Source organism: Micromonospora sp. NPDC049171 (genome assembly GCF_040648275.1).
Lineage (GTDB): Bacteria > Actinomycetota > Actinomycetes > Mycobacteriales > Micromonosporaceae > Micromonospora.
Genome location: NZ_JBEZDJ010000001.1, coordinates 230,686 through 288,356, shown reverse-complemented (window position 1 = coordinate 288,356; position 57,671 = coordinate 230,686). Strand labels below are relative to the sequence as shown.

General features: G+C 70.9%; 46 protein-coding genes and 3 pseudogenes (2 of these 49 only partly in view). 12 read left to right on the top strand and 37 right to left on the bottom strand.

Annotation, left to right across the window (positions count from 1 at the left end; translation table 11 throughout):
* The 4 genes in view from AB0B14_RS01110 to AB0B14_RS01095 are tightly spaced (at most 56 nt apart) and all read left to right on the top strand, a layout consistent with a single transcriptional unit that may run on beyond the window.
* On the top strand, nucleotides 1–400 hold the final stretch of the coding sequence (locus AB0B14_RS01110) for a nitrate- and nitrite sensing domain-containing protein (RefSeq protein ID WP_357520452.1). 1,526 nt of this gene lie to the left of the window's left edge; only the last 400 of its 1,926 coding nucleotides appear in the window; its start codon lies off the left edge, out of view; its stop codon occupies nucleotides 398–400.
* On the top strand, nucleotides 397–846 hold the full coding sequence (locus tag AB0B14_RS01105) for a roadblock/LC7 domain-containing protein (protein WP_357064285.1): 450 nt from the start codon (nucleotides 397–399) through the stop codon (nucleotides 844–846). Before AB0B14_RS01110 ends, AB0B14_RS01105 begins: the two co-directional genes overlap by 4 nt.
* Nucleotides 824–1,204: a DUF742 domain-containing protein gene (locus AB0B14_RS01100; protein WP_357520450.1), complete on the top strand. Its 381-nt coding sequence runs from the start codon at nucleotides 824–826 to the stop codon at nucleotides 1,202–1,204. Before AB0B14_RS01105 ends, AB0B14_RS01100 begins: the two co-directional genes overlap by 23 nt.
* A gap of 56 nt (nucleotides 1,205–1,260) precedes the next feature.
* A complete protein-coding gene (locus AB0B14_RS01095; protein ID WP_357520448.1) occupies nucleotides 1,261–2,019 on the top strand; it encodes a cellulose binding domain-containing protein in 759 nt (252 codons plus the stop codon).
* Between the two features lie 64 nt (nucleotides 2,020–2,083).
* Here the strand turns inward: AB0B14_RS01095 and AB0B14_RS01090 are convergent, their stop codons facing one another.
* The 6 genes from AB0B14_RS01090 to AB0B14_RS01065 form a co-directional block, all read right to left on the bottom strand.
* Complete coding sequence (locus AB0B14_RS01090; protein ID WP_357064293.1) at nucleotides 2,084–3,016, bottom strand: DUF4394 domain-containing protein; 933 nt, start codon at nucleotides 3,014–3,016, stop codon at nucleotides 2,084–2,086.
* Nucleotides 3,017–3,178: 162 nt separating this feature from the next.
* Entirely contained in the window at nucleotides 3,179–3,784 is a 606-nt protein-coding gene (locus AB0B14_RS01085) for a hypothetical protein (protein WP_357520446.1), read from the bottom strand.
* A 123-nt stretch (nucleotides 3,785–3,907) separates the two neighbouring features.
* Nucleotides 3,908–4,501: a hypothetical protein gene (locus AB0B14_RS01080; RefSeq protein ID WP_357520444.1), complete on the bottom strand. Its 594-nt coding sequence runs from the start codon at nucleotides 4,499–4,501 to the stop codon at nucleotides 3,908–3,910.
* 5 nt (nucleotides 4,502–4,506) lie between these two features.
* Nucleotides 4,507–5,271, bottom strand: a complete 765-nt coding sequence (locus AB0B14_RS01075) for an EndoU domain-containing protein (protein WP_357520442.1) — start codon at nucleotides 5,269–5,271, stop codon at nucleotides 4,507–4,509.
* Between the two features lie 7 nt (nucleotides 5,272–5,278).
* Nucleotides 5,279–5,980 (bottom strand): hypothetical protein, encoded by a 702-nt coding sequence (locus AB0B14_RS01070; protein WP_357520440.1) that lies wholly within the window; start codon nucleotides 5,978–5,980, stop codon nucleotides 5,279–5,281.
* On the bottom strand, nucleotides 5,977–6,297 hold the full coding sequence (locus AB0B14_RS01065) for a type VII secretion target (RefSeq protein ID WP_357064306.1): 321 nt from the start codon (nucleotides 6,295–6,297) through the stop codon (nucleotides 5,977–5,979). The genes AB0B14_RS01070 and AB0B14_RS01065 overlap by 4 nt, the downstream gene beginning before the upstream one ends.
* Before the next feature lie 158 nt (nucleotides 6,298–6,455).
* Between AB0B14_RS01065 and AB0B14_RS01060 the strand changes: the two genes are divergently transcribed.
* Nucleotides 6,456–6,836 carry a YccF domain-containing protein gene (locus AB0B14_RS01060; RefSeq protein WP_357064309.1) on the top strand — a complete coding sequence of 127 codons (381 nt, stop codon included), beginning with the start codon at nucleotides 6,456–6,458 and terminating at the stop codon, nucleotides 6,834–6,836.
* A 118-nt stretch (nucleotides 6,837–6,954) separates the two neighbouring features.
* Nucleotides 6,955–9,120: an RNA polymerase recycling motor ATPase HelR gene (helR, locus tag AB0B14_RS01055; protein ID WP_357520438.1), complete on the top strand. Its 2,166-nt coding sequence runs from the start codon at nucleotides 6,955–6,957 to the stop codon at nucleotides 9,118–9,120.
* A gap of 19 nt (nucleotides 9,121–9,139) precedes the next feature.
* Here the strand turns inward: helR and AB0B14_RS01050 are convergent, their stop codons facing one another.
* Both AB0B14_RS01050 and AB0B14_RS01045 read right to left on the bottom strand, forming a co-directional pair.
* On the bottom strand, nucleotides 9,140–11,221 hold the full coding sequence (locus AB0B14_RS01050; protein WP_357520436.1) for a PQQ-dependent sugar dehydrogenase: 2,082 nt from the start codon (nucleotides 11,219–11,221) through the stop codon (nucleotides 9,140–9,142).
* A 235-nt stretch (nucleotides 11,222–11,456) separates the two neighbouring features.
* Nucleotides 11,457–11,822: pseudogene (locus AB0B14_RS01045) on the bottom strand (sigma factor); the annotation flags it as partial.
* A gap of 159 nt (nucleotides 11,823–11,981) precedes the next feature.
* Between AB0B14_RS01045 and AB0B14_RS01040 the strand changes: the two are divergent.
* The gene (locus tag AB0B14_RS01040; RefSeq protein ID WP_357520434.1) at nucleotides 11,982–13,346 is read left to right on the top strand and encodes a serine/threonine-protein kinase; all 1,365 of its coding nucleotides are present in this window, start codon (nucleotides 11,982–11,984) and stop codon (nucleotides 13,344–13,346) included.
* Between the two features lie 3 nt (nucleotides 13,347–13,349).
* Here AB0B14_RS01040 and AB0B14_RS01035 read toward each other — a convergent pair whose 3' ends face one another.
* Entirely contained in the window at nucleotides 13,350–14,024 is a 675-nt protein-coding gene (locus tag AB0B14_RS01035) for a hypothetical protein (RefSeq protein WP_357520432.1), read from the bottom strand.
* 334 nt (nucleotides 14,025–14,358) lie between these two features.
* On the opposite strand from AB0B14_RS01035, the gene AB0B14_RS01030 reads away from it, so the two are divergent.
* Complete coding sequence (locus tag AB0B14_RS01030; protein ID WP_357520431.1) at nucleotides 14,359–15,132, top strand: serine hydrolase domain-containing protein; 774 nt, start codon at nucleotides 14,359–14,361, stop codon at nucleotides 15,130–15,132.
* 78 nt (nucleotides 15,133–15,210) lie between these two features.
* Here AB0B14_RS01030 and AB0B14_RS01025 read toward each other — a convergent pair whose 3' ends face one another.
* The 11 genes from AB0B14_RS01025 to AB0B14_RS00975 form a co-directional block, all read right to left on the bottom strand.
* Nucleotides 15,211–16,335 (bottom strand): LLM class flavin-dependent oxidoreductase, encoded by a 1,125-nt coding sequence (locus AB0B14_RS01025; protein ID WP_357520429.1) that lies wholly within the window; start codon nucleotides 16,333–16,335, stop codon nucleotides 15,211–15,213.
* An 18-nt stretch (nucleotides 16,336–16,353) separates the two neighbouring features.
* A complete protein-coding gene (locus AB0B14_RS01020) occupies nucleotides 16,354–17,421 on the bottom strand; it encodes an LLM class flavin-dependent oxidoreductase (RefSeq protein WP_357064329.1) in 1,068 nt (355 codons plus the stop codon).
* Between the two features lie 10 nt (nucleotides 17,422–17,431).
* Nucleotides 17,432–18,790 carry an NtaA/DmoA family FMN-dependent monooxygenase gene (locus AB0B14_RS01015; protein WP_357064331.1) on the bottom strand — a complete coding sequence of 453 codons (1,359 nt, stop codon included), beginning with the start codon at nucleotides 18,788–18,790 and terminating at the stop codon, nucleotides 17,432–17,434.
* Nucleotides 18,791–18,805: 15 nt separating this feature from the next.
* Entirely contained in the window at nucleotides 18,806–20,014 is a 1,209-nt protein-coding gene (locus AB0B14_RS01010) for an LLM class flavin-dependent oxidoreductase (RefSeq protein WP_357064334.1), read from the bottom strand.
* Nucleotides 20,015–20,024: 10 nt separating this feature from the next.
* Nucleotides 20,025–21,650 (bottom strand): ABC transporter ATP-binding protein, encoded by a 1,626-nt coding sequence (locus tag AB0B14_RS01005; RefSeq protein ID WP_357520427.1) that lies wholly within the window; start codon nucleotides 21,648–21,650, stop codon nucleotides 20,025–20,027.
* Nucleotides 21,650–22,540, bottom strand: a complete 891-nt coding sequence (locus AB0B14_RS01000) for an ABC transporter permease (protein WP_357520425.1) — start codon at nucleotides 22,538–22,540, stop codon at nucleotides 21,650–21,652. Before AB0B14_RS01000 ends, AB0B14_RS01005 begins: the two co-directional genes overlap by 1 nt.
* Before the next feature lie 4 nt (nucleotides 22,541–22,544).
* On the bottom strand, nucleotides 22,545–23,480 hold the full coding sequence (locus tag AB0B14_RS00995) for an ABC transporter permease (RefSeq protein ID WP_357064343.1): 936 nt from the start codon (nucleotides 23,478–23,480) through the stop codon (nucleotides 22,545–22,547).
* Between the two features lies 1 nt (nucleotide 23,481).
* Nucleotides 23,482–25,125 carry an ABC transporter substrate-binding protein gene (locus AB0B14_RS00990; RefSeq protein ID WP_357520423.1) on the bottom strand — a complete coding sequence of 548 codons (1,644 nt, stop codon included), beginning with the start codon at nucleotides 25,123–25,125 and terminating at the stop codon, nucleotides 23,482–23,484.
* Nucleotides 25,126–25,516: 391 nt separating this feature from the next.
* Nucleotides 25,517–26,422, bottom strand: a complete 906-nt coding sequence (locus tag AB0B14_RS00985) for a zinc-binding dehydrogenase (protein ID WP_357064348.1) — start codon at nucleotides 26,420–26,422, stop codon at nucleotides 25,517–25,519.
* Nucleotides 26,423–26,501: 79 nt separating this feature from the next.
* Complete coding sequence (locus AB0B14_RS00980) at nucleotides 26,502–27,035, bottom strand: flavin reductase family protein (RefSeq protein ID WP_357064351.1); 534 nt, start codon at nucleotides 27,033–27,035, stop codon at nucleotides 26,502–26,504.
* A 33-nt stretch (nucleotides 27,036–27,068) separates the two neighbouring features.
* Nucleotides 27,069–27,923, bottom strand: a complete 855-nt coding sequence (locus AB0B14_RS00975; RefSeq protein WP_357520421.1) for a DUF1684 domain-containing protein — start codon at nucleotides 27,921–27,923, stop codon at nucleotides 27,069–27,071.
* Nucleotides 27,924–28,287: 364 nt separating this feature from the next.
* Here AB0B14_RS00975 and AB0B14_RS00970 point away from each other — a divergent pair.
* Nucleotides 28,288–28,614, top strand: a pseudogene (locus AB0B14_RS00970) (SAM-dependent methyltransferase); the annotation flags it as partial.
* Nucleotides 28,615–28,902: 288 nt separating this feature from the next.
* Here the strand turns inward: AB0B14_RS00970 and AB0B14_RS00965 are convergent.
* The 5 genes from AB0B14_RS00965 to AB0B14_RS00945 all read right to left on the bottom strand — a co-directional run bounded on the left by AB0B14_RS00965 (nucleotide 28,903) and on the right by AB0B14_RS00945 (nucleotide 40,634).
* Nucleotides 28,903–29,754, bottom strand: a complete 852-nt coding sequence (locus tag AB0B14_RS00965; protein ID WP_357064355.1) for an alpha/beta hydrolase — start codon at nucleotides 29,752–29,754, stop codon at nucleotides 28,903–28,905.
* A gap of 12 nt (nucleotides 29,755–29,766) precedes the next feature.
* Nucleotides 29,767–31,347, bottom strand: a complete 1,581-nt coding sequence (locus AB0B14_RS00960; protein WP_357064358.1) for a fatty acid--CoA ligase — start codon at nucleotides 31,345–31,347, stop codon at nucleotides 29,767–29,769.
* Between the two features lie 14 nt (nucleotides 31,348–31,361).
* Complete coding sequence (locus AB0B14_RS00955) at nucleotides 31,362–33,626, bottom strand: beta-ketoacyl synthase N-terminal-like domain-containing protein (RefSeq protein ID WP_357520419.1); 2,265 nt, start codon at nucleotides 33,624–33,626, stop codon at nucleotides 31,362–31,364.
* A gap of 41 nt (nucleotides 33,627–33,667) precedes the next feature.
* Nucleotides 33,668–40,123 carry a type I polyketide synthase gene (locus tag AB0B14_RS00950; RefSeq protein WP_357520417.1) on the bottom strand — a complete coding sequence of 2,152 codons (6,456 nt, stop codon included), beginning with the start codon at nucleotides 40,121–40,123 and terminating at the stop codon, nucleotides 33,668–33,670.
* 67 nt (nucleotides 40,124–40,190) lie between these two features.
* The gene (locus AB0B14_RS00945; RefSeq protein ID WP_357520415.1) at nucleotides 40,191–40,634 is read right to left on the bottom strand and encodes an acyl carrier protein; all 444 of its coding nucleotides are present in this window, start codon (nucleotides 40,632–40,634) and stop codon (nucleotides 40,191–40,193) included.
* 686 nt (nucleotides 40,635–41,320) lie between these two features.
* Between AB0B14_RS00945 and AB0B14_RS00940 the strand changes: the two genes are divergently transcribed.
* Nucleotides 41,321–42,889, top strand: a complete 1,569-nt coding sequence (locus AB0B14_RS00940; protein ID WP_357064370.1) for a DHA2 family efflux MFS transporter permease subunit — start codon at nucleotides 41,321–41,323, stop codon at nucleotides 42,887–42,889.
* Nucleotides 42,886–43,470, top strand: a complete 585-nt coding sequence (paaI, locus tag AB0B14_RS00935; protein ID WP_357064373.1) for a hydroxyphenylacetyl-CoA thioesterase PaaI — start codon at nucleotides 42,886–42,888, stop codon at nucleotides 43,468–43,470. The genes AB0B14_RS00940 and paaI overlap by 4 nt, the downstream gene beginning before the upstream one ends.
* Nucleotides 43,471–43,646: 176 nt before the next feature.
* Here the strand turns inward: paaI and AB0B14_RS00930 are convergent.
* The 9 genes and pseudogenes from AB0B14_RS00930 to AB0B14_RS00890 form a co-directional block, all read right to left on the bottom strand.
* A pseudogene (locus AB0B14_RS00930) lies at nucleotides 43,647–43,796 on the bottom strand (nitronate monooxygenase); the annotation flags it as partial.
* Between the two features lie 2 nt (nucleotides 43,797–43,798).
* Nucleotides 43,799–44,386, bottom strand: coding sequence for a TIGR03086 family metal-binding protein (locus tag AB0B14_RS00925; RefSeq protein WP_357064382.1), 588 nt, complete (start codon nucleotides 44,384–44,386; stop codon nucleotides 43,799–43,801).
* 51 nt (nucleotides 44,387–44,437) lie between these two features.
* Entirely contained in the window at nucleotides 44,438–45,847 is a 1,410-nt protein-coding gene (locus AB0B14_RS00920) for a lysine 2,3-aminomutase (RefSeq protein ID WP_357064385.1), read from the bottom strand.
* Nucleotides 45,844–47,289 carry a 3-carboxy-cis,cis-muconate cycloisomerase gene (gene pcaB, locus AB0B14_RS00915; protein ID WP_357520413.1) on the bottom strand — a complete coding sequence of 482 codons (1,446 nt, stop codon included), beginning with the start codon at nucleotides 47,287–47,289 and terminating at the stop codon, nucleotides 45,844–45,846. The genes AB0B14_RS00920 and pcaB overlap by 4 nt, the downstream gene beginning before the upstream one ends.
* 24 nt (nucleotides 47,290–47,313) lie before the next feature.
* Nucleotides 47,314–49,224 carry an FAD/NAD(P)-binding protein gene (locus AB0B14_RS00910; RefSeq protein ID WP_357520878.1) on the bottom strand — a complete coding sequence of 637 codons (1,911 nt, stop codon included), beginning with the start codon at nucleotides 49,222–49,224 and terminating at the stop codon, nucleotides 47,314–47,316.
* A 173-nt stretch (nucleotides 49,225–49,397) separates the two neighbouring features.
* The gene (locus AB0B14_RS00905) at nucleotides 49,398–51,125 is read right to left on the bottom strand and encodes a class I adenylate-forming enzyme family protein (protein WP_357520411.1); all 1,728 of its coding nucleotides are present in this window, start codon (nucleotides 51,123–51,125) and stop codon (nucleotides 49,398–49,400) included.
* Between the two features lie 34 nt (nucleotides 51,126–51,159).
* The gene (locus AB0B14_RS00900; RefSeq protein ID WP_357064393.1) at nucleotides 51,160–52,479 is read right to left on the bottom strand and encodes an FAD-dependent oxidoreductase; all 1,320 of its coding nucleotides are present in this window, start codon (nucleotides 52,477–52,479) and stop codon (nucleotides 51,160–51,162) included.
* Complete coding sequence (locus AB0B14_RS00895; protein ID WP_357064396.1) at nucleotides 52,476–52,697, bottom strand: acyl carrier protein; 222 nt, start codon at nucleotides 52,695–52,697, stop codon at nucleotides 52,476–52,478. Before AB0B14_RS00895 ends, AB0B14_RS00900 begins: the two co-directional genes overlap by 4 nt.
* Nucleotides 52,698–52,701: 4 nt before the next feature.
* Nucleotides 52,702–54,255 carry an amino acid adenylation domain-containing protein gene (locus AB0B14_RS00890; RefSeq protein ID WP_357520409.1) on the bottom strand — a complete coding sequence of 518 codons (1,554 nt, stop codon included), beginning with the start codon at nucleotides 54,253–54,255 and terminating at the stop codon, nucleotides 52,702–52,704.
* A 1,664-nt stretch (nucleotides 54,256–55,919) separates the two neighbouring features.
* Between AB0B14_RS00890 and AB0B14_RS00885 the strand changes: the two genes are divergently transcribed.
* Nucleotides 55,920–56,324: an SAM-dependent methyltransferase gene (locus AB0B14_RS00885; protein ID WP_357064504.1), complete on the top strand. Its 405-nt coding sequence runs from the start codon at nucleotides 55,920–55,922 to the stop codon at nucleotides 56,322–56,324.
* Between the two features lie 24 nt (nucleotides 56,325–56,348).
* On the opposite strand, the gene AB0B14_RS00880 is transcribed toward AB0B14_RS00885, so the two are convergent.
* From AB0B14_RS00880 to AB0B14_RS00870, 3 genes are all read right to left on the bottom strand, one after another.
* Nucleotides 56,349–57,152, bottom strand: a complete 804-nt coding sequence (locus AB0B14_RS00880; RefSeq protein WP_357520407.1) for a cellulose binding domain-containing protein — start codon at nucleotides 57,150–57,152, stop codon at nucleotides 56,349–56,351.
* A gap of 227 nt (nucleotides 57,153–57,379) precedes the next feature.
* Nucleotides 57,380–57,532: a hypothetical protein gene (locus AB0B14_RS00875; protein WP_357064406.1), complete on the bottom strand. Its 153-nt coding sequence runs from the start codon at nucleotides 57,530–57,532 to the stop codon at nucleotides 57,380–57,382.
* A gap of 3 nt (nucleotides 57,533–57,535) precedes the next feature.
* On the bottom strand, nucleotides 57,536–57,671 hold the end of the coding sequence (locus tag AB0B14_RS00870; protein WP_357520405.1) for a phosphodiester glycosidase family protein. Its footprint extends 1,127 nt past the window's final position; 136 of the gene's 1,263 nt are visible here — the last part of the coding sequence; the start codon falls outside the window, past its right edge — the gene reads right to left on this strand; the stop codon is at nucleotides 57,536–57,538.

Below are 57,671 nucleotides of genomic sequence, written 5' to 3'. Positions count from 1 at the left end.
CCTGGACGTCACCGCACTGGCCGACGCCAACCACCTGCTCGGCGACCCGCCGGCCACCCCACCCGCGGGCCCCACCGGCCTGTACACCGTCGCCGTGCTGGCCGAGCGTTGTGGGGCGCACGTCTCGCTGCGTCCCAGCCGGCGCGGTGGGACGGCGGCGATCGTGCTCCTGCCGGCCCGACTTGTCACGGTCGGCGACACCGTCCGGCGCACGTCCACCGCGCCACCCGCCACCCCGTACCCGCCGGCGCACAACGGCACCGGCCCGCCCGAGCCCAACGGCGACGGCGCGCTGCCGACGCGGGTCCGCCAGAGCGGGCCCACCGGCCCCGAACACGGCAGGGCCAGCCTCGACACTGTCGAGATGCCGGTCGCCAGAGCAGCGAGGAGACACCCATGACCCCTGCAGTGGTCACCGACGACGGCCTGACCGGTGCCCTGGACCGCCTGGTCGACCGAGTGCCCGGCGCGGAGTTCGCCGTCGTGCTCTCCCCGGACGGGCTGGCGCTCGGCGGCTCCCGGCGGGTGGAGGGCAAGCTGGCCGAGCAGATCTCCGGCGTGGTCGCCGGTCTGATCGCGTTGGGGCTGGCCGCCACCCGCACCTGCGACGCGGGCGCTCTGCGTCAGGTCGTGGTGCAGATGGCGCGGACGTTCCTGTTCGTCGCCACCATCCCGAACGGGACCATCCTCACCGTGCGGATCGCCGGTGACGACGTCATGGTCGGCGACATGGCGTACGAGGTGGCGCTCTTCGTGGGGCAGGCCGAGCGGCACCTGCCGATCACACTGGGGCCGGCCTCCTCGGCGACGATCGGGGACACTGGTGCACAGCACCGGCACCGCTGACGAGGCGTGGTACGACGACGACGCGGGCCCGGTCGCCCGGCCGTACACGATGACCGGCGGGCGGACCTCGCCCGCGCACGGTCAGTTCGACCTGATCTCACTTGTCGTCGCCCGGCGGGCCGGCACGCCGTCCACACCGCTCTTCCCCGAACAGGCGCGGATCGTCGAGCTGTGTCACCATCCGGTGTCGGTCGCGGAGGTCGGCGCCGAGTTGGACCTCCCACTGGGGACCGTCCGGGTGCTGCTCGGCGACCTGCTCGCGGCCGGGCTGATCGAGACGCACGACCCGCCGATGTTGTCGGAGTTGCCGACCGAGGATCTGCTCGAGGCGATACTCGTCGGGCTCCGCGACCTGTGACCGGTCGGCTGCCCCGCGCGACCGGGACGGGTCGCGGGCGGGCATCTGGCGACGAGATGAAGGAGAGACAGGCAGTGCCGGCAACACCACCCCAGCCACGCCGTACCGTGGCGATCATCCTGCTGGACCGGCTGGTGGCCCTCGCCACGGCTGCCCGGCGGGTGCTCACCGGTCGGGACGACGCCTCGCGGGCCACCTGGCTGGCCGTGATCGCGGCGCTCGGGGTGCTGGTCGTGACGGCCGTCCTCGTCGCCGGGGTGCTGCGTACGCCGCAGAAGCTGACACCTGTGACGCTCGACCCGCCATTGTCGGTCGACCAGGAGGGCACGCCCCCGGCCGGCACGCCCCGGGCGCAGGCGCGACCGGCGGCCACCAGCGCGGCGGTGCCCGCTCCCCCGCCAGCCGCCTCGGCCACCGCGGTCCCACCGACCGTCGGGGCGTCGACCAGGCCCGCGCCGACCGGTTCGACCGCGACGGCCACGTCGGCCGCCCTGGTCGCCGACTTCGCCATCGAGGACAACGCGCTGCTCAGTTTTGGCGCGGCGGTGACGATCAGCAACCCCGGGTCGGCACCGACGCCGCAGTGGACGTTGGTGGTCACCCTGCCCCGGGAGTCGCTGCGCGTCAGCGCGGTGCAGGGCGCGCGGGCCACCCGCGACGGTGCGGTGTGGACGTTCGTGCCGGACGGCGCGGCGGGTCAGGTGCCGGGCAGCGCGTCGGTCCGGGTGACGTTCCGGGTCAACGGCTCGCCCGCCGGTGCCACCCCCGAGGCGTGCACCATCGACGGAGCCGCCTGCACCGGCCTGTCGAACTGACAGTCGGTGGACGGGCAGGGGCGGCCCACCCGAAGATGGGCCACCCCTGCCGGACACCGGAGAGTTACTGCTGGTTGAGGCGCAGCGCGAGGTCGATGACCAGGTACTTCACGGCGAAGCCACCGGTCAGCTGAGCCGTGCCGGTGAGCGGGTCGATCTGGTACACCTGGCTGGGGAAGCCGCCGTTGAGGACGGCGTAGGCGTTGTTGCTCACCGCTCGCCCGTCGCGCAGGGTGCTGTGGATGTCGAAGCCGGCCCGTGGGTTGGCGGCCACGCCCAGGCTGCCGGTGGCGACGAGTTGGCCAGCGTTGGCCGGGGACTGCAGCGCGACCTGGTCGAGGTTGGTGTCGACGTCGAACAACGTGGTCGCGGTGCTCGGATCGAGGTCGACGTTCGTGTAGGCCGCCGCGGTCAGTCCGGGAGCGGCGGTGACCGCAGGCGGGTAGGTGAGGGTGCCGTCGGCGAGGGTGACGCCGCCGACGTTGACGTTGTGCCGCAGATTCTGGCCCGTGTCGCTGATGATGCGCAGACGATCGGCGGCCGGGTTGAAGTCGACGCCGAAGAACGACCCACTGAGGGGGATGGTCAGCTGGCTGACCTTCGTGGCGACGGCGGTGCTGGTGGACAGGGTGAAGATGCCGCCGCTGTTACCGACGCCGTAGAGCCGGCCGTCCTGGACCCGGTAGTCGATGCCCACGAGGTTCTCGGTGCCGGGCAGGTCCACCGTGCCGATCACGCAGGCCAACCCCGGCCGGTTGGCGGCGAACTTCAGGAGTTGCTGGTCCTCGGTCAGACCGACCGCCAGCCGACCGTTGCGGCCGCCGGCGTTGAGCAGGTCCCACAGGATGGTGCAGGAGCCGGCGTCCAACGACGCCAGAGCCGGGGATGAGGTACGCGCCGGCGGGATGCTGCCCGGCCGGGCCGCCGCGCCCGTGGAGGTCGTCAGCATTCCGATGACGACGGCCGTGCCGGTCAGGAGCAGCAGTCGATGAATCATGCGATGCATGGGAAGGCCTTCCTTGCGCGAGGTACGGGGAATGCCCGGCAGTGGCATCGAGAAAGGGCGTCCCGCTCGGTCCATTCGGAACGTTTGCCCAGCTCAGACGCTATATGGCCGCATCGAAAGTTACTGTCGGATCACGTACTATCCGAATTGTCCTCAGGGGCGCGACGGGATGCGGTCCACCGTCGCGGTCACGACCTGCCGTTCCCGCAGGGCCGGCAGCGCCGGCGCGAGTGCCGCCAGCATCGCCAGGCCGGCGACGGGAAGCAGGTCGAGGGTGAGCACCGGCAGGACGATGCCGACGACCAGCAGCGGCACGCTCCACCACGGCAGCCGCCGTCTCGCGGCGAGCATGCCCGCCAGGACGACCAGGCCGAGGAAGAAGAGCTGGGGTACGACGTCGTAGAAGGCGATCTCGACGCCCGGGATGTCCTTGAAGTCCGCGCCGAGCGCCGACATCTCCGCCCGGTCCGCGGCCAGGAGACCCTCCACGATGTCGGCGCCGAACTGGACCATCGTCGCGGCGAGGCCCACCATCGTGAGGGTCACCACGCCGGTGCGCCAGGGGCTGCGGGGCAGGAGGCCCGACAGCGCGAGCACACCCGGGACGAAGCACACCATGCCGGCGAGAGCGACCAGGTGCGCGGCCTGCCAGTCGAGCCCCGGGCCGTACACGTTGTCGGCTCGTGCCCACAGGCGTACCAGGCCGTAGGCGGCGATCCCGACAGGTCCGGCGAGGACGTACAGCGCAGCGCGTTTCATGCCGACCATCATCTGGTCCGCGAAGCCCCGGCCGGCTCCGGGAAGATCCCTCGCCCGGCCCCCGACTTCCGTCTCAGGTTTTCCACCGAGCCGACCCCCGGTCGGGGTCGCCGGGCCTCGCCCTCAGGCGCGCCAGATCACCTGGGCGGCGGCCAACGCGGCCTCCTGGTACGGCGTCCGCGGCGAGTCGCCGGCGATGACCTCCACCGGCCACTTCTGCTGCAGCGAGACCCAGAGCGTCGACATGACGCCCGAGTACGTCGAGAGCTCGTCCGCTCCGTCGGTCACCCGCAGCAGGTACGTCCAGGCCGCCGCGTCCGGTGCGCCGTCCAGTGGTGTCCGCCAGGCGCGGTGCAGGCTGCGTCCGTGGCGCCGTGGGGCGTCGGCGGCCAGGAGGGTGTCGGCCGGAGCCGGGTTGGGCGCGTCCGGGGGGCCGTCGGGGCTGAACCGGTACGCCAGTGGCGGCACCTCCGCGATGACCGGCACGTCGGCCAGGTCGGGGCCGTCGGGCTCGCCGACGAAGACGCGCAGGAGGGCCAGTTCCGCGCTGGTGATCCCGACGCCGTAGTACGCGAGGCTGAGCAGGAGGGTGGCGTCGGCCAGGTCGAACTCACCCGCGGCGTACTGCTCCCGCACGGTGCCGAGGACGTCGTCGGGAAGCCGGCCCACGAGCCTGCGGCACACCTCGGCGACCGTCGCGTACGTCTGCGTATCCATGGTGTTCATTTCTTCTTGTAGTCGCCGAGCTCGGTCCGCGTGACGTTGCCCTGGTCGTCCTGGACCACTCTAATGATCTTGTTGCCCTTCGGGCCTTCCCAGGTCCAACTGCCGTCGCCGCCGACGTCCGGATTACTGTAACGGGGCGGGTTGCCCATCGGGATTCCCTGCGGGGCGGGGTTCGGCGCCGGCGGGTTGCTGATGACGCCGGGGTTGGTCCGGTCCGGCGGGAAGGCGGTGCGGATCTCGCCGTCGGCGAGCACCGTCGTCTTGACCTGCACCCCGTCGACGACGCCGACGTAGTCGTAGGCCCACGCCGGGTTGCCGTCCGCGTCCTTGGTCGGGTATGGCCCCTTGTTCGGTGGCCCCTGCTGCGTCACCTGGTGCGCGGCGTCGAGGATCTTGGCCTCGTCCCAGCTCTTCGGGAACTCCGTCTTGTTGGAGAAGCCGGTGCCCGCGAGGTGGCCGCCCTGTCGACCACCGTCGCCCTCGATGATGTGCTTCCGCGACGCGTCGCTGTGGTGGATGCCGCCTGCCGTCGGCGGCGTGGTCGGCGCGGGAGGTGGGGTCGGCCTCGCCGGCCTGGTGCTGCCGGGCCCCTGGCCGGCCCCGGGTGGATGGCCCTGCTGGGCCGCCTGGCCGGTGGCCTGCTGGGCACTGGCGATGCCCTTGCCGGCGTTGATGCCGCCGTAGCTCTTCGGGGGTTTGCCGGCGCCGCCACCGCCACCCGTGCCGCCGCTGCCGCCGCCGGGTTTTCCGGGCTTCGCCATGGACGCCTTATCCGTTCAGGATGCGGGTGAGGTTGGTCAGGCTGGTGATCAACGCGCCGACGTACATGAGGATGCGCCCGGCCCACTTGACGACGGCGGCCGTGATCTGTGCGGCGATGACCGGGATCGTGACGACGAAGATGGCCTCGACCGCCCAGACGATCACGCGTGCCACCAGGTCGGCGATGAGGTCGCGCACGATGTCGCGGGTGAAGGCCACCAGGTTGCCGGCACCCTCGGTGGCCGCCGCCATCGCGGCGGAGACCGCACCGAGCCCGCCGAGGGCCTCGACGTTGTGGTCCATCAGGCCGTGGTAGGCCAGCGCGGCCTGCCCGTACCACTCCGGCAGGTCGGCGTCGAGGTGCGCCCGCAGGTCGTTGGCCATGCTGTGCAGCTCGGCGGCCATGTTGTTCCAGGTGGCGGCGTGCGCGGCGACCACGTCGGGCATGCCGGTGAGCTGGTCGAGCATCTCCCGCAGCGGCTCGAAGTATTCCATCGCCCAGCCCAGGCCGTTGGCGAGCAGCGCGCTGAACGGATCCAGCACCGTCACCGCCGCGTCGAGCCCGAACGCGGCACCCGCGAGCAGATCGTCGACCCAGTCCTCACTCCTGATCGCGTCGACCAGACCCTCGACGCTGTCGGCCAGGGAAGCGCCCGTCCAGACCTCCCGCGTGGAGGTGACGTCGGCGACGAGTGACAGGTCGGTCATCGGGTCAACTGGCTTTCCACGTCGCTCATCAGCGCGGCGTTGTCGCCGTCGACAGTGTCGTAGCCGTCGGCGGTCTGGCGCAGGCCCGAGGCGGCAAGCGTCAGATTCTCCTCGACGGCGGCGAACAACTCGTCCTGCCGCGCGTGTTTGTCCGCCAGGACTCCGGAGATCCAGCCGCACAGCAACCCGTACGCCGAGTCGTCCTGGGTGATGTGGGCGCTGGCCGCCCGCACCGCCGCGAAACGCCCCGCCAGCGCCTCGATGTTGCGCGCGTGGGCACGGATCTCGTCCGCGTCGACCGCGAACCCGTCGTTCACCAGAATCACCGCCAGCCTCGGTGGCCGTCAGCGCGCCGCGCCACACCGCCCATGATCATCAATGGCGGAGTGTAACAAGCACTCACCTTCGGCGTGGCCCCCCACGTCGGCGACAGCACCCGCGGGTTCGGGTGGCGAACATCGCTCATGCTGAGGTGGTGATTCGTTTCGTACTGAACGTGCTGTGGCTCGTCTTCGGCGGTGGCATCGTGCTGGCGGTCGGGTACGGCCTCGCCGCCCTGGTCTGCTTCGTCCTGGTCGTCACCATCCCGTTCGGCGTCGCGTCGCTGCGCCTCGCCGTCTACTCGCTGTGGCCCTTCGGCCGCACCCTGGTGCCGAAACCCGGCGCGGGCGTCGCCTCCGGGTTGGCGAACATTCTCTGGCTGGTGCTGGCGGGCTGGTGGCTGGCGCTGTCGCACATCCTCGCCGGGGTCGCCCTCTGCGTGACGATCATCGGGATCCCGTTTGGCATCGCCAACTTCAAGCTCGTGCCGGCGGCGCTCTGGCCACTCGGTCGGGAGGTCGTCGACGCGCCCTGAGCTCGGAAAACGGGGGCACCCGGCCCCCTGCCACTTCTAACATATAGCGCACTGGGGGGCTTGCGGCAAGACCCGGTTCGTGCCGCAAAATCGTCGGCCGAGACCAGATTCTGCCGAAATGGAAGTCCGCATTGTGAATTCCCTGCATCCCTCCGTGTTCGATCTTCCCGGTCCTCTCGCCCCCAAGGCCGACCCGGCGCTCATCGCCCGCGATGAGCAGCACTTCGCGACGATGGCGGCGAGCCTCGACCACCTGAACGCCGAACTGTCCGAGCGCCTGGCCGCCGAGCGCCTGGCGCCCGGCGGCAAGGGCCGGCAGGCGATGGACCGGGACGAGGAGATCCGCCGGCTGACCGGCCGCCTGCGGGCGCTAAGTCGCTACGGCCTGGACCTGTGCCTCGGCCACGTGGTCGGCACCGACGACCCCGAGCCGGTGTACGTGGGACGTCGCGGCCTCATCGACAGTGCGGGCCGGCGGCTGCTGCTCGACTGGCGTTCTCCCGCCGCCGAGCCCTTCTTCGGCGCGACCCACGCCAACCCGATGGGCCTGGCGAGCCGCCGCCGGTACCGGTGGACGCGCGGCCGGATCAGCGACTACTGGGACGAGGTCTTCACCCCGGACGGGTTCGTGGGGCACGCCGTCGCGCTCGACGACCAGTCCGCGTTCGTCGCCAGCCTGGGCAGCGCACGGTCGAGCCGGATGCGGGACGTGCTCGGCACGATCCAGGCCGACCAGGACGCCATCATCCGCGCGGGGTCGGCCGGCGCGCTCGTCGTCGACGGTGGCCCGGGCACCGGAAAGACAGTCGTCGCGCTGCACCGCACCGCCTACCTGCTCTACTCCGATCCTCGGCTGGGTCAGCGCCGGGGCGGGGTGCTCTTCGTCGGGCCGCACCAGCCCTACCTGGCCTACGTCGCCGACGTGCTGCCCAGCCTCGGCGAGGAGGACGTGCAGACCTGCACCCTGCGGGACCTCGTCGGAGAGGGGGCCGCGGCGACCGTCGAGAAAGACCCGGACGTGGCCCGGCTGAAGTCCTCCGCGGACCTGGTCCGGGCGATCGACGCGGCGGTCCGGTTCTACGAGGACCCACCGGTCAAGCCGATGACGATCACGACCGACGAGGGCGACATCTGGCTGGGCGCCGACGACTGGGCCGACGCGTTCCAGGCACCGGGGCCGGGCACCCCACACAACGAGGCACGCGACGAGATCTGGGCGGAGTTGCTCACGATCCTCGTCGACAGGTACGACGGCGACGAGCCGGACGACGCACTGCGGCGATCGCTGCTGCGCAACCGGGAGCTGCGCACCGCGTTCAACCGCGCCTGGCCGTTGCTCGACCCGGCCGACCTGGTGGGAGACCTGTGGTCGGTGCCCGCGTACCTGCGCACCTGCGCGCCCTGGCTCAGCCCGGCGGAGGTCCGGACGCTGCACCGCGACGACGCCCGGGCATGGACCGTGTCCGACCTGCCGCTGTTGGACGCGGCCCGGCAGCGCCTCGGCGACGTCTCGGAGCGGCCGCGACGGCACGACCCCGCCGCCGCAGTGGAACGCGAGCACCGGGCCAGAGTTCTCGACGAACTGCTCGCGGCCGACGCCTACGACGACGGCGAGGGCCTGCTGACGATGCTGCGCCAGCCGGACCTGCGCGACGCCCTGGTCGACGACTCCGCGGTGCCCGCCGCCGACCCGGACCTGCTCGCCGGCCCGTTCGCGCACATCGTGGTGGACGAGGCCCAGGAGCTGACCGACGCCGAGTGGCAGATGTTGCTGGCCCGGTGCCCGTCGCGCAGTTTCACCATCGTCGGGGACCGTGCTCAGGCCCGACACGGGTTCACCGAGTCGTGGCAGGAACGCCTGGAACGGATCGGGCTCGACCGGATCACCCTGGCCTCGCTGAGCATCAACTACCGGACCCCGGAGGAGGTCATGGCGGAGGCCGAGCCGGTCATCCGGGCGGTGCTCCCGGACGCCAACGTGCCGACCTCCGTCCGCGGCACCGGGCTCCCCGTCGTGCACGGATCGGCCGCCGAGTTGGGCGCGACCCTCGACGCCTGGCTCGCCGAGCACACCGACGGGACCGCCTGCGTGATCGGCGACCCGGCGTTCCCGCCGACGCCCCGCGTCCGATCGCTGAGCCCGGAGCAGGCCAAGGGGCTCGAGTTCGACCTGGTCGTCCTCATCGACCCGGAGGCGTTCGGCACGGGCATCGAGGGGGCGGTGGACCGCTACGTCGCGATGACCCGGGCGACCCAGCAACTCGTCATCCTGACGAGGCGCTGAGCCGCCCGGACCGCGGCTGTCAGTTGCCCAGCGTGACGTGCAGGATCTTCTCGTTGCTGTTGTTCGGGGTGCTGTCCTTGTCACCGACGGTGGTGGTGGTCAGCCACAGGCCGCCGTCGGGGGCCGGCTCCACCGTCCGCAACCGGCCGTAGGTGCCGTTGAAGTACGTCTGGACGTTCGTCAGACTGCTGCCGCTGATCACCGCGCGGTACATGCGGGCACCCCGCGCACACGCCACGTAGAGCGCGTCCCGCACGATCGCGATGCCGGAGCAGGACCCGTCCGCGGTCGGATAGGTGCGCGCCGGCGCGATGAACCCGGCGGTGCCGCAGGTGCCGCTGGTGCCCTCACACGCCGGCCAGCCGTAGTTGCCGCCCTTCGTGATCAGGTTGGTCTCATCCATGATCGAGTTGCCGAACTCCTGCTCCCACAGCCGGCCCTGCGAGTCGAACGCCAGCCCCTGCGGGTTGCGGTGGCCGTAGCTCCACACGTAGTTGCCGAACGGGTTGTCCGAGGGGACGGTGCCGTCGGCGTTGAGGCGCAGGATCTTGCCTTCGAGGGCCGACCGGTCCTGCGCGTAGTTGCCGTTCTGCGCGTCGCCCGTGCTGGCGTACAGCTTGCCGTCCGGGCCGAACCGCAGCCGGCCGCCGTCGTGGTACTTGTTGCGCCGGATGCCGCTGATCAGCACCTGCTCGCTGGAGGTGTTGAGGCGACCGTTCTCCAACTTGATCCGCACGATCCGGTTGTCGCTGGGCGAGGTGTGCATGATGTACAGCCAGCGGTCACTGGTGAAGTTGGCCGAGATGGCGAGCCCGAGCAGGCCACCCTCACCGTCGGTGCTCTGCACGTTGGGGACGGTGCCCAGGTTGGTCTTGGCCCCCGTGCTGGGGTTGAGCTGGATGATGTCGTGCGCGTCGCGGCGGTTGTAGAGGACGCTGCCGTCGGGCAACGTCGCCAGCCCCCACGGGATGTCGGTGTCGGTGGTGACCTGGCGCACCGCGCACACCGGGGTGCCGCAGCCCGCGCCGGTGGTCACCGTCGCGGTGGCGCTGCGTGACGAGACGTTGTCCTGCGCGTCCCGGGCCACCACGTAGTACTGGTACGCGGTGCTCGCCGCCAGCCCGCTGTCGGTGAAGGTGGTCGCCGGCGGAGCGCCGGTGACCGTGCCGACCTTCACCCCGCCACGGAAGATGTCGTACGCCCGGACGCCGATGTTGTCGGTCGACGCGGTCCAGCGCAGGGTCACCGTGGTGCCCGACGCGGTGCCGGTGAGCTGTTGCGGCGCGGTCGGCGCCTGGGTGTCGGCCTGACACTGCGGGGGCGTGATCGACACGGTGCTGCTCGCCTGGGACACGTTGCCGGCGGCGTCCCGGGCGTTGACGTACAGGCCCCAGGTCGCCCCGGCGACCACCGTGAGGCTTGTGGACAGTGTCGAGCCGCTCACCGACGTCATCAACTGGCCGTCGTGGTAGATGTCGTAGAAGGCGACCGCGACGTTGTCCGTCGAGGCGTTCCACGCGAAGGTCACGGAGTTGCACGTCAGACCGCTGACCCGCGCGCTGCTCGGAGCCGTGGGCGGCTGGCTGTCACTGCTGCCCAGCGCCGTCGTCCAGCGCTGGTTGGCCTGGCCGTTGCAGGTCCAGAGACCAACCAGGGTGCTGTTGGCGGTGGCGCCGCCGTTGACGTCCAGGCACAGACCGGACTGGACGCCGACGATGGTCCCGGTGGTGTTGATCCGCCAGCGCTGGTTGGCGCCACCAGTGCAGGTGTTGATCTGCAACGTGGCCGGCGCGGTGGTGTCCTGACCGACCACGTCCAGGCACATCGTCTCGTCGTAGACCCGCAGCTCGCCGGCCGAGGTGAGGGTCCAGGCCTGGTTGGCCTGACCGTTGCAGTCGTAGATGTTGATGCCGGCACCGGCGGTCCGGACGTTGCCGACGACGTCCAGGCAGCGGCCCGACGCGGCGCTGACCACCGTCGAGGTGGCCGCGGCCGATGCCGGTACGCCGACCGCGACGGTCAGCAGCGTCGCCGCTGCCATCGCCGCCGGCAGCAGTCGCCATCGTGAGTGACGTGGGTGGGACCGCGCGATGGCTGACATCCGTCCTCCAGGATCGGGGCGTCGACCGGACCGACCCGGTCGGACTGTGACCATCCAAGATGGGCTGCCGGCGCATGTCAAACGATGTCACTCGATCAGCGACAAAATCCCAGATCGAGGCCATTTCCGAAAAGGGCCGCCGTTCTACTCCCCGCCCTGCAACGACTCCCGCACGTGTCTGCGGGCGTGGTGGGATCCGGGACTTCAGCGTGCCGACCGGAATGCCCAGTTGCCCGGCGATCTCCTGGTAGTCGAGCTGACACAGGTCGCGCAGCACGAGTGCCGTCACCAACTCCGGCCGGTGGGCCTCCAACCTGTCCAACGCGTCGAGCAGGTCGAGACGCGACCCGGCGATGACGCTCGTCGTGCGGGGATCGGCCACCTCGACGGGCAGCAGTGCGCTCGGCCGCTCGGCCGCCCGTCGCCGCAGCGCCCGGTAGGTCTGCCGCGCGCAGTTGGCGACCACCGTGTGCAACCAGGTCGTGAAGAGCGACCGACCCTCGAATCGATTGATGTGCCTGGCCACCTGCACCAACGCGTCCTGCGCCGCCTCCTCGGCGTCCTGCCGGCAGGGCAGGAACCGCCCGCACTGCTCCAGCACCCGCGGACCGATCGCCGCCAGCAACTCGTCACGTGCGGCGCTGTCACCGGCCGCTGCCCGGCGCGCCAGTTCCTCGATCGACGACCCGTCCAATGTCGGCGCTCCCCCGCTCCCGGTGCGACACCGCGGCTGCGGCTGCGGCTGCCGGATAATACGGCCGTGTCCATCCCGCCACAGGTCGGCCGGTACCGCGTCGCACGACCCGTCGGTGCCGGTGCGTTCGCCACCGTGTGGCTGGCGTACGACGACGAGTTGCAGGCCCCGGTGGCGGTGAAGGTGCTCGCCGAGAACTGGTCGCAGCGGGCCGACATCCGGGCGCGGTTCCGCCAGGAGGCCCGGTTCATGCGGCAGGTCGACTCCGACCACCTGGTCCGCGTGCTGGACATCGGCGAGTTGCCCGACGGCCGGCCGTACCTGGTGATGACGTACGCCGGTGGCGGCACGCTCGCCGAGCGGCTGGCCGACGGTCCGCTGCCGGTGCCCGAGGCGCTGCGGATCGCCGCCGACATCGCCAGGGCGGTGGCCGTCCTGCACGACAAGGGCGTGCTGCACCGCGACCTCAAGCCCTCCAACGTCCTCTTCGACACCCCGGCCGCCGGCGGCCGGGTGCTCGTCGCCGACCTGGGGCTGGCCAAGGCACTCGCGCACGCCTCCGGGTTCACGCTGGTCGCCGGCACACCCGGCTACATGGCACCCGAGCAGCTCGTCCCGGGCGGCGTGCTGGACGCGCGTGCCGACGTCTACGCGATCGGCGCCCTCACCCACCACATGGTGACCGGGCTGCCGCCGGGGCAGGCGGCGGAGGCAGCGGCCCGGGTGCCCGCGGCCGTCGAGCGTGTCGTCCGTCGGGCCCTGCAGCGCGATCCGGCCCGCCGCTGGCCGAGCGCGGCCGCGTACGCCTCCGCGTTGGAGGATCTGCTCGCCGCACGGACGGGTCCGGCCCGGCGGTCGCCGCAGCGCGCCCGCCGGGCCCTCACCACCGTCGGCGCGGCGGCCACGACGCTGGTCCTGGCCGGTTCGTCCGCCGCCTCCGCCACGCCACCGGGCTGGACACGGGTGCGTGACGTGACCGGCACCGTCTCGGTCGCCGTGCCCGACGACTGGGCCCGGCAACTGCGCGACGGCGGCTGGAAACCGGGCGTGATCGGCCTGCCCGGCGCACACGACCCGGGCCTGGTCGTCGGGCCCGACCTCACCGCGTGGTCCACCGCGAACAGTCCCACGCCCGGCGTGTTCGTCGGGGTGAGCCGGACCCGCACCGCTGCGACGGTCCCGCCCACCCTGACCGGCCACAACCGGTGCATCCGCGCTGCCGACCGCACGATCACGGTCGGCAGCCTCAGCGGGAGCGTCCGGCGCTGGACGCGATGCGCCAGAACCACGACGTCCTTCAGCGAGACCATCCTGACCGCGGCCAACAGCACCCTCGACGTCTACGTCCAGGTCAGACAGAGCGGGGGCGCGGATCGCACCGACGAGATCCTCCGCACGCTGCGCGTGCGGGGCAGCACGCCCGCGTCGTAGCGGTTAGTACCGTTCCCAGTTGCCGCTGCCGTCGGCCTTGCGCCACCGGCGGGTCTCGGTGCCGCCGTCGAGCGTACGGACGGTGGCCTCCACGTTCTGGCCCACCAACCGGTACGAGACGAACGTCATGACCTGGTCAACTCCGGAACCCGGCTGGTCTCCCCGGATGACCGGCCAGGCGTAGCGGCCCCGGCCGTTGTCGGAGAGCTGCACGGGCACGAGGGCCTGCCGTCGCGCGGCGTTCGGGTTGCCCAGTTCGACGAGGACCAGCGCGTCCTCGGTCGACGGCGCGTTCGCCGGCTCCTCGACGATGAACTCGCCGTACACCGGCTGCGCGCCGCCCGGCAGGATCCGGCACGGCACGTCGAACCCGTTCGACCCGTTGCGGAACACCACACTGTCGTCGGACTCGCAGAAGCCCAGCTTGCGGATCACCGCGTTGGGCCAGTCGGTCTGCCGGATCTCGCCTCCCTGAGGGGCCGGCCCGGAGGTGCTGCCGGCGGTCGGCGTACCCGGGCCGGAGCTGGCGGTCGTCGGGGCGCTCGGTGCCGACGGGCTCGCGCTGCCCGCGGCAGAGCCGGCGGGCCCCGCGTCACCGGCGACCCGGTCGACCGATGGGGTGCAGCCGGCGCCGACCGTGACGCTGAGTGCCACTCCGACGAGCAGTTTGCCGCGCATGGGTGGTCCTTTCCTCTGCGGGATCTGTCACCACCTGGGATGCCCCGGCACGGGCGGTGGTTCACGCACCGCGGGTGGATCTTTCCACCGTGGGTGCGCACACCCCTCCTCCTCAGGTCGCAAGGGCATTGCCGTCCTCCGCCAGATGGTTTCGCCCACGTGGTCGAACAGGCTGGTGGCAAGGCATCGAGTGACGCCGTACGGACCCGCTCCGGACACCCGGTCGCCGAGGAAGGCACAGGCAGACAATGCGCTCTCGTACACGTCAGCGAACCCGCCCGGCGGGGATCCTCGCCCGACTCGGCGCGATCTCGCCGCCACCGCCGCCGTCGCGGTGACCACCGCGGGCTGCGGCGCGTCGCCCGCCCGCCCGGCCCCGCACGTCGACACCCCGGCGGCTGCCGCCGCCCCGGGCGGTACGGGTCCCGCCCTGACCGACACCGACGTCAACGCCTGGCTCGACGGCGTGCTGCCGGCCGCGCTCGACCGCACCGGCATCGCCGGGGCCACTGTCGCCGTCGTGGACGACGGCAAGATCCTCACGACCCGGGGGTACGGCCACGCCGACACCGGTGACGGTGACACCGGGGCCGTACCCGTCGATCCGGACCGCCATCTCTTCCGGATGGGATCGGTGTCGAAGCTCGTCACCGCCACCGCCGTCCTGCAACTCGTACAGAGCGGGAAACTCGACCTCGACGCCGACGTCGAGACGTACCTCGACTTCGACCTGCCGCGCGGCTACGAGCGAGCCGTCACCCTGCGGCACCTGCTGACGCACACCGCCGGTTTCGAGGAGCGCATCGCCGGCCTGATCGGCACCGACGCCACCGACCTCGACCTGCGCGAGGCCCTGACGACCGACCCACCGGAGCAGATCTACGAGCCGGGCACGACCCCGGCCTACTCCAACTACGGCAACGCGCTCGCCGGCTACGTCGTGCAACGCGTCAGCGGGACACGCTTCGAGGAGTACGTCCAGCGCAACATACCCCGAGGACGAGGGCGGGCTCTGGCAGCGATGGACGGCGCCCTGGCGCCCGCCGCGGCCCGGCCGGTGGACCCTGCGTGCCCGGGCCACCGACGTCACCGGGGCCGGTCAGCGTGACCAGGCCGCGGGCAACGACCTCGGTTACCTGTTCGACGCTGTCGTCCGGCACCCGGTGACCGTCGACCAGGGCCCGGGTCAGTCGGTCCACTCCTTGGCGAGCAGTTCGTAGGAGCTGACCCGGTCGGTGTGGGCGTGGGTGATCGTGGTGACCAACAGCTCGTCGGCGGCGGTGACGTCGCGCAGGGTGCGCAGCCGCTCGGCGACCGTGCCGGGTGCCCCGACGAACTGGGTGTCCACCCGGTCGGCGACGAGCTGGCGGTCGTCCTCGCTCCAGGGCAGCGCGGCGGCCTGCTCCAGGCTGGGGAACGGCATCGCGCCCTCGCCGCTGCGGATGCTGCGCACCCACGGCCCGTACGGTGCGGCCAGCCGGCGGGCCGCGTCGTCGGTCTCGGCGACGACCACGTCGGCGGAGACCACCACGTACGGTTCGGCGAGCGTCGCCGAGGGTTGGAACGCGGCCCGGTACGCGGCGACCGCGTCGAGCACCGAGGAGGGGCTGACGTGGTAGTTGGCGGCGAAGGGCAGGCCCAGCGCACCCGCCAGTTGGGCGCTCTCCCCGCCGCTGCTGCCCAACAGCCACACCTGCAGGTCGGTGCCCTCCCCCGGCACGGCGTGCGCGTCCAGGCCGTCGGCGTCGGTGTAGTCGCCGCGCAGCAGGGCCAGCACGTCGGCCACCTGCTCGGCGAAGGGTGGCGGCTGCGCGCCCGGCTGGTGCAGCAGGGCCGTGCTCAGGGCGAAGCGCGGTGAGGTGAGCACCTGGGCGTACGAGAACGGCGGCGGGATGAGCAGTCCGTCGACCACCCGAGCCGGCACCGACGGCGGGGCCGGCGCGGCGACCGCCTGGGCCGCCTCGATGCGCCGCTGACCGGAGCGGCCCAGCCCGAGGTCGATGCGGCCCGGGTACAGGGCGGCGAGGGTGCCGAACTCCTCGACCACCGACAGGGCGGTGCGGTGCCCGACCTGGACGGCCCCGGAGCCGACGCGCAGCACACTGGTGGCCGCGGCGACCTGCCCGATCAGCACGGCCGGCGCGGAGCTGGCGACGCCGGCGGCGAGGTGGTGCTCGGCCAGCCAGTAGCGGTGGTAGCCGGACTGCTCGGCCCGCCGAGCCAGGTCGACGGTGTTGTGCAGGGCGTCGGTGACGGTGGCGCCGGCGGGCACCGGGGACAGGTCGAGGATGGACAGTGGAGTGGACGGCATGCTGGTCCCCGTTTCTGGTCAGGCCGCCGCGGCGGCGGTCGCCGGCGGTGCGAAGGGGCGGCTCGGGATCTCCCGACGCAGCACCGGGGCCACCTCGGCCTGGAACAGCTCCAGGCTCTCCCGGTGCTGCTTGTCGGTCAGCCCGTCGTGGTCGGCCTGGAGGTGGATGACCTCGTGGCCGAACTGCTCGTGGTAGCGCAGCACCTTGTCGGCGAGCTGCTGCGGGCTGCCGACCAGGATCGAGCTGCGCTCGATGGCGTCCTCCAGGGTCGCGAAGACCGGCTGGATGCCCAGCCGCCGGAACGCGGCCACCCGGGCGTCGAAGATCGGCCGGTACCGTTCCACCGCCTCCTGCGACGTGCGGGCCACGTAGAAACCGGCGGTGCCCGCGCCGACGAGCGCGTCGGCCGGATCGTGCCCGTAGTGGACCCACCGTTCCCGGTAGTGGCGGATGAGTTCGGCGTACGGCTCGATCGGGTTGGTGACGTTGGCGGAGAAGATCGGGTCGCCGTACCGGGCGGCGAGGTCGGCCGAGTCCCTGCTGGTAGCGCTGCCGTGCCAGACGCGGATGGGCTGTTGCAGCGGGCGGGGCCAGGTCTCGGCGTCGGTCAGCGACGGCCGGTACGTCCCGGACCAGGTGACCCGGTCCTCCCGCCAGAGCCGGCGGAACAGCTCGTAGCCCTCCCGGTTGCGGTCCCACTGGTCCTCGGCGGTGACGTGGAACAGTTGCGCCTGCGCGGCACCGTTGCCCTTGCCGATGATCAGTTCGAGTCGGCCGCCGCTGAGGTGGTCGAGGGTGGCGTAGTCCTCGTAGGCGCGCACCGGGTCGAGCAGGCTGAGCGTGGTGACCGCCGTGAACAACCGGATGGTGGAGGTCCGGGCCGCGATGTGGCTCAGCACCACAGGTGGTGAGGACGAGATGAAGGGGCGCTCGTGGCGTTCACCGACGCCGTACCCGTCGAAGCCGAGATCCTCCGCGAGGACCGCCGTGTCGACCACGTCCCGGAACCGGTCGGTGGTGCTCCTGCGCTGCCCGGTGACCGGGTCGGGCAGGTGGGTGATGAGCGTAATCAGCAGGAACTTCACGCCGGAACCGTCACTTTCGGCTGGAGGGTCGGGCGACCGGGCGGGCGGGACCGAGGCCGAGGTGGTCGCGCAGGGTGGTGCCGGTGTACTCGCTGCGGAAGACGCCGCGCTCCTGCAACAGCGGCACGACCTGGTCGACGAACTCGTCGAGCCCGCCGGGGGTCAGGTGCGGCACCAGGATGAACCCGTCGGCGGCGTCCGACTGCACGAAGTGGTTCATCCGTTCGGCGACCTGCCGCGCGGTGCCGACGAAGGACTGCCGGCCGGTGACCTCGATGATCAGATCGCGGATGCCGAGCCCCTTCTCCTCGGCCAGGGCCCGCCACCGCCGCGCGGTGTCGACCGGGTCGGCATACACGCCGGTTCGGCCCCGGCTGATCGCGTCGCCGGAGACGTCCGGGTCCTCGGCGGGCAGTGGGCCCTCCGGGTCGTACCCGGACAGGTCCCGGTTCCAGAGTTGTTCCAGCAGCAGGATCGCGGTCTGTGGGCTGACCTGCTGGCGGCGGATGTGGTGCGCGCGCTCCTGCGCCTCGGCGTCGGTGTCGCCGAGCACGAATGTGACACCGGGGATGACCAGCAGGTCGTCGGGTTGGCGGCCGTAGAAGGCAAGCCGGGACTTCACGTCCCGGTAGAAGTCCTGACCGTCCTCCAGGGTGCCGTGCCGGGAGAAGATCGCGTCGGCGCTGGACGCGGCGAACTCGCGCCCGTCCGGCGAGTCACCGGCCTGCAGGATCACCGGGTGCACCTGCGGGCTGCGGGGCACCGTGAAGTGCCCCGCGATGTCGAACTGGTCGCCGTGGTGGGCGAACGCGCCGGGTCCGGCCTCGGTGAGGTACCGGCCGCCGTCGCGGTCGCCCACGATCGCCTCCGCCGGCCACGACTCCCACAACTCCCGCGCGGTACGCACGAACTCGGCGGCCCGGTCGTAGCGCAGCGAGCGGTCCAGGTAGCCGCCCCGGCGAAAGTTCTCCCCGGTGAACGCGTCGGAGGTGGTGACCACGTTCCAGGCCGCCCGCCCGCCGGAGAGGTGGTCGAGGCTGGCCAACTGCCGGGCCAACTCGTACGGCTCGCGGAAGGTGGCGTTGAGCGTGCCGGCCAGCCCCAGGTGCGTGGTGACCGCCGCGAGGGCGGCGAGCACCGTCAACGTGTCCGGGCGGCCGACCACGTCCAGGTCGTGGATGCGGCCCCGCTGCTCGCGCAGGCGCAACCCCTCGGCGAGGAAGAGGAAGTCGAACTTCCCCCGTTCCGCCGTGCGGGCCAGGTGGACGAAGGAGGAGAAGTCGATCTGGCTGCCGGAGGCCGGGTCGCTCCACACGGTGGTGTTGTTCACGCCGGGGAAGTGGGCGGCCAGGACGATCTGCTTGGGCATGAGGGTCTCCAGTGCTCAGGCGGTCGCCACGGCGGCGTACCGGCTGACCGGTCGGTGCAGGCCGAGCAGGTCGCGCAGCGTCCCGACCGGATAGCCGGCGCGGAACAGGCCCCGATCCCGCAGCGCGGGCACCAACGCCCGGGTGATCGCGATCAGGTCGTCGGGAAGCACGGCCGGCCGCAGCCGGAAACCGTCCACTCCGGCGCGGTGCCAGGCGGCGAGCAGGTCGGCCAACTGCCCCGGGGTGCCGGCGAAGATGGCCGCGTCGGACGTGAACGGCGCACCGTACAACTCGTCGAGATGTGCCCTGCGCTGTCCGGCCGATGTCGGCGAGTCGTCGAGCAGGACGACCACGTCGGCGAGGATGCGCAGCGGGGCGTCGGTCCGGCCGACGGTCTCCTCGGCCGCCCGTACCTCCGCCACGATCGCGGCGGCGTGCCCAGGGTCGGTCGGGGTGACGAAGACGACGTCGGCGTGCCGGGCGGCGAACGCGTACGGCACTGACGAGTGGGCCAGCGCGGCGACGACCGGTTGCCCCTGCGGCGACCGGGGCACGATGGAGGGCCCCTTGACGGAGAACCACCGGCCGGTGAAGTCGACGTAGTGCAGCCGCTCGCGGTCGACGAAGCGACCGGTCGGCACATCCCGGATCACGGCGTCGTCCTGCCAGCTGTCCCAGAGCCGGCGGACCACCTCCACCGCGTCGCCGGCCTCGGCGATGAGGTCGCCGACGAGCCGTACGACCTCCGGCTCGTCGAGCCGGGCCGGGTCCAGCGGCGGGATGTCGCGGCGGCCGAAGTGCCCGGCCTCGGCCCTACGGGCGGAGATCCGGGGCCGCCAACCGGCCCGCCCGCCGCTGACGTAATCGAGCGTGGCGATCGCCGTGGAGACGTGGAACGGCTCGGTGTGGGTGGTGCTGGTGGTCGGGATCAGCCCGATGTGCCGGGTCAGCGGGGCGAGTCGGGCGGCGATCTGCACCGCGTCGAGTCGTCCCCGGAGTTGGTCGGTGCGGTCGTCCGGGCCGTCCGGCCCGGACGTCTGAAGGTCCAGGCTGTCCTCGATGGTGAGCAGGTCCAGTGCGCCGCGTTCGGCCTCGCCCGCGAGGGCGTTCCAGTAGCGGGCGGTCAGTGGCGCGGTCGCCTCGGCGCGCGAGAGCCGCCAGGCGGCGGGGTGCCAGCCGAGACCGTCGAGCGCCACGGCCAGGTGCAGGCTCTTGTCGGTCATGGTTTTCCTCCTACGGTCGGCCGGCGGTGACCAGCGTGGGCAGCGCGTCCAGCAGAGACCGGGTGTAGTCGTGTCGGGGGTAGCTGAAGACGTCGCCGACCGGGCCCTGCTCGACCACCGCGCCGTCGTGCAGGACGAGCACCCGGTCACTGAGGTGGTGCACCACACCCAGGTCGTGGGAGATGAAGAGCAGGGCGGTGCCGTCGGTGGCCCGCAGGTCGGCCAGCAGGTCGAGCACCTGGGCCTGCACGGAGACGTCGAGGGCGGAGACCGGCTCGTCGCAGACGAGCAGCGTCGGTCGGGGGGCGATCGCGCGGGCGATGGCGACCCGCTGCCGTTGGCCGCCGGAGAGCTGCCGGGGGTGCCGGTCGAGCAGGTCCGCGCCGAGACCGACTCGACGCAGCAGGTCGACGACGTGGTCACGCCGATCCGAGCGGCTGACGTCGGGGTCGAGGTTCTCCGCGACGACCCGTCCGACCGTGTAGCGGGGGTCGAAGGAACTCAGCGGGTCCTGGGAGATCAGTTGCAACCTACGCCGCAGCGGGCGGCGGGCCCGCTCCCGCACGCCGGCCCACGCGGTGCCCTCGAAGGTGACGACGCCCGCGTCCGCGTCGAGCAGACCGGCGACGATCCGGGCGACTGTGCTCTTGCCGGAACCGGACTCCCCCACCAGGCCGAGCGTCTCGCCCCGCGCGATGGAGAAGGAGACGTCCCGCACCACGGTGTGCTCGCCGTAGGTCTTGGTCAGCCCGTCCGCGTCGAGCACGGTGTCGTCGGCGCGGACCTCGGGCCGGGCGGGCAGGGCCGTCCGTACGTCCCCGGCCCGCGACACCCCGAGCCGGCGCCCCCGCGACGTCGCCGAGGGCACCGCCGCCAGCAACTGCCGGGTGTACGGATGCGCGGGAGCCCGCAGCAGCGTGCCGGTGGGACCCTGCTCGACGATCCGACCGTCGCGCAGCACCAGGACCCGGTCGGCGATCTGGGCGACGACCGCCAGGTCATGGCTGATCAGCAGCAGACTCACCCCGGCGGCCCGCCGCTCGGCGAGCAGCCGCAGGATCTGCGCCTGCACGGTGACGTCCAGTGCGGTGGTGGGCTCGTCGGCGATGAGCAGGGCCGGCTCCCCGGCGATCGCCGAGGCGATCAGGGCCCGCTGGCGCAGCCCTCCGGAGAGCTGGTGCGGATACTGCCGGGCGCGGCGTTCCGGCTCCGGGAGGTGCACCTGGTCGAGCAGGTGGGCGACCCGACCGGCCCGTTCCCGGCGGCCGACGATGCCGTGGGTGGCGAGCACCTCGCCGATCTCGGCGCCCACCGTCCGCAGCGGGTCGAGGGAGACCAGCGCGTCCTGGAGGACCAGCCCGGCGAGCCGGCCACGGACCCGCCGCCAGTCCCGTGGCCGGTGCCCCCGCACGTCCTGGTCGGCCAACTCCAGTCGGGCGGCGCGGACCTGCGCGCCCGGCCCGGCGAGCCCGACCAGGGTACGAGCGGTGACGCTCTTGCCGGAGCCGGACTCCCCGACGACTGCCACGCACTCGCCGCGCTCGACGGTGAAGCTGATCCCCCGCACCGCGGCCACCCGGCCGGTCGGGGTGTCGAAGTCGACGTGCAGATCCTCGACCGTGACCAGGGGGGCCATCAGCGCCCCCGCCCGTCGAAGCGGGCCTGCCAGTGGCGGCCGACGACGGTCAGCGACACCACGGTGGCGGTGACCGCCAGACCGGGCAGGATGCTGATCCACCAGGCCACCTGGAGGTAGTTGCGTCCCTCGGAGAGCATCGCTCCCCACTCCGGCGACGGTGGTTGCGGGCCCATGCCGAGGAAGCTGAGCCCGGCGGCGGCCAGGACCGCCTCGCCGAGCCCGATCACCGCGAGCACCGGCACCGGGCCGACCACGTTGGGCAGCACGTGCCGCAGCACCAGCCGGGGCCGGGACTGGCCGAAGGTGACGGCCTGTTCGACGTAGCCGGAACGGCGGACGACAAGCGTCTGACCACGGACCACCCGGGCGTGGTGCGGCAGGGTGGCGATGCCGATGGCGACGATCAGGCTGACGGTGCCGGGGCCGGCGATGGCGATGAACAGCAGCGCCAGCAGCAGCATCGGGAACGCCGACAGCGCGTCGAGCGTACGGCTGAGCGCCTCGTCGGCGACCCGGTGCGCGAGGCCGGCGAGCAGGCCGAGCAGCACACCACCGGTCACCGCGATCACGGTGGCGGCCACTCCGATGGTGAGGGAGTGCCCGGCACCGTGCACCACCCGGGTCCAGACGTCGCGGCCGAGGTGGTCGGTGCCGAGCCAGTGCGCCGCGCTCGGCGGGGAGAGCACGGCCAGCGGGTCCGCGGCGAGGGGGTCGCCGGGGGCCAGCACCGCCGGCCCGGCCGCGGCGACGACAAGCAGGAGCAGGTACGTCCCGGCGACGAGCAGGCCGGGTCGCAATCGGGGTCGTCGGCGTACGGCCGGACGGGCCGGGTCGGCGAGGGTCAGCGCCGCAACGTCGGTGAGCGGCGGGCCCAGGGTGACGGTCATCGGGTCAGCTCCTTCGCAGACGCGGGTCGACAAGCAGGTACGCCAGGTCGGCGGCGGTGTTGACCACCACGTAGACGGCGGCCGAGAGGGTGACGACGGCCAGCACCACAGGCATGTCCCCGCTGGTGACCGCGCTGAGGGTGACCTGGCCGAGACCGGGCCGACCGAAGACCTGTTCGACGATCACGGCGCCGCCGAGCAGGATGCCGAAGAGCCAACCGGCCAGGGTGACCGCCGGCAGGAGAGCGTGCCGCAGCGCGTGGCGCAGCAACACCGTGCGCTCGCGTACGCCCCGGGAGCGGGCGGTGAGCACGAAGGGCTCGTCGAGGGCCCGGTCGATCCCGTCGCGCAGCACCTGCGCGAGCACCCCGGCGATGGGCAGCGCGAGGGTGACGGCGGGCAGCACCAACGCGGTGACCCCCTGGTCGCCGGAGACCGGAAACAGCCCGAACCGGAACGACAACACACTGAGCAGCACGAGCCCGATCAGGAACGACGGGGTGGAGACCAGCAGCAACTCGGTGCCGGAGCTGACCCGGCGCAACCAGGGCCGCCGGTCCCCGGCCGTGGCGACCGCGATCAGCAGGGCGAGCAGCACCCCGAGCCCGGCGGCGGCGACCGCGAGGGTGAGGGTGGGGGCGAGTTGTTCGCCGATCACCTCGGCGACCGGGCGTTGCAGCAGGTACGAGCGGCCCAGGTCGCCCTCGCCGAGCCGGCGGAGGTAGTCGGCGTACTGGACGAGGGCCGGTCGTTCCAGACCCCACTCGGCGATGATCTCGGCACGGATCTGCGGGGTGTCCGCACCGTCGCCGACGATGTTGTCCACGGTGTCACCGGGCGCGGCCAGCAGCGCCAGGTAGGCGGCGGTGGCCGCGACCCAGAGGACGATCAGACCGGCACCGAGCCGGCGGGCCACGGCACGTACGGGTGGTCGGCTCATGTCACTTGCCGATCCACAGGTCGTAGGCGCTCGCCGGCACCCCGGCGGTCGGCTCGAAGCGCACCCCGCCGACGGCGGTGCTGGCGGCGATCTGGTCGGCCGGCGCGTACAGCGGCAGCGCCACGGCCCGCTCGGCGACGACCTGTTGCTGCACGTCGGCATAGATGCTGGCCCGCTTCGTCGGGTCGGCGGCCGCCTGACCGGCCTCCAGCAACCTGTCGATGCTCGGGTCGTTGAGCTGGGTGCGGTTGATGCCGCCCCTGGAGTGCAGCAGCAGGTTCAGTGCGGCACCGGCGTCGGTGTCGGCGCGGGAGTTGTCGAACACCTCGTACTCGTTGCGCTGGAACGCCTCCGTGGCCGTGCCCTGGTCGACGAGCGACACCTTGAGGTCGATGCCGGCGCTCTGCTTCACGGCGGCCTGCACGGCCTGGGCCAGGACGTCGCGGCGGTCCCGGACGAAGGGCGCGGACTGCACGAGTCGTACGGTGAGCCGCTTGCCGTCCTTCGTCCGGTAGCCGTCGGCGTCCCGGGTGGCCCAGCCGGCCTGGTCCAGCAGGGTGTTCGCCTTGGCGGCGTCGCCGCCGTAACCACCTTCGAGGCGCTTGTCGTAGAGCGGGCTGGACGGGCTGATCACGCTCCAGGCGCGGGTGGCGGTGTCGCGGTAGACGGACCGCAGGACGGTGTCGACGTCGACGGCCTCCCGGAACGCCTGCCGGACCCGCAGGTCGTCAAAGGGCGGATGGGAGGTGTTGAAGTAGTAGGAGTACGCCGAGCCGGAGTTGAGCTCGCGCGTCAGGCGCAGCGCCTGGTTGCCGGTGACCAGCGGCTGATCGGTCGCGGGCACCCCCTCGATGAGCTGCACCTGGCTCGACGTGAGGGCACCGACCCGCACCGCCGACTCCTTGAGGAACCGGTAGGTGATGCCGTCCAGGTAGGCCGGGCCGGTGTGCGTCGCGGTGGGCGGCGCCCAGTCGTAGTCGGCGTTGCGCCGATAGCGCAGCTCCTGACCGGGGACGTAGCGGTCCAGCACGAACGGCCCGGTGCCGACGACGTCGGCGCCACCGGCCTTGAGGTTCTTCGCCTGCCGCAGCGACGTCGGGGACACCTGCGCGCCCTGCGGGGAGGCGAGGAAGTCGAGGATGAGCACGTCCGGCGCGGTGAGGACGAGCCGTACGGTGCGCGGGTCGACGATCTCGACGGCCTTGAGGTTGCGCAGTTGGACGGCCGCGACGCCCGGGGCGTACCCCGGTTCGCGGAGTTTGTCGACGTTCGCCTTGACGGCGGCCGAGTCGAAGGGGGTGCCGTCGGTGAAGGTGACCCGGTCGCGCAGCGTCAGGGTGTAGGACAGCCCGTCCGGTGCGACCTGCCAGCCGGTCGCCAGCCACGGCACCAGCTTGCCCTGCTTGTCGTAGGTGAGCAGGGACTCGAAGGTGTTCCAGACCAGCAGGCGGGCCTTGGCCTGCGCGTACTGGTGCGGGTTGAGGGTGATCGGCTCGGTCTCCACGGCCCAGGTGAGGGTGCCGCCGGAGCGGGGCTGGCCGGCCGCCGAGGCGGCCGGGGTGGTGCCGGTGGAGCAGCCGGCGACGACGGCCAGCAGGGGGGCGAGCGCGGCGGCGGCCAGGGTACGCAGACGGTACGCGGGCATGCGGGATCTCCTGTCCAGGCAGGCGGAAGCGGGTGTGCCGACACCTGACCCGGCGCGTGGGCGCGGGCTGGCGACGGTGTCGGTGCGGTGGCGGCGCGGCGGTGCGCCTCACCCCGGCGGGCCGGTGCGGCGGGCCGGGTTACGGGCGAGGGTGCCGGGTCAGGCCAGACAGGAACTCGACCACACCCGACCGAAGTCGATGTGGCCGCGGATCGTCAACCGCAGCTCGCTGGACATGAGCCGAGTCCACCTTCCGGGCGGTGGTGGTGTCAACGAATCCGTCGGTGGATGTCGGCTATCGCACGCGTGGACGTCGATCCGTTGACGAATATCCTACTAAGGCTATAGGGTTTACAGGATTAGTGCCGTGACCGGTGGCCACCGCTCCGGCTCAGTCCAGGTCGAGCAGGATCTTCCCGGCCACCCGCCGCTCCCGCAGCGCGTCGGCCGCCTCCTCGAGACGCTGCCACGAGCCGCGCCAACCGATCGGCGCTCGCAGGGCTCCACGCGCCACCAGGTCCGCGAGCAGACCGAGATCCGACCCCGGGGCGGTGGCGTCGCCGAAGGAACGCAGTGTCCGTGCCGCGCCCGGTGCGAATGTGGAGTTCACCGGAAGGACGGCCGGCTCGCCGGAGGCCCAGCCGATGCTGTGCAGCACTCCACCCGGGGCCAGCAGACCCCAGGCGGCCACCAGGTGGGCGCCACCGACCGTCTCCAGCACCACGTCGACCGGGTCGGTGATCGCGTCGAGACCAACCACGACCTCGTCGGCGCCGAGATCCGCCAGCCCCGCGCCACGAGCCGGCGAGCCGACCACCGCGACCACGTACGCGCCGCCGTGCCGGGCGAGTTGGACGGCGACCCGGCCCAGACCCCCGGACGCACCCGTGACCAGCACCCGACGGCCGAGCAGCGGCCCCGACGTCCGCAGTGTGCGCAGGGCGGTGAGGCCGACGGTGGGCAGCACGGCCATCTCGGCCAGGCCGACGGCCGCGGGCACCACCGCCACACTGTCCACGTCGAACACCGCCAGGCGGGCCCAGGCGCCCGGCCCGAACGCCACCACCTGGTCACCCTCGCGCAGGCCGGACCCGTCGCCGCCACGCACCACGTGACCCGCGGCGTCGTGCCCGAGCACGGCCCCGGCCGGCCAGACGTCGAGGTGGCGGATCTCGCCGGCGTTGACGCCGACGTGTCGCACCTCGACGAGAACCTGCCCCGGGCCTGGAGTGGGATCGGGCAGGTCCGTCACCCGGAACCCCGCGCGGGTGTCCGGGGCGGCGACTATCGCTTGCACGGCATCCTCCTCCGTGTGGACTGGGCGTGCTCCCTGTGACTGGGCGTGCTCGGTGTGGCTTGGGCGTGCGAGCGCCCGGTCAGGCGGCGGAACGACGGGCCGCCGCGTTCTGGTCGCCGGCCAGCCCGGCGTAGCGGCCCCGGTGGTACAGCAGGGGCGAGCCGACGTCGGCGTGCCGGAGCACCTCCGGCTCGGCCAACACGACGGCGTGATCGCCGACGGTCACCCGGTCGACGACCCGGCAGAGCAGCCAGGCCAGGGTGTCGTCCAGGATCGGCACCGCCTCCGGGCCGGTCTGCCAGCGGGTGGGAGCGGCGAACCGGTCGATGCCGCTGGTCGCGAAGGTGCGGGCAAGCTCCTGCTGGTGGTGGGCGAGCAGGTGCACCGCCACGTGCCGGGCACGGGAGACCGCGGGCCAGCTCGACGAACCGAGGTTCAGGCAGAACGAGACGATCGGCGGCGCCAGCGACACCGAGGTGAACGAGGTGGCGGTGAAGCCGACCGCGGGCGAGCCGGGAGCGGTGACCACCGTGACGGTGCTGGCCTGGTGGCGCAGCAGCGTCCGCAGCGCGTCGCTGTCGGCGTCGATCGGGGCGTCGGTGGACTGAGGCATGACGATCCTCCCGAGGGGTTGGTACGCAGAGGGCTACGAACGGTCGACGGAATCGCCCGCCAACCGCTCGTACGGGATCTTCTCGCCGGCTTCGACGGCGACCGGCAGCCGGTTCTCCGCCGGGGGCAGCGGGCAGGTCGCGAAGTCGGTGTACGCGCACGGCAGATTGGTGGCCCGGTTGAAGTCGAGAGTCACCCGACCCTGCTCGTCCGGTGTGCCGACGGCCAGGATTCGGTTGGCCGGATATGTCGTCACACCGGAGGTGGTGTCGGTGAAGAGCACCGACAGGCTCCCGGGTGCCGTGCCGTTGAAGGCGGTCAGGCGCAGCGGCACCCCGTCGACGGCGAACTCGATCTGGCCGGGGGCGTCGTAGACGTGCGTGAGCCCCTCCACCGCCGCGCCGACGGTGGTCGGGCGAGGACTGTCGAAGGGTACGAAGTGCCCGCTCAGGACCCACCGCCGGTCGGGCGGATAGGTGGGGGTGCCCCGGTAGCCGAGGCGCAGCGAGTGCTCGGGTCGCCGGGGACGGAGGATGTCGTGCCCGCCCCGGCGGGCCACCTCCAGCACCCCACCGTCGATGCCCACGGTGACGCCGGCACGCTCGGCGATCGGCCCGAACTCGTGCCGACCCCGGACCTGCCGGCCGTCGATCACGAGCAACTCGCCGTCGTCGAGAGCCACCACCGGCCCGTCTGCGGCGGTGTGCCACTCCCCCGGCACCTCGGGGAACCGCTGCGGCACCGAGGTCAGCCAGTGCAGACCGGTGACCGCGAGGAAGCCGTGCGGGTCGGCCCGAACCTCCTCGTGGCGTCGGTGCCACTCCCACCAGGCCACCTCGAAGTCGAGCCGGGGGTCCACCGCTGTCGGTGAAACGGTGTCGTTGGTCATGGCAGGGTCCTCCTCCACGAGATGCGCCGCCGCGGGCGCTGGGTGCGGGCGTCGCGACCGTGCGTCGACGACGGGAAAGGGGGCCGGCGAGGGCTGGGCGGCCTGGTCAGGCCGCGCTGGGAGCGCCGGGACAGAGCTGCGCGGCGACGCGCATCAGGTCGACGACCCGGCGGGAGGTGAACAACCGAACCGGCGGCATGCCCTCGATTTTCCTACCAATGCGGTAGGAATTCAAGCCCCCCGGATCGAGCGAGACACCCGTCACCCCTGCTGGCCAGCGTCGACAGTGGACGACATCGGCGTACGCTCCCGGTCGTACTCCGGTGGTGATCTCCCGCCGACGACCCCTCGACAGGAGCCTGGCCTGGCCGGTCCGGACGCCGACCTCGCCGCGACGCTTCAGCCGTGCGTGCCACACGCGGCCCGGATCTGGAACTACTGGATGGGCGGCAAGGACAACTTCCAGTCCGACCGGGCGGCCGGTGACGCCGTCGCCGAGGTCTACCCGGAGCTCGTCCTCATGGCGCAGCAGTCGCGCGTGTTCCTGGTGCGCGCCGTGCGTCACCTCGCGGCCGAGGCCGGCATCCGGCAGTTCCTGGACATCGGCACCGGCCTGCCCACCATGCAGAACACGCACGCGGTCGCCCAGAGCGTCGCGCCCGAGTCGCGGACCGTCTACGTGGACAACGACCATATCAAGCCGCGTTGTGCACACACGACCGATCACCGTCCGGTCGCTATGGGCTGGCTAGGGCCAGTAAGCCCAGTCCCGGAATGTGACACACATTCTTCTAGCCGTATCGCCCAGGTCTGCGGCCACTTCATGGCCGAGGAAGCCCCGGCCGAGGTCGTCAAGGCACTGCGTGAGCTGCTGACAAGGTAGTTGGCCGGTAGCCGTACCCGATCGTCACGATGACCGCGCCCGGTGGGTACAGACCCACCGGGCGCGCGCTACCTGGGAGAACGACCGGCGGCGCGGTCAGACGGTGGGTTCCGACACGAAGTCCGCGATGGCCGTCAGCGTCCCAGGGTCGGTGAGGATCTTGCTGTGTCCGAAGCCCTGAGTGGTGATCATCCGGGACTGGTCGGGGAAGGCCGCGGCGATCTTCTTGGCCTGCGACATCTCGATCCGGAGGTCGTCCTCGTCGTGGATCACCAGCACGGGACCGGTCACCCGGTCCGCCTGGTACGGGACGGAGAAACGGCGGTAAATGTCCTGCTCCTGCGGGAACAGGCCCTCGAACCGGCGGCTCAGATCCTTCCTCAGGCGCTCGGACAAACCGAGTTCCTCGCTGAACCGGTGGACCAGGTAGTCGAAGTCGCACACGGCGTTCACCGTCACCACGCGGTCGACCTTGACCCCTTTGCGCATGGCGTGGAAGAGCGCCAACGACCCGAACGAATGGGCGACGGCCGCCTGGAAGGGGCCGTGCCGCTCGTACAGTTTCTCGATGATGTCCGCGTACTCCAGCAGCGTGGTGCGGTTTCCCTCGGAGTCGCCGTTACCGGGTGCGTCGAAGGTGACCGCGCTGTATCCACGGGCGAGCAACTCCGCCACCAGGGGTGCGTACCGCGAGCCGCGAGACTCCCAGCCGTGGACCACCAGGACGGGCTTGGCGCCGTCCCCCCACTGGTAGGTGACGACCCGCCGACCGTTGTACTCGATGCTGTCCACCTGGGCCTGGGCGTGGACCTCGGCCTCGTTGGGGCGCACCCGCGACGGGGTCCGGAGCTTGCAGAACAGTGCGAACGTCCACTTCCCGGCGAGACCCGGTACGACCACCGAGGCGACCCGCAGCCCAGCCTTCACCGTGGAAAGGGCGATGCTCATAGGAATCTCAATTCAGTTGACGTTGCGGTCCACATGCGCCCAGAACTGGTCCCGGAGGATCCGACGCAGGATCTTGCCACTGGGGTTACGGGGGACTTTGTCGATGATATCGTACTGGGAAGGGATCTTGAAGTCGGAGATCAGCCCCTTCAGCGACAACATCAACTCACGCGGCGTCGCCTGCTGACCTGGGCGTAGTACCACAAAGGCCCGGACCGCCTCACCCCAGCGCTCGTCGGGTACGCCGATCACCGCCGCCTCCGCGACCGCGGGATGCTTGCACAACGCGTTCTCGACCTCGGCGGGGTAGACGTTCTCCCCGGCCACAATGATCGTGTCCTTGATGCGGTCGGAAATGTAGAGATAACCATCCTGGTCGAGGTATCCGGCGTCACCGGTGCGGAACCATCCGTCCACAAATACCTCGTCGGTCGCCTCCTTGAGGCCCCAGTACTCGATCATGATCGCCGGGGTACGCAGCCAGATCTCTCCCACCTCGCCGAGCGGCACCTCGACACCGTCCGCGTCGACCACCCTCAGGTCGACGCCGGGCATCGGGCGACCGGCGGCCCGCATACGTGGGCTGCCCGGAACATGCTCGGCCGCCGGCAGGCACACCGCGCAGTTCCCGGTCTCGGTGAGACCGTAGAGCTGGACGAACTCACAGCCCATCGCATCCAGGCTCTGCCGCAGCAGGCTCTCGGAGATCGGCGAGCCCCCGTAGGCGACCTTGCGCAGGCTGGCGAAGTCGTCCGACCCGACCCGGGGCTCAGCCAGGATCATCTGCAACATCGCCGGAACCACCAGGGTCGTGGTGATTCCCGACTCGCGGATCAGGGTGGCCGCCTCCGTGCTCAGGAACCGACGCATGGCCACGCTGGTGACGCCCGCGTTGAGCGCCTGCATCGCCCACCAGAGGCCGGCGACGTGGAAACCCGGGATGCCGATCAGGCTCTTGTCGTCCGACCGCCAGTCCAGCCAGTCCAGGTCGTTCTCGACCAGCAGGTCGTTGATCCGGAAGAAGCTGCGGTGCGGCAGCACGACGCCCTTCGGAAGGCCCGTGGTGCCGCTGGTGTAGAGCTGCACGATCGGGTCCTCGGGCCGGACCGAGGTGTCCAGGTCGTCGCCGGAGTGCTCCGAGGTCCAGGCCCGGAAACCCGCACCCAACTCGCCCTCGCCGTCCATGTCGACCACGAGCCGTAGCTGATTCTGCTCCCGCTGGAGGTCGAGCGCGGTGGTGCGGAACTCGCGTTCGGTGAAGAGAAGCTCCGTGCCCGAGTCGCGCAGGATGTGCTCGATCTCCGTCGGCGTCAGCCGCCAGTTGATCGGCACGAGCACGGCCCCGCTCTTCGCGCAGGCGAAGACGATCTCGTAGTAGTACTCCGACTCCTTGCCCAGGTAGCCGACCCGTGTTCCGGGTGTCACGCCGGCCGCGAGAATCGCGCGGGCCGACCTGTTGCTTCCCCGGTGCAGTTGCGCGAAGGTGACCTCGCGACCCTCGCATTCGATGGCGACACGGTCCGGATGCCGCTCGGCGTGAAAGGTCGCGGTGTCGACGACTGTCTTGAGGTTCGGGTAGTGCATCTGTGGCATCCCATCAGCTCGCGTCAGGACCATTGATAGCCTTCGGGCCAGTACCGTCTGCCGGTCAGGGCCGGGCCGGGAAGGCGGCACAGTGCCTGCCCCGCCCGCGCCGACAGCTCGGTGAAGACAATCTCGGCGCCGGCCGCGTACTGCTCCCCCACCAGGTGCAACCAGCCGGCCGCGTCCAACTCGGCCAGCGGCACCGGTACGGCCTCGGCAGTCGCCGCCGCACCCAGCACCCACACGTTCCCGGTGACCGTCACGTCCGCCGCGACCGGTCGCGGCGGTACGGCTCCCAGCGCACCGGCCTGCCACCGCGCGGCGACCTCGGTCGTCCCGGTACGCTCGGCCACCACATCGGACAGTACGTGGCGGTACCGACCGCCGAACAGTCCGCCGGACACCCGCAGCCCCACCGCCGTCAGCAGCTCGTACCAGCCCATCGCCCAGGCGAGCCAGGTGCCCTCCGGCAGTGCTTGACCGTCGGCGAGCAGTCCGTCCAGTGCCGGCAGGCCCATGGCCTCGGCGCACCCGCGTATCCGGGCGGCGAGCGGCTCGAACCCCGCACCCAGGCTGGTGGTCAGCACCGCCCTCAGCCGCGAGTCGTCAAGCTCGGGCAGCTCGACGTGGATACCCGCCCGGGTCACCCGCTGTACCGGGCCAGCGGCCAGCGCGTCGAGGAGTTCGGACCGGCCGGTGACGACGGCCGCGGCGCGGACCGGGAGATGGTCGCGACCGTGCGCCAACGTACGGCAGACCGTGTGGTGGTCCCACTCCGCGCGCTGGTCCAGGTGACGGTGCAACCGATCGGCGGTCGCCGCCAGCGCCGCGTCGTTGTGCGCCGAGAGGACCAGCAGGGCGGGGACACCCGGTGCCGTGGGGGCCGCCTCCGACCGCTGCCGGCCCGGGACGCCCTCCAGGATGACGTGCGCGTTGATCCCGGTGAAACCGAAGGAGCTCACCCCGGCCAGGCGGCGTCCGTCCGACGGCCACGCCATCGGCTTGTCCGCGAACCGCAGACCGGTCCGGTCCCACGCGACGCCGGGGTCGAGGTTCTCCGTGCCGACCTGCGGGGGCACCTCGCCGTGGGCGAGGGCGAGCACCGTCTTCATCAGGCCCACCGCGCCGGAGGCGGTCTCCAGGTAGCCGAGGTTGGCCTTGCAGGATCCCAGGTACAGCGGCGGGGCCGTCGGTGACCGACGCTCGTACGCCTCGGCCAGGGACTCTGCCTCGATCAGCCCGCCCAGCCGGGACCCGTTGGCCTGAGCCTCGACATACTGCACGTCGAGCGGTTCGACGCCAGCACTGCGCAGCGCCAACTCGATGACCGTCTTCTGCCCGGCCCCCGCGGTCACCGCCATCGAGGGGCGGTCGCCGTGGGAGTAGACCGCGCTGCCGCGCAGCAGCGCGTACGGCAGGTCGCCGTCGGCGACCGCGTCGGAATGCCGTTTGACGACCAGGATGCCGCAGCCCTCGCCCCGGACGTGGCCGTCGGCCTCGGTGGTGAACGGGCGGCTGCGGCCGGCGCTCGACAGCATGCCCGGCTTACCCAGCACCGCGGTGGTGAGCGGGGAGAGCAGCAACTGGCAGGCGCCCACCAGGGCGACGTCGCACTCGCGTCGCCGGAGTGCCTGCGCGGCCAGGTGCATCGCGGTCAGCGCCGAGGACGACGACGTCTCAATGGTCATCGCCGGGCCGTTGACGCCCAGCATGAAACCGATCCGCCCGGACGTCGCGCTCAGGGTGTTGCCGAGCGCCATGTGCGGGGACAGGTCGTCGGCCGGCACCCGGTTGCGCACCCAGGCTATCGGGTACTCCACCGTGCTCGCGCCGATGAAGATCCCGACCCGCTGGCGGCGCAGGTCAGCGCGGGTCAGGTTCGCGTCGGCGAGCGCCTGCACGGTGACCTCGAGCAGCAGGCGCTGCTGCGGATCCATCCGCTCCGCCTCCTGCTCGGTGATGCCGAAGTAGTCGGCATCGAACAGGTCGACGTCGTTCAGGTACGCACCCGAACGGAGCACGTCGGCGATGGGTGCCAGGTCGGGCGCGTCGAGGTTCCAGCGCGCCCGACCGAGGCTGTCGGTGGGCGGGCCGGCCGACTCCGTCGGCACGACCCGTCCCTCCCGCAACGCGGTCCACAGACTCCGCGGATCATCGATCCCCCCGGGGAGGCGGCAGCCGAGCCCGACCACCGCGATGCCCTGGTTCTCGTCCTGCCGCTGCCGGGCGAGCATCACCATGAGTTGCTTCTTGGACAGCGACTCAAGATAGTCGATGTAGTTCGTCAAAGCCCGTTCTCCACGTCGCGCCTGCCCTGGTTCTGTCGCTTCTAGATGAACTCGCGCAGCGCGTCGAGTTCCGCGTCCGCCGCACTGTCGTCGAGGTCCTCGACGTCGACCTGGTCCGTCTCCGACTCGGTCCCGGACTCGGACTCGGTCCCGGACTCGGACTCGACCGGCGCCAGTTGCTGGCCGATGAACTCCGCCAGCGTCCCGACGGCCGGGTAGTCGAACAGGATCGACGTCGGCAGCGGCACCCGGAACACCGATTCGAGCGCGTTCTTCAACTCCACCGCCGCCAGCGAGTCCAGCCCCAGTTCCACGAACCTGGCGTCGGCCTCGATGTCGTCGAGGGAGTCGAATTGCAGCACCGCGGCGACCTTCGCCCGCAGCAACGACCGGATCGCGGCGTCCCGGTCGCTTCGGGGCAGGCTCATCAACTCGTCCAGGTCGATCGTCTGCGCCGGTCCCACCTCGGTCGTCAGAACCTGCTTGAACAACGCGTTGGCCACCGGCTGACCGGCGGCGAACTTCTCCCATTCGAACTCGCAGATGATGCTCTGCGGCGCCGTACGGCCCATTGCCCTGACCAGTGCCCGGGTGGCCTCGGCGGGCTTGACGAACTTGACGCCACGCTCCTCGATGCTCTTGATCTGCCCCGACGTCAGGTTGGCGGCCATGCCCACCTCCGCCCACGGTCCCCAGTTGACGCTCAACCCGGGCAGCCCCTGGGCGACCCGCCAGTGCATCAGTCCGTCCATGAAGGCGTTGCCGGCGGCGTAGTTACTCTGGCCGGCCGCACCGATGATCGACGCGATCGAGGAGTACGCCGCGAAGAACTTCACGGTGGGTACGGCCGCGGCCGCCCGGTGCAGCAGCCACGTCCCGTACACCTTCGGGCTGAGCACCCGTTCGAAGCTCTCCCAGCTCTGATTGGCGATGGGCGCGTCGGCGAGCACACCGGCGGCGTGGATGACCCCGCCGAGCGGGGCGTCCGACTCCGCGATGGCGGCCATGATCCGGTCCACGTCGGCGGCGTCGGCCACGTCGCCCTGGTGCACGCGGACCCGCACGTCCGCACCGATCGCCGTGGTCAGCGCGGCCAACTCCTCGTCAGCCACGAGTCGCCGGCTGACCATCGCCACGTGCCGGGCGCCCTCCTGGGCGAGCCGACGTGCGGTGACCACACCGAGGGCACCCAGGCCACCGGTGATGAGGTACGTCTCGTCCGGGCTGATCGTCAGCGGCCGGTCCACCGGTCGGGTGTCGCCGAGGGTGAGCACCAGCTTGCCGGTGTTGGCGCCCCGGCTGAGTACCCCGAACGCCTCCTCGACCTCGTCGAGCGAGTACGCGACGGTCGGCAGCGCGCCGACCTGCCCCGACTCCACCAGATCCACCACCGTTTGCAGGATCTGCTTGTTGAGGCGGTTGAGCTCGTCCTGCGGGAACTCGCTGAGGTCGAAGTTGTGGTAGTCGACGTCCGGACGCTCGGCCCGTACCTGCTCGGTGGACCAGATGCCGATCTTGCCGAGCTCGACGAACCGGCCGTCCTGCCCGAGGCAGCGCAGCCCGGCCGGGACGTACTCCTTGTTCAGGCTGTTGAGCACGATGTCGACGCCGCGCCCCTCGGTGATCCGCAGGATCTCGTCGGAGAACTCAAGGTTGCGCGAGTTCATGATGTGCCGCACGCCCTGCGACCGCAGCAGCGGCCACTTGCGCGGGCTGGCGGTCGCGTAGACCTCGGCACCCGCGAGCTGGGCGAGCTGCACGGCCGCCTGGCCGACCCCGCCGGCGGCGGCGTGGATGAGTATCCGGTCGCCGGACTTGATCTTCGCGAGGTTGTGCAGGGCGTAGTAGGCGGTGACGTACGCGGCGGAAAGCCCGGCGGCCTCGGCGAAACCGATCCCGGACGGCTTGCGGACCGCCACCCCCGAGGACACGGTCATCCGCTTACGCATGCAACCGAGCTGGCTGAGCACGACGTCCTCGCCGACCGCGAACTCCGCGTCCGGACCGGCCGCGACGACGGTACCGGCGGCCTCGAAGCCCAGCGGCAGCGGCTTGTACTCGATCCCGTTGTCCAGCGCGTACTGCTTGAGCATGCCGAGAGCGTTGAGCACATCCTTGAAGTTGAGACCAGCGGCCTCGATCCGGACCTCGATCTCGTCACCGGTGGGCGCGACGTCCTGGACGGGGACCGGCTTGATGTTCGCGAACTGGCCGTACTCCACGATCGACAGCTCGAAGTTGTCGTCGTTGCCGGCGCCGGCGGCCTGCGGAAGCACCCGCTTCACGAACCGGCTGCCACCCCGGTAGGCCACCTGGAACTCGCCGCCGCCGGTGTCCCCGGTGAGCAGCTCGTCCACCAGCGGCTGGAAGTCCACCCCGGCGCTGACCGGGGGCAGGTCGAGCAGGGTCGCCCGCAGCGTCGGGTACTCGTTGAGCAGGACGTGGCCGAAGCCCCACAGGGAGGCGGCCACCAGGCTCTCGTCCGTACGGTCGTCGGCGACGTCGCCGGGCAGCCACTGCGCGCCCTGCGTCACCAGCGTGACCCGCAGTTCCCGGCCCAGCCCGAGGCCGTCCAGTTGCGCGACCAGCGTGAGCAGGTCCCGATAGTTGCGTTCGGTCTCGGTGCGCAGGCGCTCCGCACCGACCTGGTCGGGCGCGGCACGCCAGAACCAGTACACGTCGGTGACGGTGGGCTCGGCGGCGAGAGTCGCGCGCACCTGCTCGGTATCGGTGGCGAACCGCAGCCGTACGCCCGAATCCGCCAACGACGGCGCCACGGACGCGAACTCCGCCTCGGTACGGTGCAGGACGAGCACGTCACCGCGTCCCTCGGCACCCGCCTTCGCGGCAACCAGCGAACGCCGCAGCCAGCGGGGTTCGTGGAGCAGACTGCGTCCACCGTCCGACGAGGTGTTCGCGACGCGCTTGAGCCGCACCTCGTGTACGACGAACACCGGACGGTCGCCCTCGAGCACCACGATGTCGGCGGTGAGTTCCGACGCGGCGACCCCGTCCTGGGCGTCACCGGGCAGGTTGAGCTGGAGCAGGGTGCGCAGGTCGCCCTTGGGCTTCTTCAGCAGCTCGACGCTGCCGAATCCGACCGGAAGGTAGGTGTCGCCCAGCTCGGCGACCCCGGCCAGGGTCTGCATGGCGCAGTCCAGCACCGAGGCGGGCAGGGTCCCGACCGCGGGCGTGTCGATGCCCCGCAGATCCCCGATCGCGAACCCGTCGGCGTACTGCGCCACCGTGCGGATGCGCCGGAACTCCGGCCCGTACGGCAGCCCCAACTCGACGAAGTCGGCGTAGATGTCGTCGGCCCGGTGGACGGCGACCGGGGTGTCGCAGGCCCGCTCGGTCGACCGCAGCCGGCTGACGACGTCGGCCAGCGTGACCGCGTTCTCCGGCGGGCCACCGAGCGTGGCGGTGACGTGGCGGCGCTCGATGGCGCCGTTGCGGGCGGCGATACGGCTGACGATCTCGGCCTGCCACCGCCCGTCCCCGTCCGACCGGAGTCGAGTACGCACCTCGGTGGGGGACTCCTCGGGCAGGAACAGGGGCTCGAGGATGCGGACGTCCTGGACCAGGCGTCCGGTCTCGCCGAACACCGCGTCCTGCAACGCGAGCAGAACCTCGACGTAACCCGCGCCGGGGAAGACGACCTGACCCATGACGATGTGGTCGGCGAGGTGGGCCGGACTCGTCGGGTGCAGTTGAGTGGAGAACTCACGCTCTCCCGTCGCGCGCTGCGCGTCGGTCGAGACCTCCGTACCCAGCAGCGGGTGCCGGTCGCTCGCCGTGGCCAGCGTCCCGGCCGGGGCGAAGATGCCGCCGCGGTTGGGCACGGGCAACCAGTAGCGCCGCTTGTCGAACACGTAGGTCGGCAGGGTGATCCGGCGACGACGCCGGCCCTCGTGGTAACCGGACCAGGAGATCGCCAGGCCGGACGTGTAGCAGCGGGCCAGCGCGCCCCGGATGGTCGAGCCGTCCTGGTCCTTCGGGGTCAGGCTGGACAGCCACAGGTGCGGGGCCGGGTCGCCGCACCGCTTGCCCATGCTGGTCAGCGCGGCGGACGGGCCGACCTCGATGAACACGTGCCGGCCCCGGGTCTGGACGAAGCGCATGCCGGCGGCGAAGTTCACCGGCTCGCCGATGTGGCGTACCCAGTAGTCCGGGTTGCCGACGTCGGTCAGACTCGCGACCTTACCGGTCAGGTTGGAGACGAAACTCAGCTCGGGCTCGCGGAACGTGACGTCCTTGATCGCGTCGCGGAACGCGTCGAACACCTCGACCATCAGCGGCGAGTGGAAGGCGTGCGACACCGGTAGCTGCTTCGCCGTGATCCCTTGGGCCAGCAGTTCCTCGGTGATCTTCGCCAGTGACTCGGTGCCGCCGGAGACGACGCACTGCTTCGGTGCGTTGATCGCACCGAAGCTGACGTCGGCGTACCCCGCCAGCAGCGGAGCCACCTGCTCCGCGGCGGCCCGTACCGCCACCATGCCGCCCGGCGTGGTGACCGACTGCATCAGCCGGGCCCGCGCGGCGACCAGGGTGATCGCGTCCGGCAGGCTGAACAGCCCGGCGATGGTGGCGGCGACGATCTCGCCGACACTGTGCCCGAGCAGCACGGTCGGCTTCACACCCCACGAGATCCACAACTGGGCGATGGCGTACTCGAGCGCGAACAGGGCCGGCTGGGTGTAGATGGTCTGGTTGATGTCCTGCGGGTCGCCGGACGCCTCACCGAAGGCGAGTTCCTTGATCGACCGACCGAGCGCCGGCGTGAAGAGGCGGTCGCACTCGTCCAGGTGGGTTCGGAAGACCGGGTACTGGGCGTAGAGCGCGCGCCCCATGCCCGCGTACTGGGAGCCCTGACCGGTGAACAGGAACGCGACGTTCCCGCCCCGGAACTCGCCCTCCGCGCCGGAATCCGACTCGGGTTGGGCGAGGTAGCTGTCCAGCAGCGCCTCGATGTCGGCCCGCGACGACACCGTGCCGGCCAGCCGCGCGTTCCAGTGGGTCCGACCGACGTTGCTGGTGTAGCAGAGGTCGGCCACGTCGACGTCGGCCTGCTCGTCCAGGAAGCGACGGTACCGCTCGGCCTGCGCCCGCAGGGACGACTGGCCGCGCGCGGAGAGCGTGAAGAGCAGCTCGTCGTCGGGCGCGACGGCGGACGTCGGGGAGGCCGGCGGCGGGGGTGCCTGCTCGAGGACGACCGTCGCGATGGTGCCCGCGAACCCGAACGAGTTGACCAGTGCCCGCCTCGGGGCGCCCTCCCAGGTGACCTGCTTCGTCGGCACGGTCACCCGGTAGCGGTCCCAGGGGATGTGGCGCGACGGGGTCTCCAGGTTGATGTGCGGGTAGATGACCCCCTCCTGAAGCTGAAGGACGGTCTTCACCACGCCACCGACGCCCGCGGCGGCCTCCATGTGCCCGATGTTGGTCTTGACCGAGCCCACGATCACCGGCCGGTCCGCGTGCGACTCGGAGAGCACGGCGTCGATGGCACCCATCTCGATCGGGTCGCCGAGCGACGTCCCCGTGCCGTGCGCCTCGACGTACTGCACGTCACCGGGCTCGAGCATCGCGCTGGCCAGCGCCTCGCGCATGAGGATGGCCTGGGCGGTGCCGTTGGGTACGGTGAGGCCACCGCTCTCGCCGTCCTGCCGGACCGACGAACCGCGTACCAGCGCGAGCACGGTGTCACCGTCGCGCCGGGCGTCGGAGAGTCGCTTGAGGACCATCACTGCACAGCCCTCGCTGCGGCTGTAGCCGTCCGCGCTGTCGTCGAACGTCTTGCAACGGCCGTCGGCGGCGAGCATGTTGGCCTGGGAGAACACGACGTGGTTACGCGGGTGGTGGACGGCGTTCACCCCGCCGAACAGGGCGATGTCACACTCGCCCCGCCGTAGTCCCTGGGCGGCCAGGTGCAGGGCCACCAGCGAGGAGGAGCACGCGGTGTCGATGCTCATGCACGGGCCGCGCCAGCCGAGGAAGTACGACAACCGTCCCGACATCGCGCTGTGCGCCGTACCGGCGGCGATGTGGGAGGTCAACTCGGTCGGGTCCAGCCGGTCCACCTCGATGGTGTAGTCCATCGAGCTGATGCCCATGTAGACGCCGCCGTTGCTGTCACGCAGGGTCGCCGGATCGATGTTCGCCGCTTCGAGCGCCTTCCACGCGCACTCGAGCACCAACCGGTGCTGCGGGTCGACGTAGGCCGCTTCCTTTGGCGAGATGTTGAAGAACTTGGGGTCGAACTGGTCAATTCCGCTGATGAATCCGCCCCCGGCGGTAAGGACCCTGCCCTTCTCCGCCGCATCGTCGCTGTACAGGCCCTGAACGTCCCAGCGATCGTCGGGAATCGGACCCGTGCCCGATCGCCCGGCCCGCAGGAACTCGGCGAACTCCTCCGGGGTCTCGTTGTTTCCGGGGAGCCGCAGACCCATGCCCACGATGGCGATCGGCTCGTACTTCTCCATCAAGAGCTTTCGGACCAAGTCGTCATTCCGGATCTGCGAAGCCATCGCCGTCATGTCATCCCCCATGGATCAGTCAACCCCGCGGTCAAGAAGAGTAAAGGTCTTTGAGCATGTCGTTGAGTAGGTCTTTCGGTGAAGTGTGGCCGTCACTGTACGACGCCGGCACTTTCACCACGTCTCTCTCGACCGGGGCCGTCGCACTGCCAGAAGACGACGCGGTCTGCGGAAACAGATCCACCAGCACCTCGGTGCGCAGGTAGGTGAGCAGATGGGCCGCTGTCGGATTATTGAACAAACTCGCCGCGTTGATCGGGCGACCGAGCCCGGCCACCAGTCGTTGCTGAATCTCGGTCGCGCCGAGCGAGCTGAGCCCGAGCCCGAAGTAGCTCTCGTCGAGCGGGAAGACGTCCGAGTCGCCCATCAGGAGCCAGACTTTGAACTCCGCCACGACGAGGGCCTCGAGCACGCTGGCGCGCTCGGACAGTGGGGTGTCAGCCAACTGCTGGTACCAGGGCGGATTGACAGTCAAGATCGGTCCCCCTACGGACGTCGGGATTGAGGTCGCCGGCACTGGCGGCGAGCGTCTCCACGCAGGATCGCCACGGAAGCGACCCGTTCCGACACATGAACGTACTCACAATTCAGAGCCCATGTCAGTTCAGCTACTTCCCTCCCAAAACACCCTTCGATGCCACACCGGGCGCGAACCGAAACCCTTCCGCAACGCGATGAACTGGGGATTCAATGGCCGGGGCAAGATGCCGCCCGGACGGCCGGGCAGCCATACCCAAGCACGTGACAAACATCACATCGACGCCGGATGTGTCGGTTTGTTTCATGGCAGCGGTTGATTCGCCCGCCCCACCCACGGGAAAGTGGCCCCACTCGACGAGAAACTGTCACCATCCCGACTCACTCATGATCATGGCCAGCATCTGGGACACCCGGTGGAACGGACCCCGGCAGCATCCTCGGGGAGCATTAACCGATCGACATCGGACCGCACTGCGGCGAGTAGACAGAGTGTCGGTAAAACCGCACCTGTCACGCCGGCGGCGATTTGTTGCCTGACCTGTGCCGGCCATCGGATACGTCCGACCCGCGTATGACAAACGGCGCCGGCGCACCCGCGAGGACGCACATCGGGAGAGCAAACCGGGCACCCCTGCACCTACACTGTGCCGTGGCGTCGCTACCGAACGAGATTGGATTTCCATGACAGCGCAGAAACAGTCGGACTCGCCGTCCGGGTCGCCCGCCGCCGCGACGGCGGTCCGGCCACCGACGACACGGCAGTGGCTGACGCTGGCCGTGCTCACGATCGCGCAGCTCACCGCCTGGCTCGACAACACAATCCTGAACGTGGCGCTCAAGACACTGGCCGATCCGGTGGCGGGGCTCGGCGCGACCACCAGCCAGCTACAGTGGTCGATCAGCTCGTACACGCTGGTCTTCGCCGGGCTGCTGTTCACCGGCGGGGTGCTCGGCGACCGGTTCGGTCACCGACGGCTGTTCCTGTTCGGCATGGCCTTCTTCGGCGTGTCATCCGCCTGGGCGGCGTACTCCGCCGACACCACCCAGCTCATCGTGGCCAGGGGCGCGATGGGCATCGGCAGTGCCCTGATCATGCCGGCGACCCTGGCACTGGTCGCGAGGGTCTTCATCGGAGGACACCGGGCGGTGGCCATCGGCGTGTTCTCCGCCGCCAGCGGGCTCGCGGTGGCGGCCGGTCCCCTGGTCGGCGGGGCACTGCTGGAGCAGTTCTGGTGGGGATCGATCTTCCTGATCAACGTACCCTTCGCCATCGCCGCGATCGTGGGCGCGCTCTGGCTGGTGCCCAAGGCGGAGAGCAGCCGGCAGCAGCGCTTCGACCCGCTCGGGGTACTGCTGTCCACCGTGGGTATCTTCATCCTGGTCTACGGGGTGATCGAGGGTGGCCACCGCAACGAGTGGACGCAGCCGCACGTACTCGGCCCGATCCTCGGTGGCGTCGTTCTGCTCACCGCGTTCGTCTTCGTCGAGCTACGGGTGCCGCACCCCTGCTTCGACGTGCGGCTGTTCCGCAACCGGCACTTCACCGGAGCGAGCGTGTCCGTGATGCTCACCTTCTTCGGACTGGCCGGCGCGATGTACTACTCGAACTTCTATCTTCAGGGCGCACGGGGGTACTCACCCCTGGAGAGCGGCGCGGCGATCGCCCCGGTCGCGATCGGGGTGGTGCTGGGAGCACCGCTCTCGGTCCGGCTGGTGCAACGGTTCGGCCTCCGGCCGGTCGTCGCGCTGGCCATGCTCCTCGCCGTCAGCACGTTCTTCGGCTTTGTCTTCTTCACGCTGGAGACACCGATCATCTGGTTCTGCGTGCTGATGGTGGCCCAGGGCCTCGGCATGGGTGCGGTGATGGCCCCCACCACGGAGGCGATCATGGCCACGCTGCCCCCGGAGCGCACCGGCGCCGGCTCGGCCGCGAACAACTCGATGCGTCAGGTCGGCAGCGCCCTCGGCGTCGCCGTACTCGGTTCGGTGCTGTCGGGTGTCTACCAGGACGAGGTCGCACCCAGCCTGGACGTCCTGCCAACGCAGGCACAGGAGGCCGCGGGCGCCTCGGCCGAGGCCACCCGGCTCGCGGCCCAGTCGTACAACCTCCCCCAGTTGGTCGACCAGGCGAACGACGCGTTCATCACGTCGATGCACACGACAAGCATCGTGGCCGGCGCGGTATCGTTCCTCGGCGTCGTGGCGATCCTGGTCTTCCTGGGCCGGACCACCACCGGTTCGGCACGGTGAGCACGCGGGCCGGCACAACGGACACGACGCCCGGCGCGGGCGGGGCGACCTCGGCAGGAGCACCGAAGTCGACGGACAACCCGACCACCCTGGACAAGCGGGGGGACAACGGCGCGGACGTCCGGGCCACCGCGCAGGCCCGGGCCCGCGAGCTCTACGCCACCGACCTCACCTGCCAGACGCTGGGCATCGACCTTGAGGAGGTCGGCCCAGGGTACGCACAGGTCCGGATGCGGGTCGCCCCGACAATGGTCAACGGACACGGGATGGCCCACGGAGGCTATCTGTTCCTCCTGGCCGACGCGGCGTTCGCCTTCGCCTGCAACACCTACGGCCCGGTCACCGTGGCCCAGAGCGCCCAGGTGACGTTCCTCCGACCGGCCGAGGTGGACGACGAGTTGCGGGCCGAGGCGGTGGAGCGGACCCGGTTCGGGCGCGCCGGGATCTACGACGTCACCGTTCGCCGTACCGACGGCGTGGTGATCGCCGAGTTCCGTGGACAGAGTCAGATGCTCGCCGGCAGGCCGGTCATCGGGACGCCCCCGGCTGACCGGGCACCGGGCGCAGCCGCCCCGCCCTGAGCGCGGCCGCCTCGGCCGCCTCCGCGGCCAGCACCTCGACCAGCCGCCGCGCGGGAAGGTCCCGGGCGAACCGGTGCCCCTGGCCGGCCCACAACGCCATCCCGTCCGGATCGAGATGCCGCCTGCCGCGATCAGGTCGAGGTCCACCGCGTCGTCGGCACGGCCCGCAGGCCGGCCGGCGACCGGTAACCGGCGGCCAGAAAACCCAGGCCGCCGGCCGCCGAAACCTCACCGACCAACGCGGGGGTCGAGGCGCCACCGGCCATCGGCGCCGCGACGATCGGGTGTCTGAGCCGCCCGAGCACGTCCCGGGTGGACGCGCCCACGGTCAGGCCGGCCAGGCCGGGGACCGACCGAGCAGCCGCAGCAGACGGTCCTGGTCCGAGCCCTCTTCCGGCAGCGGCGGCGCGAACGACGAACCCGGCAGGCTGCGGGAGGCACCGACGGGTACCGCCCGTCGGGTGACCTCCAACGCCGCCTCGACGATGTCGTCGTCGAACTTCGGCGGCGCACCGAGCGCGGCGCCCACATCCCACCCGTGCACCACGTAGTCGAGGAAGTGGAAGCTGATCGCCATCCGGGCCGGGAAGCCGCCGACCCGCCGGATCTCCGGCAGCCAGAACTCTCGGCGCATGACGTCCGGTCCGTCGAACGCGCCGATCACCCGTTCCGCCGACCGGAGGTAGTCACCGCCCGGGTCGGCCGCCGGCTGCTCCCGCCAGACCGAATCGTCCTCGGTCTCGCCGTCGGCCGCCGCCGCGAAGCCGTTGTTCTGGGCGGTCATGTGGGCCAGCAACTGCCGCAGGCTCCACTGCGCGCACGGGGTGGGCAGATCCCACTGTTCCTCCCGCGCACTGGAGACGATCTCCACGCTCTGCCGCACCGCCCGGCGGTTCAGCTCCTGGATGTCCACCACAAACCCTCTTTCCGCTTGCCGCTGATTTGTCTGCCGCCCTACCCGCCCCGGTCAGTCGTCGAACTGGCCGTGCTCCCGCCACCAGCGCCGACCGGAGTCGGACAGGGAGGAGATCGGGTCGTAGTAGGCGTAGCGACGGTCCAACCCGTGCTCCAGGTCGCCGGAATCCGCCGTCTCGATCCCGGTCCGGTAGTTCTTCGTCCAGTACGAGACGCCGCGCTCGCGGTCGTACTCACTCACCTGGTGTACCCAACGCTTACCGACGTACGGGACGTCGCAGACGATCCGAGGCGTGGCGTACCCGGGCAGGTAACCCATGATGTCGTGTTGCAGTTCCTGCGCCTCCCACACGGCGATCCGCCAGTGCTCCGCGTTCGGGATCATGTCACACATGTAGAAGTAGTACGGCAGGATGTTCGCCTCGCCCTGCAACGCGAAGCACAGGTCGAGCAGGTCGGTCGCGGTGGCGTTGACGCCCCGCATGAGCACGCCCTGGTTGCGTACGTCCCGGACACCGGCGTCCAACGCGGCCCGGGCCGCCTCGGCCACCAGCGGGGTCACCGACTGCACGTGGTTCGCGTGCGTGTGGATGGCCAGGTTGACCGCGCGGCGTGCCGCGGTACCGGCCACCCGGGCCAGCCCCTCCCGGACGCTGGGCTGGAGCCAGTGCTGCGGCAGGCCGACCAGTGCCTTGGTGGCCAGCCGGATGTCGCGGATCGACTCGATCTCCAGCAGCCGCATGAGGAACGCCTCAAGCTGCGGCCACGGTACGTTGGCCACGTCGCCGCCGGACACCACGACGTCACGCACGCCCGGCGTACGACGCAGGTAGTCGATCATCTGGCTCTGCCGGTCCGCCGGTTTGAGGGTGAGCCGGAGCTTCTCGATCTGCGGGGTCGAGTTGCCGACCAGGTCCATCCGGGTGCAGTGGCCGCAGTACTGGGGGCAGGTGGAGACCAGCTCGGCGAGCACCTTCGTCGGGTACCGGTGGGTCAGGCCCTCCACCACCCACATCTCCGCCTCGTGCAGCGAGTCACGCTCGGCGTACGGGTGGCTCGGGCCGTCGGGGTCCCGGTCGCTGTGCAGCGGAAGCATGTACCGGCGGACCGGGTCGGCCACGAATGCCTCGCTGTAGGCACGCCGGTCGGTCCGGTCGTACGGTGCCATCGTGTTCAGCATCTGCGGTGGCAGCAGCATCGACATGGTGGCGAAGTGCTTCTGGTCGGCGGCGAGATCGTCATAGACGTGGTCGTCGAGCAGACCGCCGACCACCGCGCTCAGTTGTCCGGCGTTCTTCACACAGTGCGCGCGTTGCCACTGGGCGTCGCGCCACTGCTCGGCGGTGACGTCCCGCCAGCCAGGGAAGCGGCGCCAGTCGGGTTCGACGAGTGGAGTTCGTACATACTGGTAGGGCTGCTGATTCCGCACATCGTGCGGTACTTCTTGCACTGTGGCAGTCATCGGTCCTCTTGGCCGTACGAAACATAGTGACGTCGCAACACGCGGGCGACGACGTCCTCGGCGGCGCCGAGATAGTTGCCAGGGTCAAGCAGGTCGTGTATTGCCCGGTCCTCGCCGAGGCTCCCGGCCAGCTCGGGTGCCGCCGCCAACAGGTCGTCGAAGGACCCGCCCCCGGACGCCGCCTCCAGCGAGATCCTGGCCAGCAACTGCTTCGCGACGACCTTGCCGAGCCGCGGCGCGAGGGCCACGTTGAGTCTTTCCGAGACGATGGTCCCGCCAGTGATCGCCAGGTTGCGCGACAGTTGCTCCGGGAACACGGTCAGCCCCTCGGTGAGCTCGACCGCGTTGCCGGCCGCACCGGCGGCGAGTCGCAGCGCCTCCCGCAACGGCTGCCACTCGGACTGCCAGCCGCCGGCCGACCGCTCGTCCTCGGCGAGCAGGCTCTGCCCGAGCATGAGTGCGTACCCGGGCACCTGCCGGGCCGCCGCGACGATGACGGTGGCCAGTACGGGATTGCGCTTCTGCGGCATCGCGGACGACACCCCCCGGCCCTGCGCAGCCGGCTCCACCACCTCGGCGACCTCGGTCCGTGACATACCCAGGACGTCCACCGCCAGCTTGCCCAGCGCGCCGGTGACCACCACCAGCGCCCATCCGATGTCGGCGAGCGGGGTGCGCTGGGCGTGCCACGGCGCCTCGGGCTCACGCAGGCCCAGCTCGGCGGAGAACCCGGCCAGCAGGTCCACGCCGTGTCCCGGGCCGCCGGGGGTGCCGGTGATCCCGGCCGAGCGGGCGTACTCCTCGTACGCGGCGAGCGTTCCAGCCGCCCCGCCGAGCTGTGCGGGCAGGCTGGCGCGGACCTGCCGGACCCGGTCGACCGCGTCGAGTACCAGGGTGAGCCAGCCGGCCGCTTTGAGACCGAAGGTGATGGGCGTCGCGTGCTGGGTGAGGGTGCGACCGGCCATCGGTGTGGCCCGGTGTTCCCGGGCAAGGGTCGCCAGCGCCTCCGCCACCCGGGCCAGGTCCCCCTCGATCCGGGTCAGGACCCGGGCGGTGAGCAGCATGCTCGCCGAGTCCAGGATGTCCTGGCTGGTGCTGCCCCGGTGCACGTACTCCGCCGCGTCCGGGTCGGTCTCGGCGACGGCACGGGTGAGTTCCTGCACGAAGGAGACCACCGGGTTGGCGGCGCCCCGGGCCCGGCGGGCGATGTCGGCGATGTCGAGGCGGGCCGAGGCGGCCACCCGCGCGATCACCTCGGCGACCGGCGGCGGGATCACCCCGAGCCGGGCCTGTACCCGCGCCAGCGCGACCTCGACCTCCAGCATCGCCGCCACCCACGCCTCGTCGGACAGCAGCCCCTCCAGGCCGGCACCGGCCCACATCGGGCTGAGCAGGCCGGTGTCGGCACCCGGATCTACGCTGTGGTCGTTGCTGGTGGTCACGACGGCTCCTCTCTGGCGGACCGGTCAGGACGCGACGGGTGTCGACATCGTCGACGGCACCTGGGGAACGGCCGGGATGGCCAGGCAGGCCCGCGCGATGGCGTCGGCGTCACCCAGGATGACCGAGTCCACGCCCGGTCGGATGCCCGCCGCGGTCGCCCAGTGTACGGTCTCGGTCGGTATGCTCAGTGCGTACCGATTCAGGTGAACTCGACCGGATCTGTTGAGTAGCCGACACGGTCGACGGGTCACCGCCATCGCCCCCGTCTGGTATTCCCCCCGCTCCGGGTCCGGTATCCGGTACGGGCGGCACTGTCCCCGAGCCACCAGGCTGCGCAGCAACGGGTCCTCGGTGGACCGGATGTCCACCTCCGGCAGTCGCGCCTCGATGAGCGCGGACACCTCCACCGTCGAGTCCGGGATCTGGCTGGAGCTCACCACGAGCCCCGTCCCGTGCCGGGTCGGAGTGACCGTCAACCCCGGTCCGATGACGTTGACCACGCCGGCCTCGATGAGCGCGATCAGCTCCTCGATCCGGCTCGGCGGCGGTCCGATCGACACGAACGCGTTCAGTGGCGTGTACCACGACTGCAACTCGCTGCGGTACGAGCCGCCGGTGATGCCGGAGTGGTCCACCACGAGCCGGATCTCGTTGCGCAGGTCCCGCATCACGTCCAGGGCGGCCTTCATCGGACCCCGCACGTTACCGAGCCGTGCCTCCACGACATCCTGGCGCAGATACCCGAGCAGCCAGTCCTGGAACTCCCGGTTACTACGGAACTCCTGGTCACCGTACGGTTGGGCGACGCGGTCCCAGTCCCACCAGTCCGACTCGGGCACCCGGGAGTGCCGGAGCAGCTTCTCGTCGACCGACGGTGTCGTGGTCTGCCACTGGCAGAACTCCCACAGGAAGGAGTCCGCCGCCTCCTGCCCGTCCCGGGCGGCGATCAGCGCGTGGTAGTAGACGGCCCGGACCTCCCGGTCGACCAACGGCCACACGTCGGAGACGAACTCCACCGGGTCGCCGCCCTCGTGCCGATCCCGCAGCTCGCGTATCACCTCGACGGTGAGGAACAGCGGCATGTGCCGCCCGAAGGCGCCCTTCTGGTTCTCGCCCCGGGAGTGGTACGGGACACCACGGCGTGAGCCGACGAACATCAGCGGCTCGTGGCCGGACGGCCGGTAGGTCAACCCGTCGTCGCCGGGCACGAACCGTCCGCCGCGCCCGACGGTGAGCAGCGCCATGTAGTCGAAGAAGTTCAGCCCCATGCCGCGCAACGCGACCCGCTGACCCGGTGCGATCACGTCCAGGTCCACCTCGGCCGGATTCGCGGTGCGCAGATAGGTCACCCGCTGCGCCTCGGTGTAGGCGACCAGTTCCTCCTCGGGACCGCTCAGCGCCATGTCGACGTGCCCGAGCGTGAGCACCACCGAATCGATCCCGGTGAGCCGTTGCCCGTCGGCGAGGGTCACCGACTGGGTACCGTCCGGCGCGTCGTCCAGGGCGACTGCGGTGTCGGCGTGCAGGTGCACCGAGATGTGGGCCGGGGCGGTACGCATCACATGGTCGAGCACCCACTGCAGATAGTGCCCGTAGAACGCGCGGGTCGGGTACGAGTCCGGACCCAACTGCCTGGCCTCGTCCCGTACCGCCGCCGGGTACCGGTCCACCGACTCCATCAGGGTGACCAGTCCGGCCCACTCGTGCAGGCTGGGTCCGGGCCGGATCGGGCCGTCGCACTGCACACTCTCGTCGGTGAACATGGTCACCTGGGAGGCGACCGTGTTCATCAGCAGCACCGGCGACTGGGTGGACCGCCAGACCCGTCCGCCCGCACCGATGTGCGGGTCGACGACGTGCAATACCACGCGTTGTCCGGTCACGGCGGCGTTGGCAGCGACCCGCTCGGTCACCGACAACCCTCGCGGTCCCATTCCGATGACACACAGCGTGGTGGTGTCGCTCTCCGTCACAGCTCTTCGTCTCCCCGAGTCTGAATTGAAGGTCTGAAGCGGTGCGAGCAAAGGGCGGTCAAACCTGGGCCACCCGGACGCGACCGACCGGCTCTGTGCCCTTGATCGGGCACAGAGCGGCGAGTTCGTCGATGTCAGTCGGAGTACTCGCTCCGACGCGCGGGATCCGTGAGCAGGGTGGACAGCCGGGTCCTGAGCTCGCGCTTGAGGGACTTACCGGTGACGCCGGTCGGGTAGTCCGCGTCGGTGCGGGCCACCAGCAGCGCCGCCAGGGGCGTCAGGTTCGCCTCGGTCAGGGCCTTGTTGGCGTGCTCCAGCAGCTCACCCAGCGGCGGGTCGCCGGCGTCCTGCTGCAACCGGACCGTCGCGACCGGAACCTGACCGGCCCCATCGGCCGACGCGACACCGACCACCGCGCAGTCCCAGAACAGCTCCGCGCAGTCGGCCAGCAGGACCTCCTCGATCGGCAGGCTGTACACCGGCCCGGACGCGGTGTCCATGACGTCGACCGTACGGTCGAGGTGGTAGAAGCTGCCCTCGCTGTCGCGGTACGCCACATCACCGGTCAACCAGTACCCGTTGAGCTCGAACGAGCGGGTCAGCACCGGGTCGTTCCAGTAGCCCGGGGTACGCGACGGGGTCTGCACGGCGAGCAGACCCACCGTGCCGTCGGGCAGCTCGCGACCCTCCTCGTCGAGGACGGCGGCCCGGTGGACGACCTCGAGCGGCTTGCCGACGCAGCGGTCGTTGCGGGCCGACTCGGGCGTCGTGACCTGTCCGAACAGCGCCATCCCCATCTCGGAGGAGCCCAGTCCGTCGATGAACTGCGACCCCGGCAGCGCGGGCTGCTCCGCCTTCTCGTCGGGCAGCAGCCACGGCTTGATCAGCCCCGCCGGCCGCTCGCCCAGCGTCACCAGTCGACGGATGTGGCCGTAGTGCGCGCCGTCGCCGGTGTTGAACCAGCTGTGCACCTTCGCCGCGCCCCGGACCGGCAGGTCACCCGTGGCCAGCTCCACATAGGTGCGCGGGAACGATGCGACCATGGACGGCTTGAACGCCTCCATCACCGGCTCGACGACCTCGCGCCGCCAGTTCCCCATCACCACCGTCGGTACACCGAGCAGCGTCGTGGTCAGGAAGTAGCTGAGGCCGCCGGCGTGCGTGTGCGGCATCAGGGACATGAGCTTGTCGTACGACTCCGCCGGGAACCGCACCATGCGGGGCTGCTTGCCGTTCCAGAACTGCTTGTGGGCCAGCATGGTGGACTTCGGGGTGCCGGTGGTGCCGGAGGAGTGGATGAGCGCCACCACCTCGTCGTCCTTGTGCTGGTACGGGAACCACTCGGGCAGCTCACCGGGCTGCGGGTCGTACGCCCGGATCTCTGCCGCCGGCACGACGAACCGCGGCTTGCGCTGGTTCGCCCGGTACGCCGCGACCAGCCGGGTCGGGTCGTCGGAGACCACGCCGACCACGCCCACGTGGTCCAGGTACCGCACGGCGCCGTTCGTCGGCATCGCGTCGTTCACCATCGCGGGGATCGCCCCGAGCGAGGTGAGCGCGAAGTAGTGGAGCAACGGCTCAAGTCCCTCGGCGACCAGGACACCCACCGGGTCGCCCGGACGGACGCCGTTCGCCCAGTACCACTTGGCGTACCGGTCCCGCAGCGCGGCGAGATCCACCAGGCTGTGACCACGCAGGACGACGGCGCCCCGGTGGTCGGTCGAGTGGCTGTACGCGTACGGCACGTTGCGGTTCGGGTTCAGCTCAAGGGCACGCTGGAGGAAGTTGCCGGCGCCGAGTGTCGGGTCGGTCATCATCTCGCGCCGAACCGACAGTGGGGCGATGGGGCTGATGGCGCTCATCGAGATCTCCTAGGCTCTCAGTACTCTGCGTGGCTCAGTGCTGCTCTGCGGTGATTTCCGCGGCCACTCGATGGCCGGAGCGGATCGCACCCTCCATCAGGCCGAAGAATTCGGTGCTCGTCTCGGTGCCCGCCCAGTGCACCCGCTGGTGCGGTTCGGTGAGGTGAGGGCCGTGCCGCATCCAGTCCCCCGGGCCGAACAGCGCGGCGTAGCAGCCACGGCTGTACTCCGCCGTGACCCAGTCGGTCACGAAGAACGACACCGGGTCCGGTAGCTGCGGGAAGAGCTGGCGGGCCTGGGCGAAGGCCGCGGTGCGCTGCTCGGCGTAGGTGAGCGTGCCGAACCGGCGGGCCTCGCTGCCGGTGACGAACCCGGTCAGCACCCCGACCCCGCCCTCCGGGGAGTCGTCGACGGTGGACAGCAACGGGCCGTTGGCGCTGACCGACCAACCCGACAGGCCGTGTTCGCGCCACAGCGGGCGGGCATAGACCAGGTGCAGCTTGACCGCACACCCGGGAGCGGTCTGCGCGGAGGCGCGCGGAGCCGGCAGCGCCGGGTGGTACTCCAGGCCGTCGGCCAGCAGCGGCGGCAACGCGACGATCACGCGGTCCGCGCGCAGCTCGCCGCTGGCCGCGTACACCGTGACACCGTCGGCGTCCTGGTGGATCGCCCGTACCGGATCGGAGAGCCGGACCCGGTCGCCGAGCGCGGCGGCGAGCACCTCGCACACCTGGTGCGCGCCACCGGCGACCCGCTCCTCCTGTGCCCCGCCCTCGAACGCGTTGAGGTAGCTGACGCCGCCACCGGAGCGCAGGTAGAACGCCATGTGCAGGACCGAGATGTCCGCCGGGTCGGCGGCCATCATCTCCCCGAGGAAGAGCGGGAAGAACAGTTGCGCGTCCGGATGCGGCAGGTTGTGTCGCGCCCACTGCGCCGCCGTCATGGCATCCAACTCGGCCGCGTTCGGCGTCAGCCAGGGCGCGTCCACCCGTACGCTCGCGACCAGCTCGTCGAGCAGGTCGAACATCCCGCCCAACGCGACCGCGTTGAGCGGCGGGAACCGCCCCGGGCTGGTGTCCCGCCCGTCGTTGAGCGCGAACGTGCTGGCCCCCGCCATGGTCGTCGGCGTGGTCTTCAGGCCGGTGCGGGCCAGCAGGGCCAGCAGGCTGGTGTGCCGCTCGCCCAGGTACGCCGCACCCGCGTCGACCCAGTCGCCCGGCGCGACCTCGATGCCGTGGGTACGACCCCCGACCCGGTCGCGTGCCTCCAGAACGGTCACCTCGACACCGGCCGAGACGAGTTCCGTCGCGGCGGTCAGGCCGGCGAGACCGCCGCCGACAACGATGACGCTCACTGGACCACGCTCGCGATCTTCTCGGACAGATGGTCGGGCGACGGACCGCTGAGGAAGTCGTCGAAGGACAGCTCGACGCCGTACTCGCGGGCGATTGCGCTCAGCACCCGCGTCGCGAGCAGGGAGTCTCCGCCCAGCTCGAAGAAGTCCGAGCTCATCGCGATATCGTCGGTCTGCAGAACCCTGCGGAAGATGTCGGTCACTCCGGCGGCGCTCATTGGCTCAGCTCCTTGAAACGTGGTCGGACCCGTACCGCCGATGCGACCCGGCGCGGTCGACCTTGCCACTTGACGTGTAGACGAGGCCCGGAACGACGATGATCCGGTTGGGCACCAGATGTCGGGGAACCCTTGTACGCAGGTATGTCAGGACCTCCGCGCCGAGCACCTCGGTGTCGGCCCGGGGACGGGGCACCACGTACGCGGTCATGGTGGTGTGGTTGGCGACGGTGACACCCGCGACCGCGGTGGCGGCCACGTCCGGGTGACCCGAGATCTGGGCCTCGACCTCACCCGGGTCGACGCGGAAACCGCGCACCTTGATCTGGCTGTCGAGCCGACCCTCGTGGATCAGCGTGCCGTCCACGGCCCGGCTCACCCGGTCACCGGTGTGGAAGTAGCGCTGCGGCCCGTCGCCGAGGTCGAGCAGTTCGAACCGGGCGGCGGTCTCGGCCGCCAGGCCGAGATAGCCCAACGCCACCGACGCACCGCCGATCAGCAGCTCACCCTCGTCGCTGATGTGCTCCCGCACGTGCGGGAGCACCCGTCCGATCGGCACCCGCCGGGTCGGGTCCCACCCGGACCCGGCGCCGGGCGTACACGGGCCGTACAGGTCGACGGCGTGGGTGACCAGGGTGGTCTCGGTGCAGCCGTAGGTGTTGACGAGGCGGATCGCCGCGGTGTCGCGGGCGCACCAGTCGGCCAGTCGGGCCGGGCTGGCCGCCTCACCACCGATGATCATCAGTCGTACGCACGCGGGCAGCGTGGCCTCGTCCTCCACCAGGTAGTGCACGAGCTCGTGCCAGAACGCGGTCGGCAGGTCCAGGACGGTCACCCCCTCCGCCGCGACCATCCGCAGGAAGCGGGGGAACGATCCGGAGTAGGCCTCGCTGTTGAAGACCAGGGTCGCTCCGCTGGTGAGGGTCGGCAGGATCTCCTCGAAGCAGGTGTCCCAGTTCAGCGAGGCGAACTGGAGAACCCGGTCGCCGGGACCGATGTCGAACAGCTCCGCGAGCGAGCGGGTGGCGGCGGTGATCGCCCGGCGCGGGGTGAGCACCGCCTTCGGTGTCCCGGTGGATCCCGAGGTGAACAGCACGTACGCCGGGTCGTCGGGGTCCGGTGCGCCGAAGGTCGCCGGATCGCCGACCGCTTCGTGCACGCTGTCCGCGAACGGGTCGGTGGGACCGTCCACGCTGCTTCCCGACGTGGACGGCTCGGGTGCCGCCGGCAGTATCCGGGCGGACCCGCTCGCCGTCACCAGTTCCTGCTGTCGGGAGACCGGGAAGGTCGGGTCGATCGGGCAGTAGGTCCCACCCGCATCGAGCACGCCGAGCAGCCGGACGATCGTGTCGGCCGATCGTGCGGTCCGCACGCCGACCACACCCGGTTGCGGGCCGATCTCGGCGGCCGTCTCCCGGACCAGCCGTTCAAGCTGCGCGTAGCTGAGCACCCGACCGTTATCGCTGATCGCCGGTGACTCCGGGAGACGGCGTGCCGTCCGGTGAAAATGATCAAGTAAATCGTCCGAGGCCGCAGCCTCTCCATCGTGCTGTGACATGGAACCCCCCGTGCTCGCCACACGATCCACCCTGGGCCGAGTGCCTTCGCAACTCGAACAGGCCCGAATAGTCCAAGTGACTGGACCAATGTTGGACGGCGGCTTGTTCCGCGCCCATCATGCATGGGATGAGCCAATCATGCAAATCACTCGCTTTGCTGGTTACCTTAACCCTGGTAGAGGATTCACCGACTCCCAAGGACACAGAAGCGGGCACAACAAAAACGCAGATAAACCGATGTTCTGCGGCGATGTCCACGAAGGTCGCAGGCCACGCCGCCGGCACGCCCGGCGGCGCCTGCGGGCCGGACTGACCGTTTTCTGACAGAAGCTTTCGCAATGGGGTGACAGCTACGCTCCAGTAGGTCCAAATTGCCGCGAATGGGCTCTGCGCGAAACGGTGCGCGGGATGAGCCGCCGAGCCACCTCCGACCGATCCTCGAATGACTCCGGCCGCCGGCCACCGTTCTTCCGAATATCCGCTGGTGGCAACCGATATGGGTGTGCTATTGACACCTCCACGAACGGGACAGGTGTCGATCGAAGGCGCCCACCCGCCCAGGCTGGACCCACCGGCGAATCCCGCCCGGGCGGTCAACCCCTCGACCGGGCGCCGGCCGGCCGGCGCCCGATCACCAGCGGCCATACCGCCGCTGAGCCGCAGCGAGGGAACTCGGCCCCGATGGACCTCACGGCGGCCAGGCGGGGCGCCCCTTGCCGCCACGCCCGCGCCACACCCGCTCCCACGCCAGAGCGCCACCCCATCCGGAGCGGCCGGGCCTGCCCTCCGACGAACCGGGGACCATCGGGCGACGCGGGTCGAACACGGATAAATGCGAGCGGGAGAAGCGTCGTCTCCGCACCGTCCCGCACCCATTCGGCAAGATTCACGTACGTATCCACCGACCTGCGCCCACCAATGCCCCGACGTTGCCCGGCTAATCACCCGCATATGCCATTTGAGCTGCGACGATACAGACACGTTCCCATATTCAGGACGCCCACAGGGTCGCCGCCGAAGCTGCCCGCCAGACCATTAGGATGCCCAGCCGCCTCTCGGGCGACCCGGCCCAGTATTTAGCAGCACCCGGACAAAGTCCGATAATCACAATTTTGTGCCGCCTCCCCACGCCGGGCGAGCACCCAAATGTTGATCTTCATCGGCGCGCCGCTTGCGGGGTTACCGCTGCGAAGATGGCACGACCTCAGGGTCCGCCAAGTGCCGCGAACCAAGGTGTTTACACAATGCCCGATCCGACCCACGAGTTGTCGGAGACCCGTCAACCGGTATTCCCTCAACTCGCAGTGAATTGTGAAATCACTCTGGCCGGTCGTACGACGGTGAGCATCCCATGCGGGACCACCGACCACGGCACTATTTCCGCAGTTCGTAACCGGGCCGGAAACCGCTCGCCCGGACCGGGACCACCCGGGTCGACCGGTCCGCACCGCCAACGGGGGCCGCGACCGGCCAGAGCGCCGGCCACCAACGCCGACGCGTCGAACGCCGCCAGGTCGGCGGCACCGGCCGGTCGAACCAGGCAGTTCCCCCGGCCGACACCTACCGACCCGATGGTGCTGGTGCACGCGCGGACGCTGCTGGCAGCACCACCTCGGAGGGCGTCACCACCTCCGTCCCGGCCGACTATCACGACCCGGAGCAGATCCTCGCCGAGGCGGCGAAGACACTCGACTTCGACAAGCCCGTCGCCGTGATGTACATGGGTGTGCTGGGCTACGAGCCCGACCTGGCCGTGGTGCGCTCCATCGTCGAGCGGACGATGGACGCGATGCCCTCCGGCTCGTACCTGGTGCTCTGGGACGGCACCAACACCAGCCCGGCGGTGGTCTCCGGCGCGGAGCGGCTGGCACAGAGCGGCGGAGTGCCGTACATCCTGCGCAGCCCGGAGGAGCTCGAGAGCTGCTTCGACGGGCTGACGATGGTGCAGCGGGCCTGGTGCCGATCCCCCGGTGGCGACCGGTCGATCCCGACGCGGTCGGGATCGACGCCTACGGCGCCGTGGCGCGCAAGCCCTGACCGACCGGACGCCGCCCCGCCGCCGCCTTGAGCGCGACAGCGGGGCGGACGTCACTCACGCGTCACACGTCAGCGTCAACCCGTCGGGCACCGCACTGGCCGACACGACAAGGCCGAGCCTCGCCACACCGTCCGGCGCCAGGGTCCCGTTGTACGTGGCGTTGCGGACCGAGACGTCGGCACCGGTCGTCTCGATCACCCCACCCCAGATCGACTCGACTCGCTCGTCTCCGGGCCACCGCCACGAGACGCGCCACCGGTCCACCGGCTGGCTTCCGATGTTGCGCACAACGACCGTGACGACGTAACCGCTGCCCCAGTGGGCGTCGATCGTGGCCGTCGCACGGCACGACGTCAGCGAGGCGGTCCGGGCCGACCCGATGAAGTACGGATCCCGCTTGCCGTTGGGGTCGGTGAACCGGTACCAGTACTCGGTGCCGGGCGTCAGCCGGTCGATGGTCACCGAGCCGGTGCGCTCCGGCCCGGAGACGGCCGTCGCCACCGGTGCCCGCCACTGCTGGGCGTCCTCGCGGCTGGCGAAGAGGCTGACGGTCATCGGCGGGTCGTAGCCGCAGGGCGGGCGGAAGAATATCGAGTACGAGATAGTCACGCTCGTGGTGGTGACAGCGGTGACACTGGCGCCGATCGGCAGCGCCGGCGGGCAGGCGATCGTGGGCGTGGCTATCGGGGTGGGCGTGGGCGCCGCAGTGCGCGTGGGCGTGGCTATCGGAGTGGGCGTGGGTACCGCTGTGGGTATCGACGTGGCCGACGGTGTCGGTGCTGGCGTCGCCTCGGCGACGGCGGTCCCGGCCCAGGCGGCCAGCGCCATGGTCGTGACGGCGAGGAACGTGCGAAGCATCGGTGCCTCCGTGGTTTAGCAGGCACCGAGGACCGAGGTGGTGGCCGGTGCCGCGCTCGGGTGTCCGGTCACCGACGAGGACTGCCCGGCACGGGTGACGTGACCACCGCGTGCGCCCCGTGGACCGGAGAAGGTGTGGTGCGCGCTGGCTCCCGAGCACGACCGACCACAGCATCGCAGTCGACGAACATCGATGCAAGCGCGCACCGTCACGTCGGTCTACGGAATCAGGTGATCGAGTTGTAGACCGGCATCCAGCCCAGGCTCTGACCGGTGGAGGAGAACACCTCGATCTTGCGAACCACCGCGCCCGGCGTGGTGGCGGCGACGCTGTTGCCGACTCCGATCCCGCCGACGGCGATGAGTTTGAGCTGGTGCACCGATCAGTGCTTGCCCAGGAAGATGCCGATGCCGTTGGCGACCAGACGCTCCGTACCGTCGGACGGGCTGTTGCGGGTGGTGGCCGCGGCCTGGCCCGGCTCGCGGACGGCGACCGTGCTCGAACCGCCGCCGTCCAGG

Excerpts from the sequence above, each read along its gene's own strand:
- AB0B14_RS01105 (WP_357064285.1), top strand. The coding sequence starts at position 397 with ATGACCCCTGCAGTGGTCACCGACGACGGCCTGACCGGTGCCCTGGAC.
- AB0B14_RS01095 (WP_357520448.1), top strand. The coding sequence starts at position 1,261 with ATGAAGGAGAGACAGGCAGTGCCGGCAACACCACCCCAGCCACGCCGT.
- AB0B14_RS01090 (WP_357064293.1), bottom strand. The coding sequence starts at position 3,016 with ATGATTCATCGACTGCTGCTCCTGACCGGCACGGCCGTCGTCATCGGA.
- AB0B14_RS01085 (WP_357520446.1), bottom strand. The coding sequence starts at position 3,784 with ATGAAACGCGCTGCGCTGTACGTCCTCGCCGGACCTGTCGGGATCGCC.
- AB0B14_RS01080 (WP_357520444.1), bottom strand. The coding sequence starts at position 4,501 with ATGGATACGCAGACGTACGCGACGGTCGCCGAGGTGTGCCGCAGGCTC.
- AB0B14_RS01075 (WP_357520442.1), bottom strand. The coding sequence starts at position 5,271 with ATGGCGAAGCCCGGAAAACCCGGCGGCGGCAGCGGCGGCACGGGTGGC.
- AB0B14_RS01070 (WP_357520440.1), bottom strand. The coding sequence starts at position 5,980 with ATGACCGACCTGTCACTCGTCGCCGACGTCACCTCCACGCGGGAGGTC.
- helR (WP_357520438.1), top strand. The coding sequence starts at position 6,955 with ATGGAAGTCCGCATTGTGAATTCCCTGCATCCCTCCGTGTTCGATCTT.
- AB0B14_RS01050 (WP_357520436.1), bottom strand. The coding sequence starts at position 11,221 with ATGTCAGCCATCGCGCGGTCCCACCCACGTCACTCACGATGGCGACTG.
- AB0B14_RS01035 (WP_357520432.1), bottom strand. The coding sequence starts at position 14,024 with ATGCGCGGCAAACTGCTCGTCGGAGTGGCACTCAGCGTCACGGTCGGC.
- AB0B14_RS01025 (WP_357520429.1), bottom strand. The coding sequence starts at position 16,335 with ATGCCGTCCACTCCACTGTCCATCCTCGACCTGTCCCCGGTGCCCGCC.
- AB0B14_RS01015 (WP_357064331.1), bottom strand. The coding sequence starts at position 18,790 with ATGCCCAAGCAGATCGTCCTGGCCGCCCACTTCCCCGGCGTGAACAAC.
- AB0B14_RS01010 (WP_357064334.1), bottom strand. The coding sequence starts at position 20,014 with ATGACCGACAAGAGCCTGCACCTGGCCGTGGCGCTCGACGGTCTCGGC.
- AB0B14_RS01005 (WP_357520427.1), bottom strand. The coding sequence starts at position 21,650 with ATGGCCCCCCTGGTCACGGTCGAGGATCTGCACGTCGACTTCGACACC.
- AB0B14_RS01000 (WP_357520425.1), bottom strand. The coding sequence starts at position 22,540 with ATGACCGTCACCCTGGGCCCGCCGCTCACCGACGTTGCGGCGCTGACC.
- AB0B14_RS00995 (WP_357064343.1), bottom strand. The coding sequence starts at position 23,480 with ATGAGCCGACCACCCGTACGTGCCGTGGCCCGCCGGCTCGGTGCCGGT.
- AB0B14_RS00990 (WP_357520423.1), bottom strand. The coding sequence starts at position 25,125 with ATGCCCGCGTACCGTCTGCGTACCCTGGCCGCCGCCGCGCTCGCCCCC.
- AB0B14_RS00980 (WP_357064351.1), bottom strand. The coding sequence starts at position 27,035 with ATGCCTCAGTCCACCGACGCCCCGATCGACGCCGACAGCGACGCGCTG.
- AB0B14_RS00975 (WP_357520421.1), bottom strand. The coding sequence starts at position 27,923 with ATGACCAACGACACCGTTTCACCGACAGCGGTGGACCCCCGGCTCGAC.
- AB0B14_RS00965 (WP_357064355.1), bottom strand. The coding sequence starts at position 29,754 with ATGAGCATCGCCCTTTCCACGGTGAAGGCTGGGCTGCGGGTCGCCTCG.
- AB0B14_RS00960 (WP_357064358.1), bottom strand. The coding sequence starts at position 31,347 with ATGCCACAGATGCACTACCCGAACCTCAAGACAGTCGTCGACACCGCG.
- AB0B14_RS00940 (WP_357064370.1), top strand. The coding sequence starts at position 41,321 with ATGACAGCGCAGAAACAGTCGGACTCGCCGTCCGGGTCGCCCGCCGCC.
- AB0B14_RS00920 (WP_357064385.1), bottom strand. The coding sequence starts at position 45,847 with ATGACTGCCACAGTGCAAGAAGTACCGCACGATGTGCGGAATCAGCAG.
- AB0B14_RS00910 (WP_357520878.1), bottom strand. The coding sequence starts at position 49,224 with ATGGGACCGCGAGGGTTGTCGGTGACCGAGCGGGTCGCTGCCAACGCC.
- AB0B14_RS00905 (WP_357520411.1), bottom strand. The coding sequence starts at position 51,125 with ATGAGCGCCATCAGCCCCATCGCCCCACTGTCGGTTCGGCGCGAGATG.
- AB0B14_RS00895 (WP_357064396.1), bottom strand. The coding sequence starts at position 52,697 with ATGAGCGCCGCCGGAGTGACCGACATCTTCCGCAGGGTTCTGCAGACC.
- AB0B14_RS00890 (WP_357520409.1), bottom strand. The coding sequence starts at position 54,255 with ATGTCACAGCACGATGGAGAGGCTGCGGCCTCGGACGATTTACTTGAT.
- AB0B14_RS00880 (WP_357520407.1), bottom strand. The coding sequence starts at position 57,152 with ATGCTTCGCACGTTCCTCGCCGTCACGACCATGGCGCTGGCCGCCTGG.